The following is a 57,135-nucleotide window of genomic DNA, read 5'->3' on the forward strand; positions in this document are numbered from 1 at the left end:
GTACTGCACCGGGGACGGTGTGGGAGAGTAGGTCACCGCCGGACAATCTTTCATATGAGGGCCCTCACCTTTCGGTGAGGGCCTTCGTGCTTTCCCGGGTTTCAGTCCAGTGTCTGCAGGAGATCCCATTCGGTCTCGCAGACACGACGGCCGATCGCGGCCAGTTCCACGGACCGGACGCCCCTCTCAAGGTGGCGCAGGGTCTGCGTGACGCAGATGATCCCCCACTTCAGCACACCGAACGTCTCCCACCAGCGCAGCGCGTCACGGTCGACGGGATACCCACTCGCCCGCTCGTAGGACTGGACGAGCCGCTCGTACTCCCCGAACCCGCCCACCGGCAGCGGCGACCCGAAGCGCCAGGACTTCACGCACAACCAGCCGAGGTCCTCCATCGGATCGCCGGCATGGGCGAGTTCCCAGTCGAGCACCGATCGGATCCCGCCGGGGCCGATGACGAGGTTGCCGTTCCGGAAGTCGCCGTGCACGACGGTCACCCGCTCGCTCGCGGGGCGGCGGCCGGAAAGGCGGCGGAACGCCAGCTCGAAGACCGGGTGCGCGCTGCCGGTGAGATCCAGTATGTCCCGCCACGACCGGAGCGGATCGTCCGGCTCGATCGACTGCCTGACTGCCGGACCCCCGAGATCGGTCCCGTGCGTGAGCGAGGCCAGCGGCATGCGATGGATCGCGGCCAGGATTTCGCCGCACTGGGTGGCCAGCAGCGGCCGGGCATCCATGAAGGCGTCGTCGCGGAGGATCCTGCGCGGGATCGTCTCCCCGGCCACCCGGCTCATCAGGATGTACGACTCTCCGGCCGCGACCACCCGGGGCACGGGAACGCCGGCCGCCTCCGCCGCCCGCATCAGCCGCGCCTCCCCGGCCAGGCCGATCCCGGCCGATCCGATTCCCGAATCCGGGACGGTGCCCGGAGAGTCCAGGCGCAGGATCAGCTCATGCCTGACGCCGTCAGGAACGACGACGTCCAGAGCCCATGTCTCCCGCGACGCACCACCCGGCAGCCGGATCCGCGAGGTGACGGCCGAGCCTGGCCCGAACACATCCGAGACGAGGTCGTCGATCATCGAAGGCCGAACTCCCAGTTGCCCCCCGCCGCGTACTCGCCCAGGATCCGGCGACCCACCGAGTCGATGTGCACCTCGTCGGGGCCGTCGTAGATGCGACCGGCCCGGGCGTGCCGGTACATCCGGTCCAGCGGGGTGTCCGGGGTCAGCCCCGCGGCACCGTACACCTGGATGGCCCGGTCGATCACGTTGTGCAGCATCCGTGCCCCGGCCACCTTGGCCACTCCGATCTCCACCCGCGCCTGCTCACCCCGGTCGATGGCCTCCGCCGCGCTCAACGTCAGCAGCCGGGCCGACTGGATCTCGGTGTAGGAGTCGAACACGTGCTGGCGCATCAGCTGTTTGTCCGCCAGCGGCCGGCCGAAGGCGCTGCGCTCGTGCAGGCGGCGGCACATCAGGTCGAAGGCCCGCTGGGCCTGGCCCAGCCAGCGCATGCAGTGGAAGATCCGGCCGGGGCCCAGCCGCTGCTGGGCGATGACAAAGCCCTGGCCGCGCGGCCCGAGCAGGTTGGCGGCGGGTACCCGCACGTCGGAGTAGCGGACCTCGCAGTGACCACCGTCGATGCCCAGCACCGGGGTGTCGCGCACGATGGTGTAGCCGGGTGTGTCGGTCGGCACCAGGATCATGGAGAACGCCAGGTGCGGGGCGGTGTCCGTCTCGGTACGGCACATCACCGTCGTGTACGCGGCGCGGTCCGCCCCGGTGGTGAACCACTTGTGGCCGTTGATCACCCACTCGTCGCCGTCCAGCACCGCCGTGGTCTGGAGCTGGGTGGGATCGCTGCTGGAGACGTTCGGCTCGGTCATCGCGAAACTCGGCCAGATCTCCGCCTGGACCAGCGGGGCGAGGAATCGTTCGCGCTGCTCGGGGCTGGCGTGCAGGCGCAGCATCAGCGAGTCCTGCAGGGTGAATGTGCCGAGCGCCAGCTGACCGAACTCGCTGCGGCCCTGCACCTCGTTCACGTACACGTAGTCGAGGAAGGGCAACCCGCCGCCGCCCAGCTCCCGGGGGTGCCCGAGGGCCCACAGCCCTTCCTTCTTCGCCTGCGCCTGTAGCTCGCGCAGGAGCGAGACGGCCTCGGACCCGGCCTCGTGGAGTACGACCTCCGCCGGTTCCACCCGTTCGGTCATGAACGCCTGGACGGCGTCACGAATCGGTCGGACGCTGTCGGGAACCGCGAAGCTCATGGAATGATCTCACCGGAGATTCGTTGCCGCGTCAACGGATAAGGAGTTCCTTATGTCGCAGGGCATGCCCCATGACGTACCGTCCGCAGCTCGGCTCGTCGCCGCGGTCCGTGACTTTCTGGAGAGCGACGTGCTTCCGGTCGTCGAGGGCCGGATCCGTTTCCACACCCGGGTGGCGGTCAACGTGCTGGGCATGGTCGAGCGGGAGCTCGAACTCGGCCCCGCGCAGCACGCCGCCCACCTGGTCCGGCTCGACGAGCTCGGCGTCGCCTCGGACGCCGAGCTCGCCGCCGCTATCCGCGAGGGACTGGAGGGCCCTGACCTCGTCGACGCGCTGACGGCGGCCGTACGGGACAAGCTGGCGGTCGCGAACCCCGGCTACACCACCGGACCGGAGGCATGACCCCGGTCCTGATCGGCATCGGGAGAGGGGGCGCCGGTGTCGACGGTGAAGTCGAGGTCCTTGATCCTGGGGTCGCCCTCGTCGGCGAGGTAGTGGTCGGGCAGGGTGGCGTCATCGCCCTCGGCCACCTTGGTGGAACGCGCGATGAGCGTGCCGAGCACGGCGACGACCAGGTTGACCGCCAGTGCGACGATGCCCGCGTAGATCGTCATCTTGGTGTCAAGGCCCAGCTTCTCCAGCGGGAACGCCGACCCGGCGAAGTGCAGCTTGCCGGTGACCGGGTTGCCGATGTTGTAGAGCATGAGCATCCCGGCCCCCATGCCGGCCACCCATCCGGCGATCAGGCCGCCGCGGTGGAACCAGCGGGTGTAGAGGCCGAGCGCCACGGAAGGGAGCGTCTGCAGGATGATGACGCCGCCGATGAGTTGCAGGTCGATGGAGAAGCCGGTGTCCAGGAACAGGATGCACAGTACCGCGCCGACCTTGACGAGCAGTGAGGTGATCTTGGAGACCCGGGCCTCGTCGGCGTCGGTGGCGTTCGGCTTCAGGTACTCCTTGTAGATGTTGCGGGTGAAGAGGTTCGCCGCGGCGATGGACATGATCGCGGCGGGGACCAGTGCGCCGATGCCGATCGCGGCGTAGGCGACGCCGGTGAACCAGTCGGGGAACATCCGGTCGAACAGCTGCGGCACGATCGTGTTGTTGTCCGTGCCGATGGGCTTGATCCCGGCCGCGATGGCCATGAAGCCGAGCAGCGCGATCAGGCCGAGCAGCAGGCTGTAGGCCGGGAGCGCGGACATGTTCCGCTTGATCACGCCGCGGTTCCTGGAGGCGAGCACGCCGGTGATGCTGTGCGGGTAGAGGAAGAGCGCGAGCGCCGACCCCAGGGCCAGCGTGACGTACTGCAGCTGGTTGTTGGCGTTGAGCAGGATGCCGTCGCCGGGTGCGGGGCTGGCGTCGAACTTGGCCTGGGCGGCGTCGAAGATCCCTGACCAGCCGCCCTCCAGCTGGGCGGGGATCGCGATGATCGCGACCAGGATCACGATGTAGATCAGCGTGTCCTTGACGAAGGCGATCAGCGCCGGGGCGCGCAGGCCCGACTGGTAGGTGTACGCGGCCAGGATCGCGAACGCGATGATGATCGGCAGGTGGCCGGTCACGCCCATCGACTTCAGCACCGCCTCGATGCCGACGAGCTGGAGCGCGATGTAGGGCATCGTCGCGACGATGCCGGTGATCGCGACCAGCAGCGCCAGTGTGGGCGAGCCGAACCTGGCCCGGACGAAGTCGGCGGGCGTCACGAAGCCGTGCACGTGCGAGACCGACCAGAGGCGGACCAGTACCAGGAAGACGATCGGGTAGACCACGATCGTGTAGGGCACCGCGAAGAAGCCCGTCGCGCCCGCGCCCCAGAGCAGGGCGGGCACGGCCACGAAGGTGTAGGCGGTGTAGAGGTCGCCGCCGACCAGGAACCAGGTGACCCACGAGCCGAAGCTGCGGCCGCCCAGGCCCCACTCGTCGAGGCTGGCCAGGCTGTCCGGGCGGCGCCAGCGCGCCGCCACGAACCCCATACCGCTGACGAGCAGGAACAGTACGGTGAAGACGATGATCTCGGTCAGGTGCGCGTTCATCCGGTCACCGCCGCTTGGTCATCTGGTAGACGATCGAGGTGCAGGTCACGCCGACCGCGATGAAGGCGAGCTGGAGCCAGTAGAAGAGCGGAAAGCCGAAAAGCCGGGGTTCATCGGAATTGTAGAGAAATGGAAGTAAAGGTAGGATGATCGGCGCGATAAGCAGCCAGTTCCACGGGCTGCGATCGCCCCGGTCCCCGTTCGGTGTGGTCAACGCGGTCTCCTGTGGCTGGAGAAGGGACGCCCGAGCAGGATCATCCCCATCGGTTGACCGGCAGCGTAATTACCTGGACGTTCCTTTCGGGTCACCGAGCGCCGAGTGGAACGGTTGGCGCGACGAACGGTAGGTCAGCCCGGCCCGGCGATGTCGTCGGCGATGTCACGGGTGCCGTATCCCTCGGGTGCCTCCGCTTCGACGATGGGTTCCGGCCGGTCGTCGAACTCCAGTCGGAGTGCCCTTGACATGGTCGCGTGCATTTCGTAAAGGCAGGTGATGTAGGTCAGCTCCAGGATCTGCTCGTCGGGCAGGTGCGCCTTCAGGACCGCGAATATCTCGTCGTGCACCCGGCCGCCGTCGAGCACCAGGCCGTCGGTGTAGGCCAGCACGGCCCGCTCCAGTTCGTTGAAGTGCGGGCTGACCTGCCAGTGCGCGACCGCCTGGACCTTCTCCTCGGCCACCCCCAGCGCCCGCAACTGCTTGCAGTGCTGCGAGAAGACGAACTGGCTGCCCCGGGCCCAGCCGGCCCGTGACTGGCCGAGCTCACGCAGCACCGGGTCTATCTTGCTCTCCCGGTACAGCTGGAAGCCCTTCACGCAGTGCCGCAGGATGACCGGGTCCAGTGCGAAGACGGTCCACCAGTCGCCGGGGGAGCCGGTCGCGGTGCCCGGTTCGGCCACCGGGTCCCTGTCCGGGCCGAACAGCCGGTCGTAGAAGAAGAGGGTCAGCGGGTCCGTGGCCTCCGTGCGGGGGACCTGGCGCAGACGCGGCATCACACGGTCCTTTCCGCGGCGGTTCTCGGCTCGTGCCGGACGTCGGTGGGCAGGCCCAGTTCCCTGGTCCAGGCGGCGAACTCCACCAGGATGCCGTCCGGATCCTTGAAGTAGATCGACCTGACGAACACGCCCTCTCCCATGGTGGGCGCCACGCCGAACTCGCTGTCGTCGTGGTTGAGGATCACCCCGACGTCCACGCCCTTGGCGAGGAGCTTGTCGCGGTACTCCTCTATCTTGTCCGGGGCGACATCGAGGGCGATGTGGTTCATCGAGCCGACCGCGGAGAGCATCTCGCCCCGGTCCGGCAGGTTCTTCGGCGCCGAGACGCCGGGAATTCCCTCGGGCGCGTCCGGGAACCAGAAGAACGCCAGTGCGTTGCCTCCGCCGCAGTCGAAGAAGAAGTGCTGTCCCCATCCCATCGGCAACTCGATCGTCTTGATCAGGGGCATGCCCAGGACGCCGGAGTAGAAGTCGATGGTCTGCTTCATGTCCGAGCACACCAGTGCGAGATGGTTGATCCCGCGTAGTTCGAACTCGCTGTTGTCCGCCATGTTCTCCTCGCTTCTTCGAGTAACTCATTACTTATCACAGGAGGGTGGGGTGGGTGGACGACGCGTGGCGCCTCGCTCGTGCCGGAGGGGGCCGGGGGTGCGGATGGGGGCGGGTCCTCCCGTGCGGGTGCCACCTATTATTAACCGGTTAACTTAAAAGGCGAACGATGTTGACCCTTGGGTCGGTGGCCCTGTCCGCGAATGGTCCCGAATATTGGAACTCATGAACTAAACCGAGTAAGTTACTGATAAGTTGCGTGCGAGGCGACGGTGGTGTCAACGCCGCGTTACCGGCGTGCCGCCCCTCGATCCCGCGGCTCCGGTTCGCTCATGGAACCTGCTGGCAGCAGAGGGGCGACTCGCCGTGCTGGACTGAGGGCGGGGGCCTCTGCCTTCTCTCCCTGGTGAGTCGACCCGCTATCCTTGGCCGATAAGAACCGGTTCATCAGGGGGAACTGTGAAACGTCCGACGATCGCTGACATCGCCCGTCGTGCCGGCGTGTCCAAGGGCGCCGTCTCCTACGCGCTCAACGGGCAGCCAGGGGTCTCGAAGGCCACCCGCGCCAACATCCTCGCGATCTCCAAGGAACTCGGCTGGCAGCCCAACAGCGCGGCGCGCGCCCTCAACGGTGCCCGCGCCCACACCATCGGCCTCGCGCTGTTCCGTCCGGCCCGCACCCTGGGCATGGAACCGTTCTTCATGGAGTTGATCAGCGGTATCGAGGCCGAGCTCGCGGACCGGTCCTACGCGCTGATGCTGCAGGTGGTCACCGACCACACGCAGGAGATCGAGGTGTACCGGCGCTGGTGGGGGGAGGGGCGCGTCGACGGTGCCTTTCTGGTGGACCTGCACCTCGACGACGCCCGGGTGGAGGCGATGCGGGCGCTGAACATGCCGGTCGTGGTGATCGGACACCCCTCGCAGGCGGGTCCGTTGAGCACGGTCTGGTCGGACGACGGCCTGGCCATCAGGGAGACCGTGGAGTACCTGGTGGCGCTGGGGCACCGGAGCATCGCCAGGGTCGCGGGGCTGCCCAGGCTCGTGCACACCACGCTGCGCGACCAGGCCTTCGTCCAGGCGTGTCAGGACGCGGGCCCGGGGCGCGTCGAGCATCTGATCGCGCACACCGACTACACCGGTGAGGAGGGGGCCAGGATGACCAGACGGCTGCTCAGCTCGCCCCGGCGGCCCACCGCCATCGTCTACGACAACGACATAATGGCCGTGGCCGGGCTGTCGGTGGCGCAGGAGATGGTTCTGGACGTTCCGGCCGACCTGTCGATCGTCGCCTGGGACGACTCCCCGCTCTCGCAGGTCGTGCGCCCGCCGCTGACCGCGCTCACCCGGGACATCCCCGCCTACGGAGCCTGTGCCGCCCGTCAGCTGCTCGCGCTGATCGCCGGAGAACCGGTCGTCCTCTCGGTGGAGGATCGCCCCGCCACCCTGATCCCGCGCGGCAGTACCGGCCCCGCCCGCGGCTCGCGCTGACGGTCGGGGCAGCTGGCGATCTCGTACAGCGAGGCGGCGAGAACATGACAGAGGATGTCCTGTTTTCGCGCCACGCTCGTCCCATGAACAGGACGCTGGAAGGAAAGGTCGCCCTGGTCGCCGGGGCGACGAGGGGAACCGGCCGGGGGATCGCGGTGGAGCTGGGCGCCGCGGGCGCCACGGTCTACTGCACGGGCAGGAGCACGCGGCGGCGACGCTCGGAGATGAACCGGCCGGAGACCGTCGAGGAGACGGCCGAGCGCGTGACCCGCGCCGGCGGGCAGGGTATCGCGGTCGAGGTGGATCACCTGGAGCCGGAGCGGGTGCGCGCCCTGGTGGAGCGGATCCGGCGCGAGCGGGGAAGACTCGATCTCCTCGTCAACGACATCTGGGGCGCCGACCCGCTGACGGAGTGGAACGTCCCGGTCTGGAAACACTCACTCGACGACGGCCTGCGCATCCTCCGGCTGGCGATCGACACCCACCTGATCACCAGCCATCATGCCCTGCCGCTGCTGATCGAGAACCCCGGCGGCCTGGTGGTCGAGGTGACCGACGGCACCCTGGAGTACAACCTGGCCAACTACCGGCTCTCGGCCTTCTACGACCTGGCCAAACTCTCGGTGAACCGGCTGGCCTTCACCCAGGCGCACGAACTGCGCCCGCACGGCTGCTGCGCGGTCTCGCTTACCCCCGGCTGGCTCCGCTCGGAGAGCATGCTGGAACTGTTCGGCGTCACCGAGGAGAACTGGCGGGACGCCACGGCGAAGCAGCCGCACTTCGTGATCTCCGAGTCGCCCTCCTATACCGGGCGCGCGGTCGTCGCCCTCGCCGCCGACGAGGACAGGATGCGCTGGTCGGGGCAGTCCATCTCCAGTGGGCGGCTCGCCCAGGTGTACGGCTTCACCGACCTCGACGGCAGCAGGCCCGACGCCTGGCGTTATATCGAGGAGGTCGAGAGCAAAGGCAGGCCCGCCGACGCCACCGGCTACCGCTGACCGGCGGAGCCGTACAGGTCACGCATGCGGGCGGCGGCGTCGGCGAGGCGGGTACGGAGGTCGGGCGGATCGAGGACCTCGGCCTCCGGGCCGAAGCGGAGGACCTGGCCGTAGGCGACCTCCAGCGACTCGACGGGCAGGCGGAGCGTGACCCACCCCTGCCCGTCGGGCTCGCCGGCGGAGGCCAGCGCGTCGTCGAGGGCCGCCCGATCGGCGATGACGGGGAGCAGGCGAAGGGCGGCGGGGCTGAGCCTCACGGTGACGTCCGTGGTGAGCAGGGAGTTCGCAAACCGTGCCGACTTCTCGCTCCAGAACGCGGCCAGGTCGAAGGTGCCGTCCCGCTCGAAGCGCAGGGCGGGGTGGAGTTCGACCTCGTCGAAGCGATCGACCCGATAGATCGCGGACCGGGTCGCCAGGTACCAGACCCCCGCCTTCAGCACCAGCCCGTACGGCTCCAGACGCCGCCGGGCGGCCGCCTGTCCGGTCTGCCCGGTCTGTTCGGCCGGGTGGGAACGGGTGGCGCGCCGGTAGCGGGCGGTGACCGGGTGATCGCCCCACACGGCCCTGGCCAGCGGTGCCAGTGCGGTAGGGGGAGGCCGCTCGCTCGCGAACCAGCCGGGGGCGTCCAGGTGGAATCGTTGCGCGGCGGTCGCGGGGGCGTCCCGCAGGCCGGGGGAGAGCGCGGCCGAGGCCTTCAGCCGCGCCGTGGCGGCCACCTCGCCCAGCCCCATCTCCCGCAGCGCCTCGGGAACGCCCGACAGGAACAGCGCCTCGGCCTCGGCGCGGTCCAGCCCGGTGAGGCGGGTGCGGTATCCGTCCAGCAGCCGGTAGCCGCCGCCCCGCCCCCGGTCGGCGTAGACCGGCACGCCGGCCTCCGACAGGGCGAGCACGTCACGGTGGACGGTCCGCTCGGAGATCTCCAGCTCCCGGGAGAGTTCCATCGCGGTCATCCGGCCCCGAGCCTGGAGCAGCAGCACCAATGACATCAACCTGGCCGCGCGCACCCCCTGACCCTAGTGCGCCGGCCGGGGACCTTCACCCGGGACCTCCGGCGGGCGAGTCGGTCAGGGACGAGGGGGACGGGGCGTGGAAGATCTCGTCGTCGGTCGTGACCATCGCGCTGCCCGTGTCTCCCCGGGGTTGTGAACTGCCGGCAGGAGGCGCCGTCCGGAGGTACGCCGCAGACGCGAACCACCACGTCGGCGAAGACCGGATCGACCTCGCATCCGAAACCAGCGCCGGACGGGGCCGTTCCGCACGCGGAAAAGCGGTGTCCCCGACCGGAGGGAGGGCACGGCGCGTGGCCACGTTGCATGATCACGGTCGTCGCCGGTACTGTGGCGACATGCGATACCAGGTTGCCCTTCGGTGGTGGCGCCGCTTCTAGGCGGCGCAGGTTTCGCATTCGCGAGCAGACAGACGGCCGCCCAGGGAGGCGGCCTTCTCTGCGTCCGCTCCCTCTGGGCATCAGGGAAATCAAAGGGGCGATAACGCAGTGGAGACGAGCCGATATACCACCGCTGGCGGCGTGGGGATCGAGGTCACCGCGTCCGACGTGCCGGAGACGGTGCTTGAGGACGTCGTCACGACGCTCGGCGAGCGCCGTGGTGGAGTGCTCTCCTCCGGGATGGAGTATCCCGGCCGCTACAGCCGATGGCACCTCGCCTACGTCGATCCCTGCCTGGAGATCGTGGCCAGGGGGCGCAGGATCTCCGCCCGCGCGCTGAACGCCCGCGGCAGGGTGGTGCTGCCCGCCGTCGTGTCCTGCCTGCTGGCGGCGGGCAAGCCCGTCGAGGAGCCGACAGGCGATTTCGTCGAGGTGCACGTGGCGGAGTCCGAGGACATCCTCCCCGAGGAGATGCGCAGCCGCCGTCCCACGGTCTTCACCGCGATCCGCGAGGTCATCGCCGTGTTCAAGGGCGAGGATGAGCACCTGGGCCTGTACGGTTCCTTCGGCTACGACCTGGCCTTCCAGTTCGAGCCGATCAGGCAGGTCCTGCCGCGGGGCGCCGACCAGCGCGACCTCGTGCTGCACCTGCCCGACCGGGTGATGGTGATCGACCGCAAGCGGGAGACCAGCAAGGAGTTCCGCTACGAGTTCACGGTGGACGGCCTCTCCACCCACGGGCTCGCCCGCGAAGGGGAGGTCGTACCGCTGCCTCCCGCGCCGTCCGAGCTCCCGGCCGACCCCGAGAAGGGCTCCTATGCCCAGGTGGTGGCCGCGGCCAAGGAGAAGTTCGTCCGTGGCGACCTGTTCGAGGTCGTTCCCGGTCAGGTCTTCCACGCGCCCTGCACCGACCCGGCGGCCTTCTACCGGGAGCTGCGCCAGGTCAATCCGGCGCCGTACGAGTTTCTGTTCAACCTCGGCGAGGGCGAGCACCTGGTCGGCGCCTCCCCGGAGATGTACGTCCGGGTCAGCGGCGACCGCGTCGAGACCTGCCCCATCTCCGGCACCATCGCCAGGGGCAGCAACCCGGTCGAGGACGCCGACGCGATCCGCACCCTCCTGTCCAGCGTCAAGGAGGAGTCGGAGCTGACCATGTGCACGGACGTGGACCGCAACGACAAGTCGCGCGTCTGCGTGCCGGGGACGGTCCGGGTGATCGGGCGGCGCCAGATCGAGATGTACTCCAGGCTGATCCACACCGTCGACCACATCGAGGGCCGGCTGCGACCGGAGTTCGACGCGCTCGACGCCTTCCTCACCCACATGTGGGCCGTCACCGTCACCGGTGCCCCCAAGACCTGGGCGATGCAGTTCATCGAGGACCACGAGGCCACCACCCGCCGCTGGTACGGCGGAGCGGTCGGCTACATCGGCTTCGACGGCTCGATGAACACCGGCCTGACCCTGCGCACCGCGCAGATCCGCGGCGGGGTCGCCACCGTCAGGGCCGGGGCCACGCTGCTGTTCGACTCCGACCCCGCCTCCGAGGAGCGGGAGACCGAGCTCAAGGCCAGTGCCCTGCTGGGCGCACTGGCGGTGGTCGGCGTGAGCCCGCAGGAGCCCACCGAGCCCCAGGTGGCCGCGGCGCCGCCGGGAAGCGGGATGAAGGTCCTGCTCGTCGACCACGAGGACTCCTTCGTCAACACCCTCGCCGACTACTTCCGCCAGCAGGACGCCGAGGTCGTCACGCTCCGGCACGGCTTCCCGGTCACGATGATCGACGAGATCGCGCCGTCCCTGGTGGTGCTGTCGCCGGGCCCCGGCTGGCCCTCCGACTTCGGGCTCCCCGCCCTGATCGACGCCCTCTACGAGCGCGACCTGCCGGTGTTCGGCGTCTGCCTCGGACTGCAGGGCATGGTGGAGCAGGCGGGCGGCACGCTGGAGTTGCTGTCCCACCCCGAGCACGGCAAGCGTGGCCGGGTCCGGCGGCTGGGCGACAGCGCCCTGCTCGACGGGCTCCCCGAGGAGTTCACCGCCGCGCGCTACCACTCGGTCCACGCCAAGCGGCCGGGTGTCGCCGGCTTCAGCACCACCGCGCTCACCCCCGACGGCGCGGTGATGGCGATCGAGGACGTGGAGCGCCGCCGTTTCGCCGTGCAGTTCCACCCGGAGTCGATCCTCACCGCGGAGGGAGGCGCGGGAGCGAAGATCATCGCCAATGTTCTCCGGCTCTGCCGCACATCGGGGTAAAGAACCGGTATTTCGAACCCGGCCCTCACCTCGGATGACCATCATGTTCAGCGAGGGGATCGCCGGGTTCACCCGGCAGGTGAATCGCTTCTCCGTTAAGGTTCTCGGGCTCGAAACGGTCAAGGTCTGGCCGTCGCCCACCTCGGCCGAGGGAGGCGAGAAGCCGCTCCCTTCGGGGAGCGGAGAAGTCACGGAGTTCTCCCCGTCGTAGGGACCGCAGGGGTGACGGCCGGACCTGGCCACCGCCCCCCGCGACCGGGGGAGGAGCGGGCATGAGGTCGGACGGTGTGCTGCCCGTCGAACTGCCCGACGCCGTACGGGAGGCGCTGCTGGCGCCGCTGGTCGACCAGAACTGTCACGGCGTGCGCCGTGACGACCTGACCAGGGCCCGGTTCGAGACGCTGCTCAGCGACGCGGGAACTCCGGCGCCCCCGGGCACCACCCACTTCGACACCCCCGTCGGCACCGCGGTCCGCCGCTGGTGCGCGCCCGTCCTCGGTCTCGCCCCGCACGTGCCGCCGGCCGTGTACCTGGCCCGTAGGGCGGAGCTGGGCGCCACCGAGGTGAACCGGCGACTGCTGGGCGCCGCGGGGATAGCCACCTTCCTGTTCGACGGTGACCTCGGCGGGCCCGAGGTGCTGCCGCCGGCCGAGATGGGCCACGCGGGTGGCGCCGGCACCGCGCGGGTCGTTCACATCGAGCGGGCCGAGGAGGAGGTGGCCAGGGCCGCGGTCTCGGGGGTCTCCTACATCTCGGCCCTCGCCCAGAGCCTCGCCGCGCGGGCCGTCCGCGCCGTCGCGCTGAAGTCGGTCACGGCCCACAGATCCGGGCTCCATCTCGACCCGGCCAGGCCGAGCCGGGGAGCGGTGATCGCGGCGGCCACCCGGCGGCTGGCCTGCCCGGGCGGGCGACTCGCCGATCAGGTGCTCCTGCGCCACCTGCTCTGGACGGCCGTCGACGTGGCCAGGGAGTACGGGCGGCCGCTGCAGTTCCACACCGGTCACACCCGCTACGGTGGCGCCCATGCCGGTCGCGGCGGTCGTGCGGTGCACGGCGGTCGCGTGGATGTCGGTACTCTCGGGACTCCCGACGCCGCCGAAGGCCGCGCGCTCCCCGGCCGGTACGGCGCGGGCCCGGCACCGATGACCGGGTTCATCGTGGCCGTGCAGCCGGTGGGTGTGCCCGTCGTCCTGCTGCACTGTCACCCGTTCCACCGCCGGGCGGCCTACCTCGCCGGTGCGCTCCCGAATGTCTACGTCGACGTGGGCGCGGCGCTGACCCGCAGCGCCACGGGCTCGGCCGCGGTCATGGCGGAACTGCTCGAACTGGCGCCGTTCCACAAGCAGCTGTTCGGCTCCGGCGGCCACGGCGTGGCGGAGACCTGTCACCTTGGCGCCCTGCACTACCGGCGAGGGCTGGCCGGGGCGCTCGCCGCGCGACTGGCCGACGGAGAGTGGAGCGTCTCGGACGCCGTCCGGGTGGCCCAGATGATCGGCTCGGGCAACGCCCGCAGGATCTACCGGTTGTGAGCGGCGCCCGTCTTCGGGGCGGCGGGGCTTCTCCCGCCGTTACGGTCTACGATATGCGCGACCGACGAGGTGACGAGGGGGATCCAGTTGACGGGCGATGAGGCAGAGGCGCGTTTCCTTGACGACGTGACCGTGGAGTTGGTCAAGCACAGCGCGTCCGACTCCGATGTGCTCTGGGCGGCGCGGGTCTCGACGGCGGGGGAGCAGTCGCTGGAGGAGGCCGGCAAGGATCCCGCGCGGTCCAGGGGGTTGATCAACTTTCTGATGCGCGACCGGCACGGCAGCCCCTTCGAGCACAACTCGATGACCTTCCTGGTCAGCGCGCCGATCTTCGTCTTCCGCGAATTTCACCGCCACAGGGTCGGATGGTCATATAACGAAGAAAGTGGGCGTTATCGCGAGCTTCAGCCCAATTTTTATGTTCCGGGGATGGAGCGGAAGCTGGTTCAGGAAGGCAGGCCGGGTAAGTACGTCTTCGCCGAGGGCAGCGCCGAGCAGCACAAGCTCGTTACCGAGGTGATGGAGGCGTCCTACCGGCAGTCCTATGCCGCCTACCGGGAGATGCTGGAGGCCGGCATCGCCCGCGAAGTGGCCAGGGCGGTGCTGCCCGTCGGGCTGTTCTCCTCGATGTACGCCACCTGCAACGCCCGTTCGCTCATGCACTTCCTCTCCCTGCGTACCAAGAACGAGCAGGCCAAGGTGCCCTCGTTCCCGCAGCGTGAGATCGAGATGGTGGCGGAGAAGATGGAGGCCGCCTGGGCGACGCTGATGCCCCTCACGCACGAGGCCTTCGTGGCCGGCGGCAGGGTCGCACCCTAGGTCCTGTCGCCCGCCGGGTCCTCGGCCCGCCGCCTGAGGTCTCGCGACCGTACTCCGGGGCGCGGGCGGGTCAGCTCGTGGTCTCCTGGCGGCGCGAGAGGGTGGGCAGGACGAGGATCTCGGCCCCCGGGGGCAGTGCGCAGTCGAGGCCGCCGAGATGCCGGGCGTTCTCGCCGCAGACGAACATGCTGATGTGGCGGCGGATGCTTCCGTAGTCGTCGCGGAGTCGCTGCTCCAGAGACGGGTGCGTACGGCGGAGCGTGTCGAGGGCGGAACCCAGTGTGGGGTCGCCGTCCTCATGGTCGGCGACGGCGAAGACGCGGACCTCGGTGCTCTCGCCGGCCCAGTGCCGCATGGGGGCGGGAAGCATGAAGGTCACCAGCGTGACGGGTCTGGCCATCGGTTCAGAGCGCCCTGTGGCGCGGGGCGGGAACGGTCGGTGCGCCCGAGGGGCGGGTGCCGCGGCCGGGGGTGGCCGCATGCCGGAGGCGGGCGTGGCCCTGACCTTGGAGGGCCCGCCGCCGGTGGAGGGGACCGGGGGCGGATCCGTGCGGATGGACGGCTCTGGAGAAGACGCGCGGGGAACGGGGGTGGCGGTCGAGAGGGGGGCACGGGCTGTGAGGGGGGCAGTCGTGCATGACCATCTCCTTTCGGATTGGGCCTCATGCTGCCATGACATACCGTGTCCCGCCGGACTCTATGGAATTTGCGTGATCGCTTCGGGGGATTAATCCTGATTGTCGGTCAAGGCTCGCCCTGCACGATGTCCCGGTGGATGTGGGCCATGGGCATCCCGCCCCGCTGGAGCCGGTGAACCGTCTCGCTGACCATGGCGGTCGGGCCGCAGACGTAGGCCTCGTGGTCGGACCAGGAGTGGAACCGCTCCATCACCTCGGCCACCTGGCCTCGCATGCCGTCGTACCCGGGTTGTCCGGAGACCACGGGGAGCACCCGCAGCCACGGGAAGGCCGACGCCATCCGGAACAGGTCGGTCAGGTCGTAGAGCTCCCCGGCGGTGCGGGCGCCGTGGAGCAGGTGGATGTTGGGGCGGCGCCCGGAGCCGATCACGTGCTCCAGGATGGCCTTGATCGGTGCCAGGCCGGTGCCGCCGGCCACGCAAAGGATGTCGCGTCCGGAGTCGGTGGGGACCATGGTGCCGATCGGGGGCCCCAGCATCAGGTTGTCTCCGATCCGGGTGCGCTGGACCAGCGTGGTGGAGACCCAGCCGCCGGAGACCGCGCGGACGTGCAGGCGGATCGTGTTGTCGTCCCGGGGCGCGTTCGCGATGGAGAACGTGCGCCAGACGCGTGGCCAGCGTGCGGTCTGCACGCTGACGTACTGGCCGGGCAGGTAGGGCAGGGCCTGGTCGAGCCGTAAGGTGATCACCGCGATGTCCGGGGTGCGGAGTTCGTGGTCGATCACCTCGGCCAGCCACCAGGCGGGCGACACCCCCGCGTCGGACTCGGCCGATTCGATCATGAGATTGGCGGCGGCGGTGTAGGCGGCGGTCCATGCCGCCTCTATCTCGGGGGTCCAGATCTCGGCGGCGAAGCGCCTGACCGTGGCCAGGAGCGCGTTGCCGATCGCGGTATAGTGCTCGGCGAGCACGCCGTACTTCCGGTGGTCACGGCCGAGTTGACCCAGGAACGAGGCCAGACTGTCGGGACTGTCCAGGCTCCAGACGACTCTGGTCAGCGCGCCGAACAGGCGGTCGCGCTGTACGTCCATCGCCGGAGGGAACATCGTCCGCAGGTGCGGGCTCTCGGCGAACAGGCGTCCGTAGAAGTATGCCGCGGCCTTGTCCGCGACAGGTTCGACGATGGCGAAGCTTTCCTTGACGAGACGCGGATTCAAAGACATTTAACGAACCCACCCTAATTGATCGGCTCAAAGTCCGATCACGCAGATCCACCTCCCTGACGGCTCCGGGTGACGAGTGACCGGCGGCCCCGGCTCACCTGGTCACTCGAAATTCGAGTCTTCCATCACCAGGTAGGCGTCACAACCATTTCTCGGCAATATGGCAGGAAATCTAACTATCCGTAATTAGGGAGTTATTTTGGGTGACCGAACAATCCGGGTCGAGGAAATTAGGCGAAAAATAATCACGTTCGTTTTGAGTGGTGGGCTCGCTGTTCGAGAGATTTTCCGTCATTCCGGAGTTTCGGGTCGCCGGGCCCTCTCCGCCGTGGTGGCCGGGACTTCCGGCGGGGCGACACCGACACCTCGACGCCTCCCGCGGTCGACCGGACCCGGCGGGTAAAGTGCCGCTCATGCCGTTGCATCCGCAGGCCGAGGCCTACCTGAAGACTTTCCAGACGGACCTCGGTGTCCCGCTCTCCACACTCACCCTCGAGGCGATCGTCGCGATGCGGGCCCTCGACGCCTTCGTCGAGCAACGCGGTCCGATCATCCCGCTCCCGCTGGTCAGGGATGACGTCGTCGCGGGCGTGCCGGTCCGCGTCTACCGGCCGGAGGAGGACGACCGCCCCCTCCCGGCGATCGTCTATTTTCACGGCGGAGGCTGGGTCTTCGGCAGCGTCGACCGCAACGACGCCCTCGGTCGTGACCTCGCGGTGCGCAACGGGGCGGTTGTGATCTCGGTCGACTACCGGCTCGCCCCCGATCACCCCTTCCCCGCCGCGGCCGACGACGCCTGGAGCGTCGTTCAGGACGTCTTCGGCCGCCCCGGTGTCTACGGGGCCGACCCCGAGCGCATCGCGGTCTGCGGCGACAGCGCCGGAGGCAACCTGGCCGCCGTGGCCGCCTGGCAGGCCAGGGACGCCGGGCTCGGGCTGGCCCACCAGCTGCTCGTTTACCCGATAGCCGACGTGGCCATGGACACCGGGAGTTACCGCGCCTACGCCAACGGCTTCGGGCTCGGCGCCGACGAGATGGCCTGGTTCGTCGCGCAGTACGGCGGCGATCCGGTCGACCCCCGGCTGGCTCCCGTCCGGCTGGCCGACAAGGCCGGTCTGGCCCCGGCGACGGTGATCACCGCCGAGTACGACCCGCTCTGTGACGAGGGTGAGGAATACGCCGCCCAGCTGGCCGCGGCCGGAGTGCCGGTCGAGGTCAGAAGATACGAGGGGGCGATCCACGGCTTCTTCGGCCTGCCGGGCTTCTTCGACCAGGCGACCGAGGCGCGCGAGTACGCCGCGGCCCGTCTCGCGGCGGCTTTCAAATAGGGGTGCGCCCGGCTCCGGTCGGGCGGGGCGCACCCGGCGATCAGGTCAGAAACTCCTGGGAAGTCCGAGCACCTGGGTGGCCAGGTAGTTGAGCAGGAGCTCCTCGGTGACGGGGGCGACCTTGCCGATGCGGGCGTCGGCCAGCAGGCGGGCGACCGGGTACTCCAGTGAGTAGGCCATGCCGCCGTGTGTCTGGAACGCGTGGTCGGCCGCCTCCCAGGCCGCCTGGGAGGCGGTCAGCTTGGCGATGTTGGCCTCGGTGCCGCAGGGCAGTTGCCTGTCGAACAGCCAGGCGGCCTTGTACAGCATCAGCCTGGCCAGCTCGATCTTGGCTTTGACCTGGGCGAGAGGGAAGGCGATGGCCTGGTTGGCGCCGATCGGCCTGCCGAACACCTCGCGCTCCTTGGCGTACTGCACGGCCACCCGCAGCGCCACCTCGGCGCCGCCGAGCGCGGAGGCGGCCAGCAGGACGCGCTCGGGGTTGAGGATGTCCCACAGCACCAGCGCGCCCTGGTCGACCTCACCGACCACGTTCCTCTCCGGGACCCGCAGGTCGTCTATGAAGACCATGTTGGACGGGGTGGTGTTGGCGCCCATCTTCGGGATGGGCTGGAAGGAGAGCCGACCGGCCGCGACGGCCTCGGGGACGTTCACCAGCAGGACGGTCAGGCCGTTGCTGCGGGGCCTGGCCTCGGCGGCCGGGATGGTCCGGGTGACCAGGAGCATCCAGGTGGCGCGCTGCACGCCGGTGATCCAGATCTTCTGGCCGTTGACGACGAACTCCGTCCCGTCGCGACGGGCGGAGGTGGAGATGCCCAGGGCGTTGGACCCGGCGTCGGGTTCGGTCAGCGCGAAACAGGTCTCCAACTCGCCGGTGGCCAGCCTGGGTAGCAGTTCGTCGCGCTGCCAGGGGCTGCCGTGCCTGGCCAGGGTCATGGCGCCGAACCCGGGGGTGAGCACGTAGGTGAACGCCGAGCCGCCCGCCGAGCCGGAGGCCGACAGGGTCTCGGTGGCCACGGCCAGCTCCAGCAGGCCCTGACCGCCGCCGCCGTACTCCTCGGGCACGGCCAGGCCGAGCCAGCCGCCCTTGGCCAGATCCTGCCAGACCTCCTCGGGCCAGCGCTTCTCGCTCTCGCACCGCTGCCAGTAGTCCAGGTCGTAGCGTGCGCAGATGTCACCGACGCCGCGTTGGACGGCGAGGGCGCTCTCCGGAAGTGTGAAGTCCACGGTGACCAACTCCATTCTAGTTGCGCGCGCAATCGTAGAACGAAGTTCGGTAAGCCTCCAGGGCCACCGGGACGAGGGGATCAGTTCTGCTGGACGGCGGCCAGACGCGGCCTGCGCGTGTGGTAGACGAAGGCGGGCGGTACGTTGCCCCACACCGTGCGGCCCGCGACGACCTCCTCGAAGGTATCGATCAGGCGTCTCCTGAAACGCCGTGCGGGAGGAAGGCGCTTGGCGAAGCTGTAGGCGAAGGTGGTGAAGGCCGTGTGCGGACCCATGATCGCGATGACCGCGTCCAGCAGGCGGCCCTGTGTCTCCTCGGAGAACGAGGCCCAGGGGAGTCCGCTCACGATCGCGTCGGCCTTGGAGAGACCGCGTTCCTGCAGCAGCTGGGGCAGCCGCGCCGCGTCATCGGTCACGACGTCCACCCCGGGGTTCCTGGCGGCGAGGAAATCGGCCAGCCTGGGGTTGATCTCGACGGCCATGTGGTGCCCCCGGCCTCCCAGCCTGCGCTGGATCTCCGCGGTGAACACCCCGGTGCCCGGGCCGAGTTCGACGATCACCGGATCCCCCCGGTGGGGGACCGGCGAGGATACCGCCTCGGCAAGCCGCCGCGAGCTCGGCGCCACCGCTCCGACGGTGCCCGGCGAGCGGATCCACTGCCCAAGAAAGAGCGCGGTGTCATTGGTCATGTTGTGAAGCGTAAAGGGTGCGCCGGAGTGTCGCGCGCGTCATTTCGGTACGGTTTTCGGCCACCTGAGAGGCGGTGCCCTCGACCGGTGAACGCGCACCGGGCGGGGAATCCGCCAAGAGGTGGACAGCGAGGTCAGCCCTCAGGGTGACGACCGGGCGGATGCCCCACGGCCACGATGTGCTCCGAACCAGTCATCCAAGGTTAAGGACACATCACATGCAGGAGGTCATCTCCCCGCGGAAGCCGGCGAGGGATCGCCCGGTCCCCGCGGGCCTGCTGTACGGCCTACGCATCCTGGTCGTCGCCCAGGCGGTCGGCCTCATCGCCGCCGCCTCGTTCGCCGGCCAGGCGGTGCGTGGCGGGGAGGCGCTGGCCGAGACCCACGTACTGGCCGGGATGGTGGTGCATCTGATCGCACTGCTGCAGATCGTCGTGGCCGTCATGGTCTGGCGTCCCGGACGCGGTGCCGGCTGGCCCGCGCTGGCCAGCGTCGGCCTCTTCCTGGTCGGTATGGCACAGCACTTCAGCTGGGAGGCGCTCGGCACCCACGTCCCCAGCGGGCTGGCCCTGTTCGGCATGACCGTCGCCGTGCTCGTCTGGGCCTGGTCCTCCGGCGCCGCCGTGCGCCGCTCCTGATCCGGGCGGCGTCTCCCGGATCAGGTGAAGCCGCCGATCGCAACCACACCGCCGCGCGGCCGCGGTGGTGTGGTTGCCCGCCTCACTCCGACCACCTCCCCGGGCGCTGTCGCGCCCCTGGGCGCCCCCTGGTCCCGCACCTGACGCCCCCGCGCTCGTGCCCTCGCCGGATGGCCGTACGGCCCGTGTGAGCCCCGCACGGGTAGGGTCGCATCAGACCACGGGGGAGGGAGACAGACCGGTGAATCCGGAAGCATCGGGAGCCGAAGATCGAATCTGGACGGTTCCCAACGCGTTGAGCCTGGCCAGGCTCCTGGGGGTGCCGGTCTTCCTCTGGCTGGTGCTGGGCCCGAAGGCCGACGGCTGGGCCGTCGCGCTGCTGATGCTGGCGGGGTTCTCCGACTGGCTCGACGGTAAGATCGCCCGCGCCTGGAACCAGACCAGCCGGCTCGGCCGCCTGCTCGACCCGCTGGCCGACCGGCTCTACATCCTGGCCACCCTGTTCGGCCTCGCCATGCGCGAGATAATCCCCTGGTGGCTGGCACTGGCCATCCCGCTGCGCGACGTGATGCTGCTGGGCATCCCGCTCATCCTGCGCCGCCTCGGCTACGGTCCGGCGTTGCCCGTGCACTTCCTCGGCAAGGCCGCCACCGCCAACCTCCTCTACGCCTTCCCCCTGCTCTTCCTCGCCCACCACGACGCCTGGTACGCCGATCCCGCCCGGATCGTCGGCTGGTCCCTGGCCATCTGGGGCACAGGCCTGTACTGGTGGTCCGGAGTGTTGTATTGGGTACAGGTGCGTCAGCTGACAAGCGAGGCCAAACGCCTTAAGAGGTGATCTGTGAAGGCCGTCGTCATGGCGGGCGGGGAGGGTACACGGCTCCGGCCGATGACCGCGAACCAGCCCAAGCCTCTCCTGCCCGTGATCAATCGGCCGATCATGGAGCACGTGCTGCGCCTCCTGAAACGGCACGGTTTCACCGAGACGGTGGTCACCGTGCAGTTCCTGGCGGCCCTGGTCCGCAACTACTTCGGCGACGGTGACGAGCTCGGCATGAGCCTTTACTACGCCACCGAGGACACACCGCTCGGCACCGCGGGCAGCGTCAAGAACGCCGCGGACCGGCTGCGCGACGACCGCTTCCTGGTCATCTCCGGCGACGCGCTGACGGACATCGACCTGACGGACATGATCCGCTTCCACCGCGAGAACGGCGCGATGGTCACGATCGGGCTCAAGCGCGTTCCCAACCCGCTGGAGTTCGGCATCGTCATCGTCGACGACCACGGGCGGGTGGAGCGCTTCCTGGAGAAGCCCACCTGGGGCCAGGTCTTCTCCGACACCGTCAACACCGGCATCTACGTGATGGAGCCCGAGGTCCTCGACGAGATCGCGGCGGGAGGGCCCGTCGACTGGTCGGGAGACGTGTTCCCCCGGCTGCTGGAGCGCGGAGCCCCCCTGTACGGCTACGTGGCCGACGGCTACTGGGAGGACGTCGGCACCCACGAGAGCTATCTCAAGGCCCAGGCCGACGTCCTGTCGGGCCGGGTCAAGGTCGACATCGACGCCTTCGAGGTCTCGCCGGGCGTCTGGGTGGCCGAGGGAGCCTCGGTCGACACCGACGCCATCCTCAAGGGCCCGCTCTACGTCGGTGACTACGCCAAGGTCGAGGCGGGGGCCGAACTGCGCGAGTACACCGTGCTGGGCAGCAACGCGGTGGTCAGGGAGGGGGCCTTCCTGCACCGCGCGGTCGTCCACGACAACGTCTACATCGGGCCCAGCGCCCACCTGCGCGGCTGTGTGATCGGCAAGAACACCGACCTGATGACCGCGGCCAGGGTCGAGGAGGGCGCCGTCATCGGCGACGAGTGCATCATCGAGGCCGAGGCGTACATCTCCTCCGGCGTCAAGATCTACCCGTTCAAGACCATCGAGGCCGGGGCGGTGATCAACAACAGCGTCATCTGGGAGCCGCGCGCCCAGCGCAACCTGTTCGGCCCCCGGGGGGTCTCGGGGCTGGTCAACGTGGAGATCACCCCCGAGCTGTGCGTGCGGCTCGCCAGCGCTTACGCCACCACCCTGAAGAAGGGCGCCTCGGTCATCACCTCCCGCGACTCCTCCCGCGCCGCGCGGGCGCTGAAGCGGGCCGTGATCAGCGCCCTCAACGCCAGCGCGATCAACGTGCTCGACCTGGAGGCGTCCCCGCTCCCCGTGGCGCGCTTCCACACCGCCAGGGAGAACGCGGTGGGCGGCATCGCGCTGCGCACCACCCCCGGTGACCCGCAGAGCGTCGACATCGTCTTCATGGACGAGCACGGCGCGGACCTGTCGCCGCCGGCCCAGCGCAAGCTGGACCGGGTCTTCTCCCGGCAGGAGTTCCGCCGGGCCTTCCCCGGTGAGATCGCCGAGCTGAGCTTTCCCGCCAGGGCGGTGGAGGACTACACGCACGAGCTGCTACGCCTGGTCGACATCAGCGGAGTCCGCGACGCCGACATGAAGGTCGTGGTCGACTGCGCGGGAGGCACCTCCTCGCTGGTGCTGCCCAGCCTGCTCGGCCGGGTCGGGGTGGACGTGCTGACCGTCAACAACCGGCTGGACGACGCCTCGCCCACCGAGACCCTCGCCGAGCGCCGCCGCGACCTGCAGCGCCTGTCGGAACTCGTCAGCTCCTCCAGGGCGGCCTTCGGCGTGCGCTTCGACCCGGTGGGGGAGCGGGTCGCGCTGGTGGACGAGATGGGCCAGCTGATCAGCGAGGAGCGCGCCCTGCTGGTGGTGCTCGACCTGGTCGCGGCCGAGCGCCGCGGCGGCAGGGTGGCACTGCCGGTCACCACCACCCGGGTGGCCGAGCAGGTCTGCAGGTTCCACGGGGTCCAGGCCGAGTGGACCTCCACCGCGATCGACGCGCTCACCGCCGCCGCCAGGGGGCCGGAAATGATCTTCGCGGCCGACGGGCGCGGTGGTTTCATCGTGCCCGAGTTCGGCCCCACGGTGGACGGTCTGGCGGTGTTCCTGCGCCTGCTCGGACTGGTCGCCAGGACCCGGCTCTCGCTCAGCCAGATCGACGCCAGGATACCCGAGGCCAAGCTGCTGCGCCGTACCGTGCCGACTCCGTGGGCGGCCAAGGGGGCGGTGATGCGCTCGGTCATCGAGGCCGCCGAGCACCACCGCATCGACACCACCGACGGGGTGCGGGTCGTCGCGGAGGACGGCAGCTGGACCCTGGTGCTGCCCGACCCGACCGAGGCGGTGACCCACCTGTGGGCCGAGGGGTTCGACGTCGACTCCGCCCAGACCCTGATCGAGCGCTGGGCGCGGGTGGTGGAGGAGGCCGCCGGAGGTTGAGGCGGCCCGCGCGACAAATACCGCGCGGCGCCATGGACCAGGGGCAGTGTCCCCTGTAACTTTGTCACCGACCGTACCCGCGGTTCAGCGTCAACCTTGACCTTCGCGCCTCATCACTGTATGTTGCGGCATTCGCAGTCTGAGAAAACACTTGAGAAGCGAAGAAGCGAGGCGCGCATCACTGAGCACCGTTGCCGCGTCTTCGCGGTAGGAGGCCGAGCCGATCGATGCCGAGCGTCTACTGCACGCAGTGCGGTCATGCCAATCCCGAGGATGCCCGTTTCTGTTCACGATGCGGGTCGCCGCTTACCAGGTCCGACACACCCGGAGACAGCACATCGACGATCTCCCTCTCCGGGATCGAGGCCTACGAGGCGGAGACCGGTGAGACGCTTCTCGCCGAGCGGCAGGCCGTTGAGCAGTTGCCCGCCGGCAGCGCGTTGCTGGTCGCGATGCGCGGTCCCAACGCCGGCAGCCGGTTCCTGCTCGACAGCGACCTCACCACCGTGGGCCGCCACCCCGAGAGCGACATCTTCCTAGACGACATCACGGTCTCGCGCCGTCACGTGGAGTTCTACCGGCGCGGCGGCGGTGTCTTCACGGTCCGTGACGTCGGTAGCCTGAACGGCACGTACGTCAATCGTGAGCGCATCGAGGAGGTCCCGCTGTACGGCGGGGACGAGGTGCAGATCGGCAAGTTCCGCCTCGTCTTCCTCACCCGCGGCGCCGCTGGAGGATGATGAGCTCGCAGGCCGCTCGTGCGCACATGAGCATCGGGGAGGTGCTCGCTCTCCTGCAGGGCGAGTTCCCCGATGTCAGCATCTCCAAGATTCGCTTCCTGGAGGGCGAGGGGCTGATCGAGCCGGAGCGCAGTCCCTCCGGCTATCGCAAGTTCACCTACGCCGACGTCGAGCGGCTTCGCTACATCCTCAGCGAGCAGCGTGATCGCTACCTGCCGCTGCGCGTGATCAAGGATCATCTGGAGGCGGCCGACCGCGAGGAGCGCCCGGCGGCCCGGCCGCGCGCCGTCCCCGACGACGCGCCCCCCGAGGTCCGCCTCACCCGCGAGGAGTTCCTCGCCGCCGCCGAGCTCGATGAGGAGACCCTCACGGAGCTGGAGGACTACGGCCTGCTGGCCGCCGTGGCCCGCTACTACGACGCCGAGGCACTGGTCGTGGCCCGCAGTGTGGGCGCCCTGGCCGCCTTCGGCCTGCGCGCCCGCCACCTGCGGGCGGTCAAGGCCGCCGCGGAACGCGAAGCGGGACTGGTGGAGCAGGCCGTCGCCCCGCTGCTGCGCCGTCGCGGCCCCGGCGCGATCGACCAGGCGGACGAGACGGCGAGGGAGATCTCCGGTCTCCTGCTGGAATTGCACGCCTCGTTGCTGCGTTCCGGAGTCCGTGGGGCACTGGGCCGGTGAGAGCCTGACCAGGCACTCGTACCCCCACGAGTGTTACGTTGAACAAACCGGTCGGAATCCAGCGAAGACGGAGCAGCCCGTGTTGCAGATGGAGGTCGTGGGCGTTCGAGTTGAAATGCCCTCCAACCAGCCGATCGTCCTGCTGAAAGAGACGCATGGGGAGCGTTACCTACCTATCTGGATCGGCATGACGGAAGCCACGGCGATCGCCATGGCCCAGGCCGAGGAACCACCGCCCCGGCCACTTACCCATGACCTGTTCCGGGACGTGCTCGAAGGGCTCGGAGTCAGGTTGAACACTGTCAACATCGTCGCCTTACGCGACGGTATCTTCTTCGCGGATCTCGTGTTCTCCAACGGGGTCGAGGTGAGCGCGCGTCCTTCCGACTCGATCGCCTTGGCACTTCGCACCGGCGCACGTATCTTCGCGAGTGAGGACGTGGTACGGGAGGCAGGGGTGATCATTCCTGACGACCAGGAGGACGAGGTGGAGAAGTTCAGGGAGTTCCTTGACACGATCACGCCCGAGGACTTCGGCCGCGCGGGGTAGGAATTTCGGTGCATTTACGCTTCACGACGCGCCGGGTGGGGTCGTTGACTGGACTTGGCCCCAGTCCTACGGTGCAAGTGAAACCTGCGGTCGTGCGTAAACCCCCAGATCAGGCCGTGGGATGAGAGAAAGCCGGAGGTCCGCGTGGCGGTCAGCAGCGGCGAGGGTAGAAACGCCGACCAGGATGACCCGGAACGGCGCCAGTCGGCACGTCAGCGCGCGGGTGAAGAGGGTCTGCTGTTCGACGGGAAACCGGTGAAGGTGCCCGCCGACATCGGCTACAGGGGGCCGACGGCCTGTTCGGCGGCAGGAATCACCTACCGGCAACTCGACTACTGGGCGCGAACCGGCCTGGTCGAGCCCACCGTGAGAGCCGCCCACGGCTCCGGCTCCCAGCGGCTGTACGGCTTCCGTGACATTCTGGTCCTCAAGGTTGTCAAGCGCCTTCTCGACACCGGCGTCTCCCTCCAGCAGATCCGCATCGCCGTACAGCACCTGCGGGAGCGGGGCGTCAACGACCTGGCTCAGATCACTCTGATGAGCGACGGAGTGAGCGTCTACGAGTGCACCTCGCCCGATGAGGTCATCGACCTGCTCCAGGGGGGCCAGGGCGTCTTCGGTATCGCGCTGGGGCGGGTGTGGCAGGAGGTGGAGGGCTCTCTCGCGGATCTTCCCGGCGAACGCGCGGAGTCGGGCGGGGCCCCTTTAGACGATCATCAGGCCGATGAGTTGGCCCGTCGCCGCCGAGCACGACGAACCGGGTAAACTCGGACTCGCCATTGACCCTGTGCGGGAGAGACCCCGACCGCGATCGGGGCGCCGAAGGAGCAACCTCCCCGGAATCTCTCAGGCACCCTGTACCGCACGGACGAGGCAACTCTGGAAAGCAGGCGCGCCCGCCAGGTGCGCCTCACCGACGGTGCAAGCCTCCCGGCAAGGGCAGGTGAAGCTCTCAGGTAGCGACCACGTCGTGATGACAGAGGGGGAGAACCGGCATACGCCCGCGCCCAGCACCGGTCTCCACTCCGCCCGAGAGGCTTCTCATGACCGATCTGTCATCGCTCAGCGAACTCGCCCCCCCGCCGTTCGCGACCCGTCACATCGGGCCCGACGACGCCGACCAGACCCGCATGCTGGAGGCGGTCGGATTCGCCTCCGTCGCCGACCTGGTCGCGGTGGCCGTGCCCGAGGCGATCCGTTCCTTCGCCCGGCTGGGGCTGCCCCCGGCGGCAGGAGAGTCCGAGACCCTCGCCGAGCTGCGGGTCCTCGCCGGGCGCAACACGCTGCTCACCTCGATGATCGGCCTGGGCTACCACGACACGATCACCCCGGGTGTCATCCGCCGCAACCTCCTGGAGAATCCGGGCTGGTACACCGCGTACACGCCCTACCAGCCGGAGATCTCCCAGGGCCGGCTGGAGGCCCTGATCAACTTCCAGACCGTCGTCTCCGACCTGACCGCCCTCGACGTCGCGGGGGCCTCTCTGCTGGACGAGGCCACCGCCGCGGCCGAGGCGATGACCCTGGCCCGCCGCGCGGGCCGCACCCCGTCGAAGGTGTTCGTGGTCGACGCCGACGCGCTGCCGCAGACCAAGGCGGTGTTGCGCACCCGTGCCGAGCCGCTCGGCATCGAGCTGGTCGAGAGCGACCTCACCGGGGAGCTCCCCGAGTGCTTCGGCGTGCTCGTGCAGTATCCCGGCGCCAGCGGCAGGATCCGCGACTTCCGCGCCATCGCCGACGCCGCCCACTCGCGCGGTGCCCAGGTGGTCGCCGCCGCAGACCTGCTCGCCCTCACCCTCCTGGCCGCGCCGGGCGAGCTCGGCGCCGACATCGCGGTCGGTTCCTCGCAGCGCTTCGGCGTCCCCCTGGGCTTCGGCGGTCCGCACGCCGCCTACATGGCGGTCCGTGACGGCCTCCAGCGCCAGCTGCCCGGCCGCCTGGTCGGCGTCTCCCAGGATGTCGAGGGACGTCCCGCCTACCGGCTCGCGCTCCAGACCCGCGAGCAGCACATCCGCCGCGAGAAGGCCACCAGTAACATCTGCACCGCGCAGGTGCTGCTCGCCGTGATCGCCGGCATGTACGCCGTCTACCACGGCCCCGAGGGCCTGCGCAGAATCGGCCGCCGCGTCCACCGGCACGCCGTCGTGCTCGCCGAGGGGCTGCGCCAGGGCGGCGTCGAGGTGGTCCACGACACCTTCTTCGACACCGTGCTCGCCCGCGTGCCCGGGCGTGCCGCCGGAGTCGTCGCCGCGGCCCGGGAGAACGGCGTCAACCTGCGCCTGGTCGACGCCGACCACGTGGGCGTCACCTGCGACGAGAGGACCGAGCTACTCCATCTGGAGCAGGTCCTGGCCGCCTTCGAGGTCAGCGGCACCGTGCTGGCCGACCTGGACGCCGCCGCGCACGACGCGCTGCCCGGCGCGCTGGCGCGGGTCAGCGACTACCTCACCCACCCGGTCTTCCACAGCCACCGCTCCGAGACGGCCATGCTGCGCTACCTGCGCAGGCTCCAGGACAAGGACGTCGCGCTGGACCGGTCGATGATCCCGCTGGGCTCCTGCACCATGAAGCTCAACGCGACCACCGAGATGGAGCCGATCACCTGGCCGGAGTTCGCCGGGCTGCACCCGTACGCGCCGGAGGACCAGGCGGCGGGCTACGCCGAGCTGATCGGGGAGCTGGAGCGCTGGCTGGCCGAGGTCACCGGTTATGACGCGGTGTCGATCCAGCCGAACGCCGGCTCCCAGGGCGAGTTCGCCGGTCTTCTGGCGATCCGCGCCTACCATACGGCGCGTGGCGAGTCGGATCGTGACGTCTGCCTGATCCCCTCGTCCGCGCACGGTACCAACGCCGCCAGCGCCGTGATGGCCGGCATGCGCGTCGCCGTGGTCGCCTGCGACGACAACGGCAACGTGGATCTCGACGACCTCGTCGCGAAGATCGAAAAGCACCGTGACCGGCTTGCCGCGATCATGGTGACCTACCCGTCCACGCACGGCGTGTACGAGGAGACGATCGTCGATGTCTGCGAGCTGGTGCACGAGGCCGGCGGGCAGGTCTACGTCGACGGCGCCAACCTCAACGCGCTGGTCGGCCTGGCCCGGCCGGGCGAGTTCGGGGCGGACGTCTCCCACCTCAACCTGCACAAGACCTTCTGCATCCCGCACGGCGGCGGCGGCCCCGGTGTCGGCCCGGTCGCGGTCCGCGCCCACCTGGCCGACTACCTGCCCGGTCACCCGCTGCGCGGCGGCTCGGCGGTCGGCCCGGTCTCGGCCGCCCCGTACGGCTCCGCGGGCATCCTGCCCATCTCCTGGGCCTACATCCGGATGATGGGTGCCGACGGGCTGAAGGCGGCCACCGAGCAGGCCATCCTGTCGGCCAACTACCTGGCCCGCAGGCTCGACCCCCACTACCCGGTTCTCTACACCGGCCGCGGCGGCCTCGTCGCCCACGAGTGCATCATCGATCTGCGCCAGATCACCAAGGAGACCGGGGTGACGGTCGACGACGTGGCCAAGCGCCTCGTCGACTACGGTTTCCACGCGCCGACCATGTCCTTCCCGGTGGCCGGCACGCTGATGATCGAGCCGACCGAGAGCGAGGACCTGGCCGAGCTCGACCGGTTCTGCGAGGCGATGATCGCGATTCGCGGTGAGATCGAGAAGGTCGCCTCCGGCGCCTACGACAGGGTCGACAACCCGCTGCGCAACGCCCCGCACACGGCCGGCAGCCTCGTCGCCGACGAGTGGGAGCACCCCTACACCCGCACCGAGGCGGCCTACCCGCTGCCCTCGCTGCGCGAGGGCAAGTACTGGTCGCCGGTCCGCCGCATCGACCAGGCCTACGGCGACCGCAACCTGGTGTGCTCCTGCCCTCCCCTGGAGGCGTACGAAGACTGATCCTCGCCGCGGCCCGCATCTCGCGAGAACCGCGTATTCGTAGGGAATGCGGGAGGACGGAGGACGCCCCGAGTCGTTAGGCTCGGGGCGTCTCCGTATCCGGGAAGGACCCTGCATGCCTGAGGTGGACACCCGTCCCTTGGACACCGCGCGAAGACTGGCCGAGTCCGGCGACCTCGACGGCGCCGCCGTGATCTTCGCGGAGCTGGCCGCCGACCCCGACGAGCCGGATCGGGCACAGGCGGCGGTGGGCCTCGCCGTGGTGCTCCAGGAGCGCGGAGACGTGCCGGGCTCCCGCGCGGCCGCGCGCACCGCGCTGGCGACAGGGCACCCGGAGTTCGCGGCGCAGGCCGCCTGCCTGCTCGCGGGGAGTTTCGAAAGGGAGGGGATGACCGACCAGGCCCGCGCCGCCTGGCAGGCCGCGCTGGGCGTCGGTCACCCCGCCTACGTCCCGTCGGCGCACATGGCCCTCGCCAGGCTCGCCACGGGCGCGGAGGAGGCCGAACGGTCGCTGCGTGACGCGCTGGCCACCGGAGACCCGGAGGTCGCCCCTCGTGCCGCTCAGCGGCTGGCGGAGGCGCTCATCGAGGAGAGTGAGCCGGGGGAGGCCGCCCAGGTGCTGCTGGAGGCGCTCTCGGTGCCGGACGCGGTCGAGGTGCCCAGGCTGCGGGTGATGCTCGGCATCGCCCACCTGGAGCTGGCGTGCGCCGAGTTCTCCGGCGCGATCGAGGAGGGCGGCGACGTCGAGACCGGCGCGCTGGCCATCGAGCTTTTGGCCCGTACGCTCCCGCTCAGAGGACGCGGCGAGGACGCCGAGCGCGTCTGGCGCTACGGCCTCGACAGCGCCGACGCCGACCTCGCCGGTGAGGTCCGCCTCCGCCGGGGCCGCGACGTCTGATTCCCGCGACACCCGCCCCCTGGGAGGGCTGGGCCCGGGCTCCGGGGCGTTGTCCGGCGTGACCTGACGTACCCGATGGAACGCCGGTCCCGCAGGCGGTCCGGAAAGGTCAGTCGCGCTCCCGCCGGCGGCTCAGGGCATGGGCGACGTTGATCGCGACGATGCCGCCCCAGGCCAGCAGCAGGCCGGCGCTGCCCGCCGCGGCCGCCGCGATGGCGGTCAGCGGGATGCCGATGCCCATCGAGCCGAGCGCGATCGTGATCGAGGGGTTCCCGGCCTTGCGCGGCTGCGCCCAGCGCATGCCGGTGGCGTGCATCTCGGTGTGTACCCGGTGGGCGATGGTCGCGTCCAGGCGCGACACGAACGACTCGATGAGGGCGGTCTCGTACTCCGGGCCGAGATCACGGCGGGCCTCGAGAGTGGCGCGCATGTCCTGGCGGATATCTTGGTAGTCCTGCACTCTTCGATTGTTCTCCTTCGCCCGGCCGCCGGGCATCGGTCGTTAGGACGAGATCCGTGTCCATCTCCGAGTCCGTGTCCCTCCCGGCTACCGTCCCGCCTCTGGAGATCGCGACCCCGCACGGCCCGGCCCTGGTGGAGATCGACGAGGTGGCCACTCCGCGCTTCCTGCTGGTGCTCACCCACGGCTCGGCCGGGGGAGTGGACGCCCCCGACCTGCTGGCGGTGCGGGACGCCGTGACGGCGGTCGGCGGGACCGTCGCGCGGGTGCTCCAGCCGTTCCGGATGCGCGGTGCCCGCGCGCCGGGCTCGGCGGTCAGACAGGACGAGGCATGGGAGACGCTGGTGGCCGTCCTGCGCGAGCGCTACCCGGGGCTGCCGCTCGCGCAGGGCGGGAGAAGTAACGGGGCCAGGGTCGCCTGTCGTACGGCCCGCCGGGTCGAGGCCCGTGTGGTCGTCGCGCTGGCCTTCCCGCTGCACCCGCCGGGCAGGCCGGAGCGGTCACGCGCCGGGGAGCTGCGCGCGGCGGGTGTGGACGTGCTGGTGGTGAACGGAGACCGTGACCCGTTCGGCGTGCCCGAAGCGGCGGATGCCGCGCGCCTGGTCGTGCTGCCGGGACAGGGCCACGACCTTGGGAAGGACCCCGCCAGGGTGGGTGAGGTGGTCGCCGAATGGCTCGACGCGAGGATGCGGCCGGGCCCGTGTGAGCCCGGGTGAGCTCGCGTGAATGCCGTCAGGCGACGCCGGCCAATGGCCGGTGTGGCTCGATGACGGCGCCGTCGGGGAGGAGTTCGCCGGTGTCCTCGAACAGCACCACACCGTTGCAGAGCAGGCTCCAGCCCTGCTCGGGGTGGGCCGCCATGGTGCGGGCGGCTTCGCGGTCCAGCGCCTCAGCGGGCGGACAGGACGGCTCGTGCGGGCACATCGGCGTGCCTCCGGATCTCTCGTGTCGGCTCGCCCAGGTCACGCCGGCACGGGGTGGGCATCGGACATCCGGCGGGCACCGTCACCGATGGGTCTCCGTTCCCACGCATGACGGGGGACGAGCATCTGAATGTTGACATATGGCCGTGCGAGCCCTGATAGAGCGAGGCTCGCACATCAAGCAGATCAAGTGTGCGATCGATCGCACCTCGGCGACATAGCCCGTTAGGACTGTTTGCGAACTGGTAGAGGGCCAGTCCGTCAGGGCTTTATCAGGGGATGTGACCTATAACACAGCATGCCTCATATAAGGATATTCGGCCAAGTGCGACACGCCGCGAGCCAGGTAAACGATCGGTTACAACTTCCTGACGTGCACCGATGTGGTCTTCCGCCGCTTACCGGCTACCGTGCGCCCAGGCCGGCCAGGAGTGCGTCCAGCCCGTACTCGAAATCGGCGTCCGCCCCGGGGCTGCCGCCTCCCTGTGAAGGGGGACGCCACGGCTCGTTGTCGTCGCCGGAGGGCTCGGCCCAGCCCGACTGCTGCACCTCCACCGTCACCGCGCCGAAGACATAGGCCCTCAGTGCCCGCACCGCTCCCGTCGCGTCGGCCAGCCCCGCGTCGGCCAGTTGGTCGGTCTGCTCCCTGATCGCGATCGCGGCCCGGCCCCTCGGGGGCTTGGTCAGGGCCAGCGCCAGCACCCCCGGATGCTCCCTGAGCGCGGCGCGGCTCGCCCGGCACCAGGCCCTCGCGCTCTCCTGCCAGCTCTCGCCGGGCTCGACGTGGACCGTGGTGACATGCTCGGCCAGCGCGTCCATGAGGGCGTCCTTGCCGCGGGGCAGGTGATGGTAGATGGCCATCGCCTCCACCTGGAGTGCGTCGCCCAGCCGTCGCATGGTCAGGCGCCGGAGCCCCTGGCCGTCGGCGATGTGGAGGGCGGCGTCGATGATGCGCTCCCTGGAGAGCGGGATGGGTGGTCGCTTGGCAGGCATGGGGGCATCCTGTCACCGGTGACCTTACTGCGTAAAGGAGGGCGCGCCGGACAGATCGATCCGCTTCGCGTACCACCGCTCCGTGCACGCCCGGTACCGCGAGCCGGTTCCCGGTACGGCTGATCCCGAGTACGTGAGGTGGGGATGAACGGCGTAGGCTACGACCGGTGACCTGCCGGAGGCGACCCGGCGACCGGTGAGAGAGGGCAGAAGATGGCGTTTTTCCGACCGAGCGTGAGCCGGGAGGCGGAGGTTCGCTACCACGCTGACCAGGAGGTCGGGAAGGGCTTCCCCGAGCTTCTGGAGAAGGCGCGCCTGGCCGAGGCCGGCCTGCGCCGGGCGCAGGCCGATCTGGCTCCCGTGCAGGAACTGCGAGCCGCCGGGCTGGCCTTCGACAGGGCGCTGACCGAGGCTCTGCGGGCGGCCGAGGCCAACCAGCGCGCGACGTTCGGCATCAAGTCCTACGACGACCGGATCCGCCGTCGCAAGGGCAAGGCCACCCCTCGGGGTGCCGAGTGGACCGCCGAGGTGAACCGCCTGCGCACCCTGCGCGAGCAGAACCGGCTGACCGGTATCCCCCGGGTCCCGCGCCCGGCCGTCACCGCCGCCCGCTGAGCCCGGCGCGCCGCCCGGCTCAGCGGGCGGCGTGTGTGGCGGAGGCGGTGAGCAGTCGCTGGACGCGGACGGCGGCCAGGACCGCCGCGCATCGCTCGGCCGCGTAGGTCTGAGCCATCCTGTGGTGTTCGGCGGAGAAGTCGGCCACCCCGTCGGCGACGAAGAACACCTCCACGTCGCCCATGAAGGCATCGCAGGCCGTCATCAGGCAGCCGATATGGGCGTAGATGCCGGTGACGATGAGCTGGTCGCGGCCCTGCTCGGCGAGCAGTTCACGGAGCGGAGTGCGGTGGAAGGCGCTGTAGCGCCACTTGGTGAGCCGGATGTCGGCCGGGCCTGGGGTGAGCGCGGTGACGATCTCCTGGGCGCCGGGGTCGGCACCCACTCCTGCTCCCCAGAAGTCCTCCAGCAGGCCACGTTGTGCCGAGGTCTGTCCGCCCGGCTGGGCCGAGTAGACCACCGGGATACCGAGTCGCCAGGCGGTCTCGCGGAGAGCGGTGATCGCCGAGATCAGTTCCATGATCGGCGAGGTTCCCGGCGCGAACGCGTTGACGAAGTAGTTCTGCATGTCGTGGACGAGCAGCACCGCCCGGCGGGCGTCCGGTGTCCAGGAGACGCGGTTGACCGGCATCTCGTCCTCACGGGGCATCGGATAGGGGGTGATGGTGGGTATGGCCACGGCTGCCTCTCCTTCTTGCCTTGTGCTCGGCGTCTCGACGCGTACGGGGGGTCGCCGGGAGCGCGAGTTCGTTCTGTGTGCCTTGGCGGTGGTGGTTCGGCTGGATCTTCGCGAGCGGGAGCCGGTCGGGGAGCGCACCTGTGGCCGGTCCCGCTCCGGCGGGAGGGGCTTCGGCACGGCCGGATGACCGGCGCCGGGCGGCCCGGTCGGCCTCGTCACGTCTCCGGTCTCTCTCCGGTGTAGGGGTCGGAATCCAGGTCCAGGCCGAGGGCGTGCAGGAGGGTGCGGAACTTGGCGGAGGTTTCGGCCAGTTCCTCTTCGGGGACCGATTCCGCCACGATCCCGCCGCCGGCGAACAGCCGGATGCCCGTGCCGGTCACCTCGGCACAGCGGATCGCCACCGCCCACTCGCCGTTGCCCGAGGTGTCGCACCAGCCGACCATGCCGCTGTAGAAGCCTCGGTCGAAGGGTTCGATACCGGTGATCGCGGCGCGTGCCGCGGCGGTGGGGGTGCCGCAGACCGCGGGGGTCGGGTGCAGGGCGACGGCCAGGTCGAGCGCGGTGGTCCGGGGGTCGGCGAGCCGGCCGGTGATTCTGCTGGACAGGTGCCACATGGTCGAGGTGCAGATCAGTGATGGCTCGGACGGGACGCTCAGTGCCCGGCAGTGCGGGGCGAGCGCGGCGGCCACGGCCTGGACCACGACCGCGTGCTCATGCTGGTCCTTGGCCGAACAGAGCAGCGCCGCCGCACGGCGGCGGTCCTCCGCGGGGTCGGCGCTGCGTGCGGCCGAGCCGGCCAGCGGGTTGGCGACGACGGCGGGACCGTCCCTGGAGACCAGCAGTTCCGGGCTGGCGCCCACCAGGGTTCGTCCGCCCGGCAGGTCGATGGCGAAGACGTGGCCGTGTGGATCGCGCACCGCCAGGCGCCGGACCATCGAGGCGATGTCGGCGGGTTCGGGCCTGGTCAGCTCCAGGGACCTGGCCAGTACCACCTTCTCCGCCGATCCGGTGCGGAGCAGTTCCAGTACCCGCCGGACGCCTTCCAGGTGGCCCGCGGGTGTGGGGACGGGGGTGATCCGCCACGGTCGTGTGTTCTCTCTGCGTGGCGGCTCGCCGGGCAGGAAGGGATCGGCCCAGCGGGTGCGCAGGGGAGTGATCAGGTGCGCCGAGGTGGGGTCGTCGAACGGGACCGCACCGAGGATCAGGTCGCCGTGCCCGCGTACGCTCTGGGCCAGTTCCCGCAGGGTGCGCACGGGTGGCAGCACGGCGGTGACGCCTCCGGCGAGGAGGGTGTGCCGGGGAGAGGAGAAGATCGATGAGGAGCCTGGCCGGTACTCGTCGAGAAGCTCAGTGGCGCTGACCGCCTCGTATGCGATAGTCAAAGCTGACCTTTCGGGGGATCTCAGGCCCGGAGCGTGGCGCCGCCGTCCACGTACAGGTCTTGCATGGTGATGTGCCGGGCACGGTCCGAGGCGAGGAACAGCACCGCCTCGGCGATGTCCGAGGGGTCGGCCAGCCGGCCCAGCGGAATGCCCACGCGGTAGGAGGACGGATCTCCCTCAAGCACGGTGCGGGGGTCGAGCCCCGCCTGCATCGCGGTGTCCGTCGATCCGGGCGAGACCACGTTGCAGCGGATGCCGTGGCGGGCGAGTTCCAGCCCGGCACATCGGGTGAACATGACCGCGGCGGCCTTGGAGGCCGCGTATGCCGCCATGCCGACGCGCGGCACGCCCGCGGCGTTGGAGGCCACGGTGACGATCGTCCCGCGGCCGCGGGGGATCATGCGGCGGGTCACGGCGCGGACGGTGTGGAAGACCCCGCCGGCGTTCACAGCGAACACGTGCTCCCAGTCATCGGTGCTCAGCTCGGTCACCGCGCCGGTGCGCAGTACGCCGGCGACGTTGACCAGGACACCGACCGGTCCCAGTTCGTTCTCGATCCTGCTGACGACGGCGTCAACCTGGCCGGGGTCTCTGACGTCGGCCACGTGGCGGGCGATCGGCTCTGGTCGGCTCTCCCAGGGCCCGTCGCGCACATCGACTCCGGCCACGATCATCCCGGCACGGGCGAGAGCCGTCGCGACGGCGGCTCCGATGCCTCCTGCGGCGCCCGTGACAAGGGCCACCGTCCCGGGGAGGCCAGGATGGTCTTGCCTGTTGGTCACATACACCTCACTAAAATGTTTAGGTTAGCCTTGCCTCACTTGCCCTATGTGTCAGGGGGTGTCAGTAGATGTGGAATGTGATCTGGTCATGATGATATGCCGCTTGACGCCTGCGTCAATAAGGTGAATATTAGGTGAGCCTTGCCTAATTAAAACCTGTCTCAGGAGTCCCTCGGGTCACTCGTTCGGCGCCGTGGCCAGGTCTTTCTCCGAGAGCGCCAAGTGACCCTTCGTTTTCCCCCGAATCCCTGGGGCCGGGGAGGAAACGACGGTCGTCACCTGTCCGCCCGTCGCTCGCCTGCCCTCCCTGAGAGGGGCACACGATTCCGATCTCCGGCCAGGTGCCCGGGATGTTCCCGCTGGGGGTACTCGATGACCAATCCGTTCGACGACGAGAGCGCGCCGTTCCCGGTGCTGGTGAACGCGTAGGGGCAGCACTCGCTGTGGCCCGCGTTCGCCGACGTCCCCGGGGGGCGCCCATGGTGAGGACTCCCGCGCCGGGTGCCTGGCCTACGTCGGGGGCTCCTGGAGCGACATGTGTCCCAGGAGCCTTGCCGCCGCGATGGGCGGCTGATCCCCGAGCCCCCCGCGGCCCCGCACGATCCTCGGGGCCACGAGGGCCCTCACGGCCGAGCCCAGGAGACGGCGAAGGGCGCCCTCACGGACCGGGAGGTCTCGCGGGGCGCCCTTCGAGGCGGGTCAGCTGGCCCAGTCGAGCAGCGGGCGGGTGTTGCTGGGGTGGCGGAGCTTGGAGAGCGACTCCTTCTCCAGCTGGCGGATGCGCTCGCGGGTCAGACCGAGGTGCTTGCCGATCTCGTCGAGAGTGTGGGGCTTACCGTCGATGAGACCGAAACGCAAGGCCATGATCTTGGCTTCCCGCGGGGAGAGGTTGCCGAGCACACCGCGCAACTGCTCGCCCAGCAGCTGGCGGTCGACGACCTCCGAGGCCTCGGGCGAGTCGATGTCCTCGATGAGGTCACCGATGGTGGTCTCGCCGTCCTCGCCGATGGTGGCGTTGAGGCTGATCGGCTGGCGGCTGGTGCGCAGCAGTTCCTCGATCTGGTCGGGAGTCCTGTCCAGCTCCACGGCAAGCTCGTCCGGCGTGGGCTCGCGGCCCAGGCGCTGGTGCATGTCACGCTCGATGCGCGACAGCTTGGAGAGCATCTCCAGCACGTGCACCGGCAGCCTGATGGTGCGGGCCGAGTCGGCGAAGCCACGCTGGATGGCCTGGCGGATCCACCACATCGCGTAGGTGGAGAACTTGTAGCCCTTGGTGTAGTCGAACTTCTCCACCGCGCGGATCAGACCGAGGTTGCCCTCCTGGACCACGTCGAGCAGGGCCATGCCCCGGTCCGTGTACTTCTTCGCCACGGAGACCACCAGGCGGAGGTTGGCCTCCAGCATGTGGTCCTTGGCCCGGCGGCCGTCCTCGGCGATCCACTCCAGGTCGTCGCGCATGACCGCGGACAGGCCCGGCTCGGCCTCCAGCTTGGACTCGGCGTACAGGCCGGCCTCGATGCGCTTGGCCAGCTCGACCTCCTGGGCGGCGGTGAGCAGGGTGCGACGGCCGATCGACTTCAGATAGGTGTGCACGGAGTCGCCCATGACGGAGGAGTGGTCGTCCAGGTCGAAGGTCGATTCGGTCTCCGTCTCGGCCTCCGTCTCCTCCGGGGGGTTCCACTCGTCGTCCGCCTCCGCGGCGGCGTCCTCGCCCTTGGCCACGGCCTCGGTCTTGGCCGAGGCCTTCTTCGCGGGTGCGGGCTTCGCCTTGCGGGCGGTGCTCTTGCGGGTGGTGGTCTTCGCCGTCTTGGCGGTGGCGGGGGAGAGCACGGGCTCGTTCTCGGCGGCCAGGCTGACGCCGGCCTCGGTGAGCTCTCGCAGGATCGACCTGCCCTCGGTGGGGCTGATGCCCGCCTCGGCGAAGGCGTGACGCAGCTCCGCGAGTGAAAGGTGGCCCTGAACTCGCCCTCGGTCAATGAGCTGTTCGAGGGTCGTCGGGGCTTCGGATGAGGCCGCCACGGCGGTCGGGGGCATGAGGACACCTCCTCCATCACGGAGTCGTCTGACTACGGTTTTCAGTCTTCGGGTGGGGCGGTCCGGGGCCGCTCGGCGCACCAGTACCAATAACCACAGCCAAGAACTTTCTGTTCCCGACTTGACTCGGAAAATATGATGGGTGGACCGCCCTTTCGGCGATCCACCCGCGGATGAGTGTCTGTTACGGCCCTATTCGGTCACGTCCGAGGAATCCTCGATCACGTCCGGAGGGCCCTCGACCATGGGCATCGGGAAGGGTTCGGCCTCTTCCATGCGGTGCTCCGTCCAGTAGTCGACGACCTTCTCCGGATCCGGGTTGACCTTCTCGGAGATCACATAGCTCTCCGAGGGCGGGGGCGGTGCCGTCGGCGACGGCTCCTGCGAGGGCGGGCCGCCCCGGGACGAGGACGGGGCGGGGGCGTGCGGAGCGACCGGCACCGGCTCGTCCGATGTTCCCCAGGCCCTCTCGATGCCTCCCGCCGCGGCGGCCGCCGTGACGGAGATGCCGCCGGCCAGGACCAGGCTCACGATTCCAGCCGAGACCCATGTCTTCCGGGTGACGTTCATCGGGATTGTCCTCCTGCTTCGGCTGTTCCTTGGACGTGTGACAGCGTCTTCACGGTTCCCGGCCACGACCATAACGGAGAGTCTCCAGGTCCGGCTTGCCGTTGGCCAAAAGCGGTATTTCGGTCATTATGATCAGTTCGGCGGGGGCCGCGTAGGCGGGTAGCCGCTCCTTGGTGAAGGCGCGCAACTCGGCCAGGGACGGCGGGGCCTGCGAAACGACGAAGGCCACCACCCGCTCGCCCCACTCGGGATCGGGGCGGCCGACCACGGCGACGTCGACGATCGCGGGATGCTCGGCCACCGCGGCGGCCACCGCCGCGGCGACGACCTTCTCGCCCCCGGTGTTGATGACGTCGTCGGCCCGCCCCAGCACGCGCAGCCGCCCGTCATCCAGGGTGCCCAGATCAGAGGTGAGGAACCAGTCACCGTCGCGCACGGCCTCGGTGAGGCCGCGCTGGAGCCGGTAGCCGGAGAACAGCACCGGCCCGCTCAGGCGGATCCGGCCGCCGCCGCCTATGCCGATCCCCACCCCGTCGAGGGGCTCGCCGTCGTAGACGCACCCGCCGCAGGTCTCGCTCATGCCGTATGTGGTGACCACCCGTGCGCCGGCCGCGCGGGCCGCGTCGAGCAGTTCGGGGGAAGCGGCGGCACCGCCGAGCAGGATCGTTTTGAACACCGACAGATCCGCGTGGAGCAGGCGGCGCAGCTGGGTGGGCACCAGTGAGACGTGGTCCGCACCGCTGGTGAGCACCGCCTCGGGGGAGAACCCCTCGTGCGTGATCGGTTCGGTCCCGCCCAGTAGCGACCTCACCAGAACCTGCAGGCCGGACACGTGGGAGGGGGGCAGGCAGCAGAGCCAGCGCTCGCCCGCCCCCGCGTCCAGGCGCCGCAGCGAGGCCGACGCCGAAGCCCTCAGCGCCTCGGCCGACAGTTGCACGCCTTTCGGAGTGCCGGTCGAACCGCTGGTGGCGATGACCACCGCCACCTCGGCGGGCACGCCGAGGCCGTCCTCGCGGCGGACCCCGTCGACGTGGGTCGGGCGCAGGGCCTCCAGCGTCGCCCGCAGCGCGGCGGCGGGCAGGGCGGGGGAGAGCGGCAGGATGGCCGGGCCCTGGCCGTCCAGTGCCGAGCCGACGGCCCGGAACAGCTCCGGACCCGCCGCGGACACCACGGCGTGCAGTTCTCGTTGCACGGAAAGCCACTCCTCGTGCACAGGAATGGTCATCACAGTCGTAAGGTTAGTGCCGAAAGCCGGACAACGGCCGGGGACGGCCCCGGCGCAGCGGAGGGGGCGAAGCAATCGTGGGCACGGAGAGAGTCGAGCCGGGCGCGGACGAGCAGGTGGCGGCGGAGACGACTCCCGAGCGGGACGGTGCGGTCGACTGGAAGAGGTCCGGTCAGTACGAGGACATCGTCTACGAGACCGGCGAGGGCATCGCCAAGATCACGATCAACCGTCCGGAACGGCACAACGCGTTCCGTCCGACCACGCTCTTCGAGCTCAAGGAGGCCTTCAACGCCGCCCAGGAGGACTCCGAGGTCGGTGTGATCATCTTCACCGGTGCGGGCGACAGGGCCTTCTGCTCCGGCGGCGACCAGAAGATCCGCGGTGACGACGGCTACGTCGACAAGTCCACCCCGCACGTGGGCAGGCTCAACGTGCTGGACCTGCAGGTCCAGATCCGCCGCTGCCCCAAGCCGGTCATCGCGATGATCGCCGGTTACGCCATCGGCGGCGGTCACGTGCTGCACGTGTGCTGCGACCTGTCCATCGCCGCCGACAACGCGGTCTTCGGCCAGACCGGTCCCAAGGTCGGCTCCTTCGACGGCGGCTACGGCTCCTGGCTGCTGGCCGAGACCGTGGGCCTGAAGCGGGCCCGTGAGATCTGGTACCTCTGCCGCCAGTACGACGCGCAGACCGCCCTTGACTGGGGCCTGGTCAACGCGGTCGTTCCGCTCGCCGAGCTCGAGGCCGAGACGGTCAGGTGGGCCAGGGAGATGCTGGAGAAGTCGCCGCTGGCGCTGCGCATGCTCAAGGGCGCGCTGAACGCGGTGACCGACGGTGCCGCCGGGATGCAGCAGTTCGCCGGCGACGCCACCCTGCTCTACTACATGAGCGAGGAGGCGCAGGAGGGCCGCGACGCGTTCAAGGAGAAGCGCGCCCCTGACTTCGGCAGGTTCCCGCGCCGCCCCTAGGGGCAGCGAAGGTCCGAACGGGGTCGGTCCCGAGGCGCGCCGTCCCGCGTGGGCGAGGTCGGTTTCGCGCGCCTCGGGATGGACCCACCCCCGGATGCGAAGTCAAGGAGGCGATGCGGTGAATCCCGCGACCGCGCTCGCGACCGTGCTGGTCGACGAGCTGGCCCGCTGCGGTGTCACGGACGTGGTGCTCGCGCCTGGGTCGCGCTCGGCACCGCTCGCCCTCGCCGTGCACGCCGACAGCCGTATCCGGCTGCACGTGCGGGTGGACGAGCGCTCGGCCTCCTTCCTCGCGGTGGGGCTGGCCCGTCGCAGCGAGCGGCCGGTCGTCCTGATCTGCACCTCCGGCACCGCGGCGGCCAACTTCCATCCGGCCGTCATCGAGGCGCACGAGTCGGGGGTGCCGCTGCTGGTGCTCACCGCCGACCGCCCGCCCGAGCTGCGTGACACCGGCGCGAGCCAGACCATCGACCAGATCAAGCTGTACGGCACGGCCGTCCGCTGGTTCAGCGAGGTCGGCGTGCCCGAGGAGCGGCCGGGGCAGGTCGCCTACTGGCGGTCGCTGGCCTGCCGCGCCTACCAACGCGCGCTGGGCCCCTACGACCCGGGTCCGGTCCACCTCAACGTGTCCTTCCGGGAACCGCTGATCCCTGACGGGGACCTCTCCTGGTGCGAGTCCCTGGAGAGCGACGCGCCGGGGCCGTGGATCCGCGCCAGAGTGGGCTCCCCGTCGGTGGCGCTGCATCTTCCGCCGACCCGGCGGGGCGTGCTCGTCGTCGGCGACGGCGCGACCAACGTGCGCCGATACGTGGCGGCGGCGGGCATGGCCGGGTGGCCCGTCCTGTCGGAGCCCAACGGCGGTGCCCGCTACGGAGACCACGCGATCTCCACCTATCACTTCCTCCTCGGTACCCCGGAGTTCGCCGACCGGCACCGGCCGGACGTGGTGGTCACCCTGGGCCGTCCCGGGCTGTCACGGCCGTTGCTCGACTGGCTGAGTCACGCGGACGAGCACGTCGTGGTCGCCGCCGACATGACCCGCTGGCCCGACCCGACCCGCTCGGCCACCCAGGCCGCCCAGGTGGTGGAGATCCCGATCCCGGCGGGCGACGACACGTGGCTGCACTCCTGGCGTCGCGCCGAGACGGCGGCCAGGACCGCGATCGACGACGTGCTGGACGGGGCCGGGCTCAGCGAGCCGCGCCTGGCCCGCGACCTGGTGGACGCGCTGCCCAACGGGTCCCTGCTGTTCTCCGGCTCCTCCATGCCGATCCGCGATCTCGACCAGGCGATGCGCTCCCGGCGGGGGCTGCGGATCCTGGCCAACCGGGGAGCGGCGGGAATCGACGGCGTCGTGTCGACCGCGATGGGTGCGGCCCTCGCCCACAACGGTCCCTCCTACGCCCTGATGGGCGATCTGACCTTCCTGCACGACCAGAACGGGCTGGTCCTCAGCCCTCGCGAGCCCCGCCCCGACCTCTGTCTGGTCGTGGTCAACAACGACGGCGGCGGGATCTTCTCGCTGCTTCCCCAGGCCACGCTCCGCGACCCCTTCGAGCGGATCTTCGGCACCACGCACGGGGTGGACCTGGGTTACGTGGCAGCCGCCACCGGCACGCCGTACACCTTCGTGAACGAGCCGGGCCAGCTGGTGAAGGCGCTGCGCGGTGAGGGGCTGCGCATCGTCGAGGTGCGGACGGAGCGGGAGTCCAACGCGATGCTGCACGGCATGATGCGTGACGCGGCCCATGCCGCCGTCCGCGATGTCGTCTCGTGACCCCCGCCCCCGCCCGTGTCGGCGTATGGCGAGGTCCTTCTTCGCCAAGGCGGGGCTGCGAGAGCGCGCCCAGGCCGTGACGTCCGCCTTCCGGCACGGTCTGGGGCCGGACTGACCGCGACGGCGCTGGGGGCGGAGAGGGCGGTGCGCCGGTGGGACGCCGGTGGCCGGCAGGGTGGCGGGGCGGGGCAGGAGGGAGATGACTGTCAGATCTGGGGATGTGGGGGCGCCGTCCCGAGAGGCACGGTGAGCGGGTAAGGATCCACTTCGCGGGTACCCGTTGAAGGGAAGTGCCATGCCATCGGATGTCAGCTTGAAGGCCCATGAGACGGTGGCGGGTTTCGGCACCTACGCCGAGGCCCAGCGTGCCGTGGACCAGCTCTCCGACCAGAAGTTCCCGGTCGAGCACGCCCTGATCGTCGGAGTCGGACTCCGGCTCGTCGAGAGGGTGCTCGGGCGGTTGACCTACCTTCGCGCCGCGTGGATGGGGATCGGTGCCGGTGCCTGGTTCGGCCTGCTGATCGGCCTGTTCTTCGCGATCTTCACTCCGGGGCGCTTTCCCTTCGTCCTGGTCCTGTGGGGCCTGATCTGGGGTGCCGTGGCCGGAGCGATCTTCGGGCTGATCGGTCACGCGCTCACCGGGGGCAAGCGCGACTTCCTTTCGTCGAGCTCGATCGTCGCCGATCGCTACGAGGTGCTGGTGGAGACCCCGTATGCCGCCGAGGCGCGCAGGTTGCTCAACGTGGGCATGTCCCCGCAGATGCCACAGCAGATCTGATCGGCGTTCCCTGAGCTGGGCCCGCGCCGCTGTGTCGTGCCCGCCACCTGGATCACCGGACTCACCGGGACGTGGAGCGGCCAGGCCCGAGGATCGGGGCGGCGATGCCGTCATGTCGCACAGGAGATCAGTATGCCTAAAACAGTTGGAATCGACCTCGGCACCACCAACTCGGTGATCGCCACGATGGAGGGCGACAAGCCCACGGTGATCCCCAACGCCGAGGGGGTGCGGACGACGCCTTCGGTCGTGGCGTTCACCGAGAACGGTGAGCGCCTGGTCGGGCAGCTTGCCCGCCGTCAGGCGATCCTGAACCCCAAGGGAACGATCTACTCGGCCAAGCGCTTCATCGGCCGCCGCTACGACGAGGTCACCAGCGAGCTGAACACCGTCTCCTTCGACGTCGTCCCGGGGCCGGACGGTGCCGTCCGTTTCAAGATCCACGAGAAGTTGTACGCGCCGGAGGAGATCGCCGCGGCCGTGCTGCGCAAGCTGGTGGACGACGCCTCGAAGTTCCTGGGGGAGAAGATCACCGAGGCGGTCATCACCGTGCCCGCGTACTTCAACGACTCCCAGCGCCAGGCCACCAAGGACGCGGGGAAGATCGCCGGCCTGGAGGTCCTGCGGATCGTCAACGAGCCGACCGCGGCGGCCCTCGCCTACGGCCTCGACCGCAAGGAGAACGAGACCGTGCTCGTCTTCGACCTGGGCGGTGGCACCTTCGACGTCAGCATCCTCGCCATCGGCGACGGCGTCGTCGAGGTGCGGGCGACCGCGGGCGACACCCATCTGGGCGGTGACGACTTCGACCGGCGCATCGTCGACCACCTCGCCGACGAGTTCCAGCGGGACAACGGCATCGACCTGCGCCAGGATCCCCAGGCCCTGCAGCGGCTCTTCGAGGCCGCGGAGAAGGCCAAGGTCGAGTTGTCGGCGGTCAGCCAGACGCAGGTCAGCCTGCCCTTCATCACGGCGGACGCCTCGGGCCCCAAGCACCTGAACGCCACACTGCGGCGCTCCACCTTCGAGGAGATCACCGCCGACCTGCTCGAACGGTGCAGGCCCCCCATCCAGCAGGCCATGGCCGACGCCAAGCTCACCGCCGACGACATCGACGAGGTGATCCTGGTGGGCGGCTCGACCAGGATGCCCGCGGTGCAGAGCCTGGTACGCCGCATGACGGGTGGCAAGGACCCGAACATGACGGTCAACCCCGACGAGGTCGTGGCGCTGGGGGCGGCGGTCCAGGCCGCCGTCATCAAGGGCGAGCTGAAGGACGTCGTGCTGCTGGACGTGACGCCGCTCTCCCTTGGCATCGAGACGCTCGGCGGGGTGATGACGAAGGTCATCGAGCGCAACACCACCATTCCGGCCCGCCGGTCGGAGGTGTTCAGCACCGCGGAGGACAACCAGACCGCCGTGGACGTCGCCGTGCTGCAGGGCGAGCGCGAGCGCGCCGCCGACAACCGTTCCCTCGGCCGGTTCCGGCTGGAGAACATCAGGCCCGCTCCGCGCGGCGTGCCGCAGGTCGAGGTGACCTTCGACATCGACGCCAACGGGATCCTGAACGTCTCCGCCAAGGACAAGGACACCGGCGCCGAGCAGCGCATCACGATCAGCGAGAGCTCGAACCTGGACACCGGTGAGGTCGAGCGGATGGTCGCCGACGCCGAGCGGCACCGCGAGGAGGACCAGCGGATGCGGCAGGTCATCGACGCGCGCAACGAGCTCGACAGTGCCGCCTACCAGGTGGAGCACCGCCTGGCCGAGCTGGGTGAGTCGGTACCCGTCCACGAGAAGGCGCGGGGCGAGATGCTGGTGAACGACGCCCGTGAGGCGATCAAGCAGGAGGCCCCGCTCGACCGGGTCCGCTCGCTCACCGCCGAGCTCCAGCAGGTCTACCACAGCCTCGGCGCGTCGGCCTCCGGCGCTTCCGGCCCGGGCGCCCCGGGAAAGGGCGCCTCCGGGGCGCCGGGCGGCCAGCCGGGTGCCGGCGGGAACGACGACGTCATCGACGCGGAGTTCACGACCGATGAGTGAGACAGCCGGGCAGGGCGGCCACGTCCCCGGTCAGGAGCCGCGGGCCCAGGGGCGGCATGGCGCCGAGGGGTCACCCAAGGGCCAGAACCGGCACGGCGGCCAGGAGGAGCACGGTAGGAAGAACCATGCGCAAGGGACGCGCAAGGAGGCGCACGGTCAAGAACAGCCCGGTCAAGGACCGCATGCCCAGGAGGCGCGCGGCGAGGCGGAGGTCGCCCCGGCCGACCTCCAGGCCCGGGTCGAGGAGCTCCAGGCCCTGGTGACCGACCTGCAGGACCGCTGGCGGCGCGCCCTCGCCGACCTCGACAACCTGCGCAAGCGCGTCAGCAGGGACACCGGGCGGATGCGGGAGGAGGAGCGGGCGCGGGCCGCCACCGAATGGCTGCCCGTGCTGGACAATCTGGACCGGGCACTGGAGCACGCGGAGACCGACCCCGCCTCCATCGTCGACGGGATGCGGGCGATCAGGGACCAGGCGCAGGAGGTGCTCTCCCGCCTCGGCTACCCGCGCCGCGACGACGCCGGCGCCGCGTTCGACCCGGCCAGGCACGAGGCGGTGGCCGTGCTCCCGCAGGAGGGCGTGCCCGACGGCACGGTCCTGCAGGTGGTGCGGCCCGGCTACGGAGACGGCGAACAACAGCTACGGCCCGCGCTGGTCGTGGTGGCCAAGGGGGAATGATGCCCCCCGACCGCGACTTCTACGAGATCCTCGGAGTGCAGCGGGGCGCGAGCCAGGAGGAGATCCAGCGCGCCTACCGCAAGCTGGCGCGGGTCAACCACCCCGACGTCAACAAGGACCCGGCCGCCGAGGACCGCTTCAAGGAGGTCTCCGAGGCCTACAGCGTGCTGTCCGACCCCGCGACCCGGCGCCGCTACGACGCGTTCGGGCCGAACTTCCGCCAGGTGCCCGAGGACGTGGACCCCGAGACGTGGGCGCGCGCCCAGGGCCGCCGTACGCGGGCCGGCGCGGGTGCGGGCCGTGCCGGCCCGGGCAGGGCCACCGGGCAGGCCGGTTTCGGGGAGGGGATCGATCTCGACGACCTTCTCGAAGGGCTGTTCTCCGGACGGGGAGCGCGGGGAGGCAGGGCCGGTGGCGGCTGGGGGCCGATCCCCGGCGCCGACCAGGAGGCCGAGATCGAGCTGAGCGTCGAGGACGCCTACCGGGGCGGCCGCCGCTCGATCACCGTCGGCTCGCGCACGCTGCGGATCGAGATTCCCGCGGGTGTCTCCGACGGGCAGCGCATCAGGCTGGCCGGACAGGGCGGAAGGGGCGGCGACGGGGCACCCTCGGGCGACCTCTACCTGATCGTCAGGATCGCGCCGCACCCCCGGTACCGGGTCGAGGGGCGAGACATCCACGTCCTGCTCCAGGTCACCCCGTGGGAGGCGGCGCTCGGTGCCACCGTCGCGGTCGAGACCCCCGCGGGCGAGGCCAAGGTCAAGGTGCCGGCGGGCACCTCCAGCGGTAAGCGGCTGCGGCTGCGCGGCAGGGGGATGCCCGGTCCCCAGCACAAGGCGGGCGACCTGTACGCCGAGGTACGGATCATGGTTCCGGCCCGGCTGTCGGAGGAGGAGCGGCGGCTGTTCGAGCAGCTCGCCGCTGTCTCCACGTTCGATCCGAGGAGACAGCGATGACCCACCCCTTCCCGGAGCGCAGGCCGCCCCACCCGGGGGCGCGGACCTCCGGCCCTCGGGGGGCGGCCTCGGCAGGGGGCTCGGTCTCCCGCCCGGGGAGGGCGCCCGGCGGAGCGGAGCGGACCTATCAGCTCACCAGGCCCGAGCGCCTGGATCTGGAGACGTTCGCCAGGGCGACGGGGACCCACCCCGAGCTGGTGCGGCGCCTCGTCGCGCTGGGCCTGCTCGATGCCGGGACCGACTCCGCCGGGCAGCTGTGGTTCCCGCCTCCCGAAGTGTTCACCATGGCGCGGATCCGGCGGCTGCGGGCCGGGTTCTCGATCAACTATGCCGCGCTCGGCCTCGTGCTGGACCTGCTGGACCGCATCGCCCAGCTGGAGGCCGCCCAGCGTGGGCGTTCCCGACTCACCGGAGGCTCGCCGTGGACATGAACCAGCTGACCCAGAAGTCGCAGGAGGCGCTGCACGACGCGCAGACCAAGGCCCTGCGCTTCGGGCACACCGAGGTGGACGGCGAGCACCTGCTGCTGGCGTTGCTCGACCAGCCGGAGGGGCTGATACCCCGCCTGCTCTCGTACGCGAACGTCGACACCGACAGGCTCAGGGACGATCTGGAGGCAGAGCTGGGCCGCCGCCCCAAGGTGAGCGGCCCCGGCGCCGCGCCGGGCCAGGTCTATGTGACGCAGCGGCTCTCCCGCCTGCTGGACACGGCCAAGCGGGAGGCCGACCGGCTCAAGGACGAGTACGTGTCGGTGGAGCACCTGCTCATCGCCCTGCTTGAGGAGGGCAGTTCGAGCTCCGCCGGCAGACTGCTGCACGATCAGGGGCTGACCAGGGACGGCTTCCTCAAGGCGCTCACCGCGGTCCGCGGCAACCAGCGGGTGACGTCCGCGATGCCCGAGGTGGCGTACGAGGCGCTGGAGAAGTACGGGCGCGACCTGGTGGCCGACGCGCTGTCGGGCAAGCTCGACCCGGTCATCGGGCGCGACGCCGAGATCCGCCGCGTCGTCCAGATCCTGTCCCGCAAGACGAAGAACAACCCCGTCCTGGTCGGTGACCCCGGTGTCGGCAAGACCGCCATCGTGGAGGGACTCGCGCAGCGGATCAGTCACGGGGACGTGCCGGAGGGACTCAAGGGCAAGACGGTCTTCAGCCTCGACATGGGTTCGCTGGTGGCCGGGGCCAAGTACCGGGGCGAGTTCGAGGAGCGCCTCAAGGCCGTGCTCAACGAGGTCAAGGCCGCCGAGGGGCGGATTCTGCTCTTCGTCGACGAGTTGCACACCGTGGTGGGCGCCGGAGCGGCCGAGGGCGCCATGGACGCGGGCAACATGCTCAAGCCCATGCTGGCCCGCGGCGAGCTGCATATGATCGGGGCGACGACCCTCAGCGAGTACCGCAAGCACATCGAGAAGGACGCCGCACTGGAGCGCCGGTTCCAGCCGGTGATGGTCGAGGAGCCCTCGGTCGAGGACGCCATCTCCATCCTGCGAGGCCTGCGCGAGCGCCTGGAGATCTTTCACGGGGTGAAGATCCAGGACAGCGCGCTGGTGGCCGCCGTCGTGCTGAGCCACCGCTACATCTCCGACCGTTTCCTGCCGGACAAGGCCATCGACCTGGTGGACGAGGCGTGCGCGATGCTCCGTACGGAGATCGACTCGATGCCCGCCGCGCTCGACGAGCTCACCCGCAGGGTGATGCGCCTGGAGATCGAGGAGGCCGCGCTCGCCAAGGAGGAGGATCTCGCGAGCGGAGTCCGCCTGGAGGAACTGCGCGCGGAGCTCGCCGACGTGCGCGCCGAGGCCGACGCCATGCGGGCGCAGTGGGAGGCCGAGCGGCACGCGCTACGCGCCGTCCAGAGCCTGCGCGAGGAGATCGAGCACGTACGCGCCGACGCCGAGCGGGCCGAACGCGACTACGACCTCAACCGTGCCGCGGAGCTGCGGCACGGCAGGCTGCCCGAGCTGGAGCGGCGGCTGGAGGCGGAGGAGGAGCGTCTGCTCTCCAAGCAGGGGACGGCGCGCCTGCTGCGCGAGGTCGTTACCGACGACGAGATCTCGATGATCGTCTCCCGGTGGACGGGCATCCCGGTGAGCCGCCTGCAGGAGGGCGAGCGGGAGAAGCTCCTGCGGCTCGACGAGGTCCTGCACGAGCGGGTGATCGGCCAGGACGAGGCGGTGCGGCTGGTGGCCGACGCCGTCATCCGGGCCCGTTCCGGCATCAAGGACCCGCGTCGCCCGATCGGGTCGTTCATCTTCCTGGGGCCGACGGGCGTCGGCAAGACCGAGCTGGCCAAGGCGCTCGCGGAGGCGCTCTTCGACACCGAGGACAACATGATCCGCATCGACATGAGCGAGTACCAGGAGCGGCACACGGTCAGCCGCCTCGTCGGCGCGCCCCCCGGCTACGTGGGGTACGAGGAGGGCGGCCAGCTGACCGAGGCCGTGCGGCGCAAGCCGTACTCCGTGGTGCTCTTCGACGAGGTGGAGAAGGCGCACGCGGATGTCTTCAACACTCTGCTGCAGGTGCTGGACGATGGGCGGCTCACCGACGCGCAGGGCAGGACCGTCGACTTCCGCAACACGGTCCTGATCATGACCTCCAACATCGGCTCCGTCTACCTCCTCGACGGCGTCACACCGAGCGGAGAGATCGAGGAGGAGGCGCAGCAGCGGGTGATGGCCGAGCTGCGCGCGCACTTCCGCCCCGAGTTCCTCAACCGCGTCGACGACATCGTGATCTTCAAGCCGCTCACCATGGAGGAGATCGAGCGCATCGTCGGCCTGATGTTCGGCGAGTTGCGGACCCGTCTCGAACAGCGGGGGATCCGGCTGGACGTCACCGAGGCGGCACTGAGGTACATCGCCGAGCGAGGCTACGACCCGGTGTACGGCGCCCGCCCGCTGCGCCGGTTCATCTCCAGGGAGGTCGAGACGCGCATCGGCCGCGCGCTGCTGTCCGGGGAGGCGTACGAGGGGGGCGTGGTCCGGGTCGATCTCGCCGAGGGTGATCTGGACGTCACCTACCAATGAGGAAAACCAGCAATGTCGCCAAATATCGCGTAATGCCGTAATTGCAGGAAGAGGAGCCGGATCGCCGAGGATCTCGCCGGCCGGGTGAAACCCGTCAAGGTGGACGTGGACAGGGCGCCCGAACTCTTCCGAGCGCTTCACCATCCGGGCGGTGCCGTACCTGACGGTGGCCGAGCGGACGGGCGGCGCCCGCCTTCGAACCGCGCTCGTGGGTGAAGGGCGCGATCGCGCCGGTGGGCGGGGGAGTGGCTGGGATGGGCGCGCTCACCGAGACGCCGGACCATCAGGGACACTCAGGGGTCTTCGCGGAGGCCTCGGTGGCCGTGGTGGACGCCCTCCTCGGCGGAGAGCCGGGCCAGCTCGACCCGGGAGTGGATGCCCAGCTTGCGGAAGACCTGCCGCAGGTGGAAGGCGACCGTGTGCTCGCTGATGAACATCTGCTCGGCGGCGTTCCGGTTCGTCAGCCCCTGGGAGACCAGGTCGCAGACGGCCTGCTCGGTGCCGGTCAGGCTGGCCCATCCCGAGGTGGGATGGGCGGTCCTGACCCAGTGGCGGCGCCGCTCGCCCAGCAGCCGCAGCCTGCCCCGTACCCGGGCGGCGTCACGGACGGCCCCCACCGCGCCGTAGCAGGTGAGCGCGATCTTGAGATTCTCCACGGCCGGATCCCGGCAGCCGTGGTCCGCGCCGAGCAGCACGCCCAGATCCTCCGCCGCCGAACCCCTGGCCCACGGATCGCCGTGCCCGGCCACCGCGCGGCCCAGCGCCTCGGGGTCGCCCTCCCGCAGTCCGCGGGCGTGGTCGGCGGCCACCGACGGGTTGGGCAGACCGGGGCTGCGCCGGGCGATGCCCTCGGCCGCGTCGACCACGGCGTCGGCCCGGTGCCGCTGGCCCGTCGCCATGGCCATCCGTACCAGCCAGGCCGCGGCGGCGGGCTCGCTGGTCAGCGCCCCGGTGTGCCGAGGCAGCACGTCGTACAGCCCGCCGAGCGAGCTCATCCCGCCCGCGGCTCCGTCGCGCGCCTCGTTGATCCGCCCGGCCACCAGCTCCGAGCGCAGCCGGGTGCGCGGAGGCAGGTCTCGCGCCGACCCGGCAAGGTTGCGCTCCATGTACCTGATGGCCCCCGGCAGGTCGCCCGCCCGCAGTGAGGCGGTGCCGAGCACCGACAGGGCCGAGGAGGCCGGTGACGGGGCGCCCAGGATTCCGGCGGCGGCCAGAGCGGCCTCCGCGTGCTCGATCGCGCTGCCGAGCCTGCCCGCGGCCAGGTGCAGGCGGGCGCGCAGGACGGGGATCTCCGCGGCCCAGGCCGGCTCGTACTCGGCCTCGGCCGCGGCGATCTCCGTCGTGGTCTCCGCCTCCTCCAGCAACCAGAGGTCGATCAGCATCGAGGCCAGCACGGCCCGGGGCTGCTGCCGCCACCGTCCACCGGCAGGTTGCTCCACGGCCTCGCGTGCCAGGTCCAGCCCGTCCGAGAGCCTGCCCTCGTCCCAGGCGAGCAGGGCCAGGTCCGTCAGCGTCTCGGCGTCGCCGCCCCCGGTCAGACGGGCCGGGCGGGTCCGGGCGGCGCGCTCGACCTGTTCGCGCAGCGCTCGTCGCACCGGTTGGGGCACCCTCTCGACGACCGAGCGCCACAGCAACTCGTGCCTGAACGCCAGCTCGTCGGGGGTGGTGACGAGCACACCCGCGGCCAGGGCCTCCTCCAGCGCGGGAAGCAGTGCCGCCGGGGTCTCGCCGAGCATCTCGGCCGCGTACGCCGGTGAGAACGAGCGCCCGAGCACCGCCGTGGCCTCCAGCAGGTACCTGGTCTTGGTGCCGAGCTCGTTCAGCCGCCGCCGGACGGCGGTGTGCACCCGCAGGGGCAGCTCCGCCCCGGCGGGAGTGGTCTCGGCCAGCCGGGCGACGCCGTCCCGCACCAGGACGGCGCCCTCCTCGCACAGTCCGGTGAGGTATTCGGACAGTAGCAGCGGGTTGCCGCCGGCCTGGGCGGCCAGCGCGGCCAGGTCCTTTCCCGGTGCCGCGCCCAGGATGTCGGTGCAGACCTCGGTGACCGCGCCGTCGTCGAGCGGGCGCAGTACGGTCCGGGTGGCCCCCTCCTCTTCGAGCAGGTCGAACAGCCGTCTGGCATCGCCGCGCGCCGGGGTGCTGCGGCAGGCCAGCAGCCATGCCACCGGCCGTTCGGCCAGCCGCGAGGGCAGCGTGCGCAGGGCCATGAGCGTGGCGGCGTCGGCCCACTGGAGATCGTCCAGGGTGACCAGCAGCGGCCCCGCGCCCAGCCTTCTCTCCAGCGAGGTCCTGACCTGCTCGGCCAGCCAGAGCAGCAGGCCGGGACCGTCGGGGGCGGCGTTCCTGGCCACGGTCAGGGGCGCCGGCGACTCCTCCAGGGCCGACAGCAGCGGCCCCAGCGGTGTCAGCCGTCCCAGCTCGTCGGCTTGCCCGCTGGCGACCGCCGTCCCCCGCGCGGCCGCGAGGCCGGCCGCCTCGCCGAGCAGCAGCGTCTTGCCTATCCCCGGCTCGCCCTCGACGAGCATGACGTTCCCTGCCGTGGACGCGACGCCTTCCAGCAGGGCGAGGACCGCCGCCTGTTCATCTCTCCGGCCGCGCATCGTCTTGTCTCGGATCTGGGGTCATACGCCAGGCTTTCTTAGCGGTGATTACCCGTATGACATCCCCATCGGGCGAAATGCCATGCGGTGAATGCTCCCGGCTACTGGTTGTTTGATGCAGATTTGACCTTTAAGTGCGACTTCTAGTCGATCTGGCTGATGCCCGACGAGCATGATCGCCGCGTGCGTTCGGATTGTCCTGACAAAACACGGCCGAGGCTCGCGCAGATGCCCGCCAGGCGGGTAGGAGGTACGCCCTCTCGTACAGGATGGGAGTCGGTGCGGTTCTCGGTGCGGGTCGGCGGGCTCACCGGATCTTCGCCGCCCGGCCCGCTCCCGAGAGGGTCGACGACCGGTGCGGCCCGGTCGCGTCAGGCCGCCGATGACGCGGCCTGAACCGTGCGCCGCATGCACGGTGAGGAGCTGCGAGCTCGGCCCCTCAGGGCCGAGAAGCCGACTGGAGGAAGCATGGATCAGAGCACCTCGACAGAGCTCTCAGCCGTCGCGGTCGAGGCCGCCCGCGCGGTGGGCGACCGGCTCCGCAAGGCGTTCAGGTCGCGTCCCGCGATCGAGACCAAGAGCGACTTCCACGATCCGGTGACCGAGCACGACCGCGCCGCGGAGGAGATCATCCGGGAGGTCATCGAGAGGCGCGTCCCGGGCAGCACGGTCATCGGCGAGGAGGGCGGCAGCGAGGGATCCGGTGAGATCCGCTGGTACGTCGACCCGATCGACGGAACCGCGAACTTCGCCGCCGGGCTGCCCTTCTTCTGCGTGTCGATCGCCGCCGCCGCCGGGGACGAGGTGGTCGCCGGGGCGGTCTACGACCCGGTGCGCGACGACGAGTTCCGGGCCGACCTGGGCGGGGCCTGGTGCAACGACGTGCGGATGCGCAGCGCCGGTGCCACCCGCGATCGGGAGGCGATGCTGCTGACCAGTTATCCCAACCCCCGTGAGCTGGCCGACGGCGGGGAGGAGGTGCTGCGCGAGTTCGGCCGGATGCTGGCGTCGTTCGCCTCCACCCGCCGTCCGGGCAGCACGGCGCTCCAGCTGGCCCATGTCGCGGGAGGGTGGGCCGACGTCGCCTACGGCAGTAGGGTCAGCCCATGGGACGTGGCGGCGGGGTCGCTGCTGGTCCGGCAGGCGGGGGGAGTGTTCATCCCGCTGGACGGATCGATCTTCGAGCCCGGCGGCTACCTCGCCCATGTCGGCGGGTTCGACCTGGCGGGATCGGTCATGGGCGATCTGGTTCCGCCGGGCCGCTCCGCCTGAGCGCGGGCGGGGGGAGGCCCGCGTGGTCCACGGGCGGCCGTCACCACATTACCTATTGATTCTGTAGGAAATACAGGTAACATGATTGTCTCGCCGTACGAAGGAGCCGCCATGAGCCTGGAGTCGGGGGCGGAGAGCCTGCTGGCCACCGCGGTCGAGGCCGCGCGCTGGATCCGCTCGGCGGCCGTGGACGACGAACGGGGACGGCACTGGCAGGCCAACCCCGATCCCCGGGGCCGGGCCGCCATGCCCGACCACCCCCTGTCGTTGTACTCGGGGGCGGCCGGGATCATCCTGTTCTTCCTGGAGCTCGCCGCCGCCACGGGCGACGAGGGCTACCTGGACGACGCCGGGGCCGGGGCCCGCTATCTCGCCGCCACCTGGCGGGAGCAGGCCGATCTCTCCCTCCATCACGGTCTGGCCGGGGTGATGTTCGCCCTCGCCGAGGCCGGATGGGCCACCGGTGAACGGGAATTCGAGGTCGAGGCCGGCGCGGTCGCCGACCGCATCGTGCGCAGCGCCCGCCCCATCGGCGGCGGCCTGGGCTGGACCGGTGACCCCGCCCAGCGCGGCGACGGCGGGATCATCCTCGGCCTGCTGCACGCCGGGGGCATCCTGGGGGTGCCCGCCTACCAGGAGATCGCCGTCGAGGCCGGCGCCCGCGTCGCCGCACTCGCCGTCCCCGGCCACCGCTTCGGCGAGGGCGCCTGCGCGGACCTGCCGCTGGACGCGGTCACCCCGGGGTTCCTGTCCGGCACGGCCGGCACCGCCTTCCTGCTCGCCCGCCTGTACGGCGTGACCGGCGAGCCCCGCTTTCTCGACGGCTCTCGCAGGGGGGCCGACTTCGTCCGCGCGGTCAGCGCCGTGACCGAGCGGTGCGCGCTGGTACCGCACCACATCCCGCAGGGCCGCGACCTGCACTACCTGGGCTTCTGCTCCGGCTCGGCGGGGGTCGCCCGGACGTTCTACGAGCTGTACCGGGTGTCGGGTGACGCCGGAGACCTCGACTGGGTCGAGCGGCTGGCCAGGGGGATCGTCAGCAGCGGCGCCCCCGCCGGCCAGAGCGGTGGCTACTGGAACTCGGCCTGCCAGTGCTGCGGCACCGCCGGGCTGGTGGAGCTGTTCGTCGGGCTCTGGGCGGCGACCGGCCGCCCGCAGCACCTGGAGTTCGCCCGCACGCTGGGGGAGAACCTGGCCGGCCTGGCCACCGGCCACGACGGCCGGGGCTCTCGCTGGTACCAGGCCTACCGGCGGCTACGGCCCTGGGAGGTCACCGCCGACACCGGCTACATGGTCGGCGCCGCGGGCATCGGGGCCGCGCTCCTGCACCTGGACGCCACCGCGCGTCCGCAGGAGGCCCGGCGGCTCATCCTGCCGCCGGACAACCCCTTCCCCGCCATCCCGCTGCCGAGCGCGACGCTCCGCCGGTCCTGAAGAGCGTGGAAGGCGCGTCGCCGGTGAACCGGACGGTCATCGCGGGGGAGCACGGCACGGGCGTCAGCCTGGCCGGGGGCCCACGCGGCTCAGGCCCACGTACGTCCCCGTGCCCGGGGTCGGCATCGAGGTCTCCGCGGGCCACGGCGTCACGGCCCCGTCCCCCGGCGCGCACGGCATCCGGACCATGTCACCCCCGCGCACCCGATCGTGCCGGCCGGCCGTGCAGGGACGGCAGCCGCCGCGCCTCTCACGCCGGAGGCCCGAGAACGACGCACCCTTTGGCCGTCAAGGGGTGACAAAACTCGTGACCATGATTGGTGATTCTCCGTGAGTACCACCCAAGGCCTGCCTAATCTCGGTGTCGTGACAATCGAGGATTTCTTTCCCGACCCGGGCCGTTCCACAGTCGCGATCGAACCGGCCCGGCCGGGCGCGGGCCACTGGGCCGGTGCGCCGAGCGCCGTGGCGAGCGACGGGCTGATCTACCTCGCCTACCGGCTGCGCCGCCCCGTCGGCGAGGGCCGCGGCTACGCCGTCGCAGTCGCCCGCTCCACCGACGGTGAGCGGTTCGAGACCCTGCTCACCATCGGCAGGCAGGAGATGGACACCGAGTCACTGGAGCGGCCCACCCTGATCCGCACACCGGAAGGGCGCTGGCGGCTCTACCTCAGCTGCGCCACCTACGACACCAAGCACTGGCGGGTCGAGGTGCTGGAGGCCGACGACCCGTCCGGGTTTCGCGCCTCGCAGCGGCAGGTGGTGCTCCCCGGCGATCCGAAGACCGGCGTCAAGGACCCGGTGATCGTGCGGCGGGGCGACGTGTGGCATCTGTGGGCCTCCTGCCACCCCCTGGCGGAGGACGACGAGGCCGACCAGATGGTGACCGACTACGCCACCAGCGCCGACGGCATCGAGTGGACCTGGCAGGGCACCGCGCTCAGCGGCCGGCCCGGAGACTGGGACGCCCGGGGGGCGCGGGTGGCGGCGGTCCGCTTCCTCGGGGAGCAGGTGGTGGCCTTCTACGACGGCAGGGCCACCGCGGCGGAGAACTACGAGGAGAAGACCGGTGTCGCGGTCGGCGCCGACCCGGCGCAGCTGACCCCGGTCGGCACCGGGCCCGCCGCCCTCTCGCCGCACGCGGGCGGCGGCCTGCGCTACCTGGACATCGTGGACCTGCCGGAGGGCGGGCGGCGGCTGTACTACGAGTACACCCGCGCGGACGGGGCGCACGAGCTCCGTACCGAGCTGCGCTGAGCACGACCGCCGACCTGCGCGGGGTCATGCCGATCACGCACCGCCCGGTACAGGACTCGGGAACTCCCGGAAGCCGGAACGTGGCGGCTCGCCGACCTCACGACGGGCACCGGGAACCGGCGAACGGTCAAACCTGGGGGCGGCCGTTGCGGGCCTGGCGCTGGCCGTTGGGGCGGACACCCACCAGGCCGCCGGAGCGCTCGCGGGGACGGAGCCAGTCGCTGAAGTCCTCGCCGGTCACCCTCTGCAGCAGTGCCACGTCCTGGGTGAAGTGGGAGATCAGTTTCTCCCGCTGGTCCCAGGTCAGCGGCTGGCGGGAGCGGGCCCGCCGCTGCAGCTTGCGCTCCAGCGGATCGGTCAGCGCCACGCTCACCCGCGAGGGCAGGAACCGCCCCACGGACGACCCCAGGCGCAACGCCCGCGACAGCATCCGGTGTCCGCGGGTCGGCTCCGGATGGGCGGTCACGTTCTCCCGGGGGACTTCGGTGACGACGCCGGTCTCCACGCCGAGG

At 70.5% G+C, this 57,135-nt stretch carries 51 protein-coding genes, 1 pseudogene and 1 riboswitch (1 of these 53 only partly in view); of the genes and pseudogenes, 30 read left to right on the forward strand and 22 right to left on the reverse strand.

Annotation, left to right across the window (positions count from 1 at the left end):
• Window positions 1-101 precede the first annotated feature (101 nt).
• Complete coding sequence (locus IG98_RS0121710) at window positions 102-1,082, reverse strand: phosphotransferase family protein (RefSeq protein WP_030914960.1); 981 nt, start codon at window positions 1,080-1,082, stop codon at window positions 102-104.
• Window positions 1,079-2,269 carry an acyl-CoA dehydrogenase family protein gene (locus tag IG98_RS0121715; protein ID WP_030914962.1) on the reverse strand — a complete coding sequence of 397 codons (1,191 nt, stop codon included), beginning with the start codon at window positions 2,267-2,269 and terminating at the stop codon, window positions 1,079-1,081. Before IG98_RS0121715 ends, IG98_RS0121710 begins: the two co-directional genes overlap by 4 nt.
• A 52-nt stretch (window positions 2,270-2,321) precedes the next feature.
• On the opposite strand from IG98_RS0121715, the gene IG98_RS0121720 reads away from it, so the two are divergent.
• The gene (locus tag IG98_RS0121720) at window positions 2,322-2,672 is read left to right on the forward strand and encodes a DUF6285 domain-containing protein (RefSeq protein ID WP_030914964.1); all 351 of its coding nucleotides are present in this window, start codon (window positions 2,322-2,324) and stop codon (window positions 2,670-2,672) included.
• On the opposite strand, the gene mctP is transcribed toward IG98_RS0121720, so the two are convergent.
• The 4 genes from mctP to IG98_RS0121740 form a co-directional block, all read right to left on the reverse strand.
• Window positions 2,648-4,303 (reverse strand): monocarboxylate uptake permease MctP, encoded by a 1,656-nt coding sequence (mctP, locus tag IG98_RS0121725; RefSeq protein WP_051752595.1) that lies wholly within the window; start codon window positions 4,301-4,303, stop codon window positions 2,648-2,650. The genes IG98_RS0121720 and mctP overlap by 25 nt on opposite strands.
• A 4-nt stretch (window positions 4,304-4,307) precedes the next feature.
• Window positions 4,308-4,517 (reverse strand): DUF3311 domain-containing protein, encoded by a 210-nt coding sequence (locus tag IG98_RS0121730; protein WP_030914970.1) that lies wholly within the window; start codon window positions 4,515-4,517, stop codon window positions 4,308-4,310.
• A gap of 134 nt (window positions 4,518-4,651) precedes the next feature.
• On the reverse strand, window positions 4,652-5,293 hold the full coding sequence (locus IG98_RS0121735; protein ID WP_030914973.1) for a carboxymuconolactone decarboxylase family protein: 642 nt from the start codon (window positions 5,291-5,293) through the stop codon (window positions 4,652-4,654).
• Entirely contained in the window at window positions 5,293-5,847 is a 555-nt protein-coding gene (locus IG98_RS0121740) for a VOC family protein (protein ID WP_030914976.1), read from the reverse strand. Before IG98_RS0121740 ends, IG98_RS0121735 begins: the two co-directional genes overlap by 1 nt.
• A gap of 457 nt (window positions 5,848-6,304) precedes the next feature.
• Between IG98_RS0121740 and IG98_RS0121745 the strand changes: the two genes are divergently transcribed.
• Window positions 6,305-7,336, forward strand: coding sequence for a LacI family DNA-binding transcriptional regulator (locus IG98_RS0121745; protein ID WP_030914979.1), 1,032 nt, complete (start codon window positions 6,305-6,307; stop codon window positions 7,334-7,336).
• Window positions 7,337-7,419: 83 nt separating this feature from the next.
• The gene (locus tag IG98_RS0121750) at window positions 7,420-8,334 is read left to right on the forward strand and encodes an SDR family oxidoreductase (protein WP_030914984.1); all 915 of its coding nucleotides are present in this window, start codon (window positions 7,420-7,422) and stop codon (window positions 8,332-8,334) included.
• Here the strand turns inward: IG98_RS0121750 and IG98_RS0121755 are convergent.
• Entirely contained in the window at window positions 8,325-9,338 is a 1,014-nt protein-coding gene (locus tag IG98_RS0121755; RefSeq protein WP_211264050.1) for a helix-turn-helix transcriptional regulator, read from the reverse strand. The two genes, IG98_RS0121750 and IG98_RS0121755, sit on opposite strands and share 10 nt — an antisense overlap.
• A 491-nt stretch (window positions 9,339-9,829) precedes the next feature.
• Between IG98_RS0121755 and IG98_RS0121765 the strand changes: the two genes are divergently transcribed.
• The 3 genes from IG98_RS0121765 (at window position 9,830) to thyX (ending at window position 14,319) form a co-directional block, all read left to right on the forward strand.
• Window positions 9,830-11,971, forward strand: coding sequence for an anthranilate synthase component I (locus IG98_RS0121765; protein ID WP_030914990.1), 2,142 nt, complete (start codon window positions 9,830-9,832; stop codon window positions 11,969-11,971).
• Window positions 11,972-12,243: 272 nt separating this feature from the next.
• Window positions 12,244-13,500 carry an amidohydrolase family protein gene (locus IG98_RS0121775; protein ID WP_063766255.1) on the forward strand — a complete coding sequence of 419 codons (1,257 nt, stop codon included), beginning with the start codon at window positions 12,244-12,246 and terminating at the stop codon, window positions 13,498-13,500.
• 87 nt (window positions 13,501-13,587) lie between these two features.
• A complete protein-coding gene (gene thyX / locus IG98_RS0121780) occupies window positions 13,588-14,319 on the forward strand; it encodes an FAD-dependent thymidylate synthase (protein ID WP_211264051.1) in 732 nt (243 codons plus the stop codon).
• Between the two features lie 70 nt (window positions 14,320-14,389).
• Here the strand turns inward: thyX and IG98_RS50700 are convergent, their stop codons facing one another.
• Both IG98_RS50700 and IG98_RS0121790 read right to left on the reverse strand, forming a co-directional pair.
• A complete protein-coding gene (locus IG98_RS50700) occupies window positions 14,390-14,719 on the reverse strand; it encodes a ubiquitin family protein (RefSeq protein ID WP_030914998.1) in 330 nt (109 codons plus the stop codon).
• 344 nt (window positions 14,720-15,063) lie between these two features.
• Window positions 15,064-16,179, reverse strand: a complete 1,116-nt coding sequence (locus IG98_RS0121790) for a globin domain-containing protein (protein ID WP_030915001.1) — start codon at window positions 16,177-16,179, stop codon at window positions 15,064-15,066.
• A gap of 413 nt (window positions 16,180-16,592) precedes the next feature.
• Between IG98_RS0121790 and IG98_RS0121795 the strand changes: the two genes are divergently transcribed.
• Complete coding sequence (locus IG98_RS0121795) at window positions 16,593-17,507, forward strand: alpha/beta hydrolase (RefSeq protein WP_030915004.1); 915 nt, start codon at window positions 16,593-16,595, stop codon at window positions 17,505-17,507.
• Between the two features lie 45 nt (window positions 17,508-17,552).
• Here IG98_RS0121795 and IG98_RS0121800 read toward each other — a convergent pair whose 3' ends face one another.
• Together IG98_RS0121800 and IG98_RS0121805 are read right to left on the reverse strand one after the other, a co-directional pair.
• Complete coding sequence (locus IG98_RS0121800; RefSeq protein ID WP_030915007.1) at window positions 17,553-18,734, reverse strand: acyl-CoA dehydrogenase family protein; 1,182 nt, start codon at window positions 18,732-18,734, stop codon at window positions 17,553-17,555.
• 80 nt (window positions 18,735-18,814) lie between these two features.
• Window positions 18,815-19,423, reverse strand: coding sequence for a class I SAM-dependent methyltransferase (locus tag IG98_RS0121805; RefSeq protein ID WP_030915009.1), 609 nt, complete (start codon window positions 19,421-19,423; stop codon window positions 18,815-18,817).
• Window positions 19,424-19,641: 218 nt separating this feature from the next.
• Between IG98_RS0121805 and IG98_RS0121810 the strand changes: the two genes are divergently transcribed.
• The 9 genes from IG98_RS0121810 (at window position 19,642) to IG98_RS0121850 (ending at window position 30,168) form a co-directional block, all read left to right on the forward strand.
• Entirely contained in the window at window positions 19,642-20,061 is a 420-nt protein-coding gene (locus IG98_RS0121810; protein WP_030915012.1) for a hypothetical protein, read from the forward strand.
• Window positions 20,062-20,302: 241 nt separating this feature from the next.
• Window positions 20,303-20,899 carry a cardiolipin synthase ClsA gene (clsA, locus tag IG98_RS0121815; RefSeq protein WP_030915014.1) on the forward strand — a complete coding sequence of 199 codons (597 nt, stop codon included), beginning with the start codon at window positions 20,303-20,305 and terminating at the stop codon, window positions 20,897-20,899.
• A 3-nt stretch (window positions 20,900-20,902) separates the two neighbouring features.
• A complete protein-coding gene (locus IG98_RS0121820) occupies window positions 20,903-23,404 on the forward strand; it encodes a mannose-1-phosphate guanyltransferase (protein ID WP_030915017.1) in 2,502 nt (833 codons plus the stop codon).
• Between the two features lie 227 nt (window positions 23,405-23,631).
• Window positions 23,632-24,144: a double zinc ribbon and FHA domain-containing protein gene (locus IG98_RS0121825; protein ID WP_030915019.1), complete on the forward strand. Its 513-nt coding sequence runs from the start codon at window positions 23,632-23,634 to the stop codon at window positions 24,142-24,144.
• A 26-nt stretch (window positions 24,145-24,170) separates the two neighbouring features.
• The gene (gene ftsR / locus IG98_RS0121830; RefSeq protein ID WP_386271103.1) at window positions 24,171-24,821 is read left to right on the forward strand and encodes a transcriptional regulator FtsR; all 651 of its coding nucleotides are present in this window, start codon (window positions 24,171-24,173) and stop codon (window positions 24,819-24,821) included.
• Between the two features lie 79 nt (window positions 24,822-24,900).
• Entirely contained in the window at window positions 24,901-25,371 is a 471-nt protein-coding gene (locus IG98_RS0121835; protein WP_157594447.1) for a bifunctional nuclease family protein, read from the forward strand.
• Window positions 25,372-25,515: 144 nt separating this feature from the next.
• Window positions 25,516-26,136 (forward strand): MerR family transcriptional regulator, encoded by a 621-nt coding sequence (locus IG98_RS0121840; RefSeq protein WP_030915027.1) that lies wholly within the window; start codon window positions 25,516-25,518, stop codon window positions 26,134-26,136.
• A gap of 15 nt (window positions 26,137-26,151) precedes the next feature.
• Window positions 26,152-26,244: riboswitch (glycine riboswitch) on the forward strand.
• A gap of 170 nt (window positions 26,245-26,414) precedes the next feature.
• Entirely contained in the window at window positions 26,415-29,270 is a 2,856-nt protein-coding gene (gcvP, locus tag IG98_RS0121845; RefSeq protein ID WP_030915030.1) for an aminomethyl-transferring glycine dehydrogenase, read from the forward strand.
• A gap of 115 nt (window positions 29,271-29,385) precedes the next feature.
• A complete protein-coding gene (locus IG98_RS0121850) occupies window positions 29,386-30,168 on the forward strand; it encodes a tetratricopeptide repeat protein (RefSeq protein WP_030915032.1) in 783 nt (260 codons plus the stop codon).
• A gap of 109 nt (window positions 30,169-30,277) precedes the next feature.
• On the opposite strand, the gene IG98_RS0121855 is transcribed toward IG98_RS0121850, so the two are convergent.
• The gene (locus IG98_RS0121855; protein ID WP_157594448.1) at window positions 30,278-30,598 is read right to left on the reverse strand and encodes a hypothetical protein; all 321 of its coding nucleotides are present in this window, start codon (window positions 30,596-30,598) and stop codon (window positions 30,278-30,280) included.
• Between the two features lie 131 nt (window positions 30,599-30,729).
• Between IG98_RS0121855 and IG98_RS0121860 the strand changes: the two genes are divergently transcribed.
• The gene (locus IG98_RS0121860) at window positions 30,730-31,344 is read left to right on the forward strand and encodes an alpha/beta hydrolase family protein (protein ID WP_030915035.1); all 615 of its coding nucleotides are present in this window, start codon (window positions 30,730-30,732) and stop codon (window positions 31,342-31,344) included.
• A gap of 16 nt (window positions 31,345-31,360) precedes the next feature.
• On the opposite strand, the gene IG98_RS0121865 is transcribed toward IG98_RS0121860, so the two are convergent.
• Both IG98_RS0121865 and IG98_RS0121870 read right to left on the reverse strand, forming a co-directional pair.
• The gene (locus tag IG98_RS0121865) at window positions 31,361-31,552 is read right to left on the reverse strand and encodes a DUF5999 family protein (RefSeq protein ID WP_030915037.1); all 192 of its coding nucleotides are present in this window, start codon (window positions 31,550-31,552) and stop codon (window positions 31,361-31,363) included.
• Window positions 31,553-31,956: 404 nt separating this feature from the next.
• Complete coding sequence (locus IG98_RS0121870) at window positions 31,957-32,544, reverse strand: TetR/AcrR family transcriptional regulator C-terminal domain-containing protein (RefSeq protein WP_030915039.1); 588 nt, start codon at window positions 32,542-32,544, stop codon at window positions 31,957-31,959.
• 213 nt (window positions 32,545-32,757) lie between these two features.
• On the opposite strand from IG98_RS0121870, the gene IG98_RS0121875 reads away from it, so the two are divergent.
• Window positions 32,758-33,159, forward strand: a complete 402-nt coding sequence (locus IG98_RS0121875; RefSeq protein ID WP_030915041.1) for a hypothetical protein — start codon at window positions 32,758-32,760, stop codon at window positions 33,157-33,159.
• A 19-nt stretch (window positions 33,160-33,178) separates the two neighbouring features.
• Here IG98_RS0121875 and IG98_RS0121880 read toward each other — a convergent pair whose 3' ends face one another.
• The 3 genes from IG98_RS0121880 to IG98_RS0121890 form a co-directional block, all read right to left on the reverse strand.
• Window positions 33,179-33,838, reverse strand: a complete 660-nt coding sequence (locus IG98_RS0121880; protein WP_063766257.1) for an isochorismatase family protein — start codon at window positions 33,836-33,838, stop codon at window positions 33,179-33,181.
• A gap of 215 nt (window positions 33,839-34,053) precedes the next feature.
• Entirely contained in the window at window positions 34,054-35,220 is a 1,167-nt protein-coding gene (locus tag IG98_RS0121885; RefSeq protein ID WP_030915045.1) for an isochorismate synthase, read from the reverse strand.
• 20 nt (window positions 35,221-35,240) lie between these two features.
• Window positions 35,241-36,002 (reverse strand): 2,3-dihydro-2,3-dihydroxybenzoate dehydrogenase, encoded by a 762-nt coding sequence (locus IG98_RS0121890; protein ID WP_030915048.1) that lies wholly within the window; start codon window positions 36,000-36,002, stop codon window positions 35,241-35,243.
• Window positions 36,003-36,374: 372 nt separating this feature from the next.
• Between IG98_RS0121890 and IG98_RS48915 the strand changes: the two are divergent.
• A pseudogene (locus IG98_RS48915) lies at window positions 36,375-36,576 on the forward strand (MbtH family protein).
• 125 nt (window positions 36,577-36,701) lie between these two features.
• Here IG98_RS48915 and IG98_RS0121900 read toward each other — a convergent pair.
• From IG98_RS0121900 to IG98_RS0121910, 3 genes are all read right to left on the reverse strand, one after another.
• Window positions 36,702-38,036, reverse strand: coding sequence for an RNA polymerase sigma factor (locus IG98_RS0121900; protein ID WP_030915051.1), 1,335 nt, complete (start codon window positions 38,034-38,036; stop codon window positions 36,702-36,704).
• A 192-nt stretch (window positions 38,037-38,228) separates the two neighbouring features.
• Complete coding sequence (locus tag IG98_RS0121905) at window positions 38,229-38,606, reverse strand: hypothetical protein (protein WP_030915055.1); 378 nt, start codon at window positions 38,604-38,606, stop codon at window positions 38,229-38,231.
• Between the two features lie 49 nt (window positions 38,607-38,655).
• Window positions 38,656-39,831, reverse strand: coding sequence for an AMP-binding protein (locus IG98_RS0121910; protein WP_051752600.1), 1,176 nt, complete (start codon window positions 39,829-39,831; stop codon window positions 38,656-38,658).
• A 116-nt stretch (window positions 39,832-39,947) separates the two neighbouring features.
• Between IG98_RS0121910 and menB the strand changes: the two genes are divergently transcribed.
• The 8 genes from menB to clpB all read left to right on the forward strand — a co-directional run bounded on the left by menB (window position 39,948) and on the right by clpB (window position 50,060).
• The gene (menB, locus tag IG98_RS0121915; protein ID WP_051752699.1) at window positions 39,948-40,802 is read left to right on the forward strand and encodes a 1,4-dihydroxy-2-naphthoyl-CoA synthase; all 855 of its coding nucleotides are present in this window, start codon (window positions 39,948-39,950) and stop codon (window positions 40,800-40,802) included.
• A gap of 118 nt (window positions 40,803-40,920) precedes the next feature.
• Window positions 40,921-42,579, forward strand: coding sequence for a 2-succinyl-5-enolpyruvyl-6-hydroxy-3-cyclohexene-1-carboxylic-acid synthase (gene menD, locus IG98_RS0121920; protein ID WP_030915065.1), 1,659 nt, complete (start codon window positions 40,921-40,923; stop codon window positions 42,577-42,579).
• A gap of 295 nt (window positions 42,580-42,874) precedes the next feature.
• On the forward strand, window positions 42,875-43,357 hold the full coding sequence (locus IG98_RS0121925; protein ID WP_030915068.1) for a general stress protein: 483 nt from the start codon (window positions 42,875-42,877) through the stop codon (window positions 43,355-43,357).
• 132 nt (window positions 43,358-43,489) lie between these two features.
• Window positions 43,490-45,397, forward strand: a complete 1,908-nt coding sequence (gene dnaK / locus IG98_RS0121930) for a molecular chaperone DnaK (RefSeq protein ID WP_030915071.1) — start codon at window positions 43,490-43,492, stop codon at window positions 45,395-45,397.
• Window positions 45,390-46,076: a nucleotide exchange factor GrpE gene (locus IG98_RS0121935; RefSeq protein ID WP_084195549.1), complete on the forward strand. Its 687-nt coding sequence runs from the start codon at window positions 45,390-45,392 to the stop codon at window positions 46,074-46,076. Before dnaK ends, IG98_RS0121935 begins: the two co-directional genes overlap by 8 nt.
• Entirely contained in the window at window positions 46,073-47,032 is a 960-nt protein-coding gene (locus IG98_RS0121940) for a DnaJ C-terminal domain-containing protein (protein ID WP_030915077.1), read from the forward strand. Before IG98_RS0121935 ends, IG98_RS0121940 begins: the two co-directional genes overlap by 4 nt.
• Window positions 47,029-47,463 (forward strand): chaperone modulator CbpM, encoded by a 435-nt coding sequence (locus IG98_RS48920; protein ID WP_084195550.1) that lies wholly within the window; start codon window positions 47,029-47,031, stop codon window positions 47,461-47,463. The genes IG98_RS0121940 and IG98_RS48920 overlap by 4 nt, the downstream gene beginning before the upstream one ends.
• On the forward strand, window positions 47,460-50,060 hold the full coding sequence (gene clpB / locus IG98_RS0121950; protein ID WP_211264062.1) for an ATP-dependent chaperone ClpB: 2,601 nt from the start codon (window positions 47,460-47,462) through the stop codon (window positions 50,058-50,060). Before IG98_RS48920 ends, clpB begins: the two co-directional genes overlap by 4 nt.
• Window positions 50,061-50,353: 293 nt before the next feature.
• Here the strand turns inward: clpB and IG98_RS0121955 are convergent, their stop codons facing one another.
• Complete coding sequence (locus tag IG98_RS0121955) at window positions 50,354-52,660, reverse strand: AAA family ATPase (protein ID WP_030915087.1); 2,307 nt, start codon at window positions 52,658-52,660, stop codon at window positions 50,354-50,356.
• Window positions 52,661-53,128: 468 nt separating this feature from the next.
• Here IG98_RS0121955 and IG98_RS0121960 point away from each other — a divergent pair, with 468 nt between their 5' ends.
• The 3 genes from IG98_RS0121960 to IG98_RS0121970 all read left to right on the forward strand — a co-directional run bounded on the left by IG98_RS0121960 (window position 53,129) and on the right by IG98_RS0121970 (window position 56,623).
• Window positions 53,129-53,932, forward strand: a complete 804-nt coding sequence (locus IG98_RS0121960; RefSeq protein ID WP_037970975.1) for an inositol monophosphatase family protein — start codon at window positions 53,129-53,131, stop codon at window positions 53,930-53,932.
• 111 nt (window positions 53,933-54,043) lie between these two features.
• Entirely contained in the window at window positions 54,044-55,366 is a 1,323-nt protein-coding gene (locus IG98_RS0121965; protein ID WP_030915093.1) for a lanthionine synthetase LanC family protein, read from the forward strand.
• Window positions 55,367-55,732: 366 nt separating this feature from the next.
• Window positions 55,733-56,623, forward strand: a complete 891-nt coding sequence (locus IG98_RS0121970) for a glycoside hydrolase family protein (protein ID WP_245651659.1) — start codon at window positions 55,733-55,735, stop codon at window positions 56,621-56,623.
• Between the two features lie 127 nt (window positions 56,624-56,750).
• On the opposite strand, the gene IG98_RS0121975 is transcribed toward IG98_RS0121970, so the two are convergent.
• On the reverse strand, window positions 56,751-57,135 hold the end of the coding sequence (locus IG98_RS0121975; RefSeq protein WP_030915100.1) for a sulfotransferase family protein. 602 nt of this gene lie beyond the right edge of the window; only the last 385 of its 987 coding nucleotides appear in the window; the start codon falls outside the window, past its right edge; it ends in the stop codon at window positions 56,751-56,753.

The sequence above is a fragment of the Streptosporangium amethystogenes genome, assembly GCF_000721075.1.
GTDB classification, from domain to species: domain Bacteria; phylum Actinomycetota; class Actinomycetes; order Streptosporangiales; family Streptosporangiaceae; genus Streptosporangium; species Streptosporangium amethystogenes.

Coding starts and splice junctions, on each gene's coding strand:
- IG98_RS0121710 (WP_030914960.1), bottom strand. CDS start 1,082: ATGATCGACGACCTCGTCTCGGATGTGTTCGGGCCAGGCTCGGCCGTC.
- IG98_RS0121715 (WP_030914962.1), bottom strand. CDS start 2,269: ATGAGCTTCGCGGTTCCCGACAGCGTCCGACCGATTCGTGACGCCGTC.
- IG98_RS0121720 (WP_030914964.1), top strand. CDS start 2,322: ATGTCGCAGGGCATGCCCCATGACGTACCGTCCGCAGCTCGGCTCGTC.
- mctP (WP_051752595.1), bottom strand. CDS start 4,303: ATGAACGCGCACCTGACCGAGATCATCGTCTTCACCGTACTGTTCCTG.
- IG98_RS0121735 (WP_030914973.1), bottom strand. CDS start 5,293: ATGCCGCGTCTGCGCCAGGTCCCCCGCACGGAGGCCACGGACCCGCTG.
- IG98_RS0121740 (WP_030914976.1), bottom strand. CDS start 5,847: ATGGCGGACAACAGCGAGTTCGAACTACGCGGGATCAACCATCTCGCA.
- IG98_RS0121750 (WP_030914984.1), top strand. CDS start 7,420: ATGAACAGGACGCTGGAAGGAAAGGTCGCCCTGGTCGCCGGGGCGACG.
- IG98_RS0121775 (WP_063766255.1), top strand. CDS start 12,244: ATGAGGTCGGACGGTGTGCTGCCCGTCGAACTGCCCGACGCCGTACGG.
- IG98_RS50700 (WP_030914998.1), bottom strand. CDS start 14,719: ATGGCCAGACCCGTCACGCTGGTGACCTTCATGCTTCCCGCCCCCATG.
- IG98_RS0121790 (WP_030915001.1), bottom strand. CDS start 16,179: ATGTCTTTGAATCCGCGTCTCGTCAAGGAAAGCTTCGCCATCGTCGAA.
- IG98_RS0121795 (WP_030915004.1), top strand. CDS start 16,593: ATGCCGTTGCATCCGCAGGCCGAGGCCTACCTGAAGACTTTCCAGACG.
- IG98_RS0121805 (WP_030915009.1), bottom strand. CDS start 19,423: ATGACCAATGACACCGCGCTCTTTCTTGGGCAGTGGATCCGCTCGCCG.
- IG98_RS0121810 (WP_030915012.1), top strand. CDS start 19,642: ATGCAGGAGGTCATCTCCCCGCGGAAGCCGGCGAGGGATCGCCCGGTC.
- IG98_RS0121825 (WP_030915019.1), top strand. CDS start 23,632: ATGCCGAGCGTCTACTGCACGCAGTGCGGTCATGCCAATCCCGAGGAT.
- ftsR (WP_386271103.1), top strand. CDS start 24,171: ATGAGCATCGGGGAGGTGCTCGCTCTCCTGCAGGGCGAGTTCCCCGAT.
- gcvP (WP_030915030.1), top strand. CDS start 26,415: ATGACCGATCTGTCATCGCTCAGCGAACTCGCCCCCCCGCCGTTCGCG.
- IG98_RS0121850 (WP_030915032.1), top strand. CDS start 29,386: ATGCCTGAGGTGGACACCCGTCCCTTGGACACCGCGCGAAGACTGGCC.
- IG98_RS0121855 (WP_157594448.1), bottom strand. CDS start 30,598: ATGCGCGCCACTCTCGAGGCCCGCCGTGATCTCGGCCCGGAGTACGAG.
- IG98_RS0121865 (WP_030915037.1), bottom strand. CDS start 31,552: ATGTGCCCGCACGAGCCGTCCTGTCCGCCCGCTGAGGCGCTGGACCGC.
- IG98_RS0121870 (WP_030915039.1), bottom strand. CDS start 32,544: ATGCCTGCCAAGCGACCACCCATCCCGCTCTCCAGGGAGCGCATCATC.
- IG98_RS0121875 (WP_030915041.1), top strand. CDS start 32,758: ATGGCGTTTTTCCGACCGAGCGTGAGCCGGGAGGCGGAGGTTCGCTAC.
- IG98_RS0121900 (WP_030915051.1), bottom strand. CDS start 38,036: ATGCCCCCGACCGCCGTGGCGGCCTCATCCGAAGCCCCGACGACCCTC.
- IG98_RS0121905 (WP_030915055.1), bottom strand. CDS start 38,606: ATGAACGTCACCCGGAAGACATGGGTCTCGGCTGGAATCGTGAGCCTG.
- IG98_RS0121910 (WP_051752600.1), bottom strand. CDS start 39,831: ATGACCATTCCTGTGCACGAGGAGTGGCTTTCCGTGCAACGAGAACTG.
- IG98_RS0121925 (WP_030915068.1), top strand. CDS start 42,875: ATGCCATCGGATGTCAGCTTGAAGGCCCATGAGACGGTGGCGGGTTTC.
- dnaK (WP_030915071.1), top strand. CDS start 43,490: ATGCCTAAAACAGTTGGAATCGACCTCGGCACCACCAACTCGGTGATC.
- IG98_RS0121935 (WP_084195549.1), top strand. CDS start 45,390: ATGAGTGAGACAGCCGGGCAGGGCGGCCACGTCCCCGGTCAGGAGCCG.
- IG98_RS0121940 (WP_030915077.1), top strand. CDS start 46,073: ATGATGCCCCCCGACCGCGACTTCTACGAGATCCTCGGAGTGCAGCGG.
- IG98_RS48920 (WP_084195550.1), top strand. CDS start 47,029: ATGACCCACCCCTTCCCGGAGCGCAGGCCGCCCCACCCGGGGGCGCGG.
- clpB (WP_211264062.1), top strand. CDS start 47,460: ATGAACCAGCTGACCCAGAAGTCGCAGGAGGCGCTGCACGACGCGCAG.
- IG98_RS0121955 (WP_030915087.1), bottom strand. CDS start 52,660: ATGCGCGGCCGGAGAGATGAACAGGCGGCGGTCCTCGCCCTGCTGGAA.
- IG98_RS0121960 (WP_037970975.1), top strand. CDS start 53,129: ATGGATCAGAGCACCTCGACAGAGCTCTCAGCCGTCGCGGTCGAGGCC.
- IG98_RS0121965 (WP_030915093.1), top strand. CDS start 54,044: ATGAGCCTGGAGTCGGGGGCGGAGAGCCTGCTGGCCACCGCGGTCGAG.